Annotated in this window: 47 protein-coding genes (2 of these 47 only partly in view); 21 read left to right on the plus strand and 26 right to left on the minus strand. The window is 71.9% G+C overall.

Annotation, left to right across the window (positions count from 1 at the left end; all coding sequences use genetic code 11):
- Window positions 1-25 carry the start of a hypothetical protein gene (locus tag ACIGXX_RS36890; RefSeq protein WP_351171405.1) on the minus strand. 308 nt of this gene lie to the left of the window's left edge, so 25 of the gene's 333 nt are visible here — the first part of the coding sequence; its start codon is at window positions 23-25; the stop codon falls past the left edge of the window.
- A 333-nt stretch (window positions 26-358) separates the two neighbouring features.
- On the opposite strand from ACIGXX_RS36890, the gene ACIGXX_RS36895 reads away from it, so the two are divergent.
- Window positions 359-1,183 carry an SGNH/GDSL hydrolase family protein gene (locus tag ACIGXX_RS36895; RefSeq protein WP_351171408.1) on the plus strand — a complete coding sequence of 275 codons (825 nt, stop codon included), beginning with the start codon at window positions 359-361 and terminating at the stop codon, window positions 1,181-1,183.
- 6 nt (window positions 1,184-1,189) lie between these two features.
- Here the strand turns inward: ACIGXX_RS36895 and ACIGXX_RS36900 are convergent, their stop codons facing one another.
- The 4 genes from ACIGXX_RS36900 to ACIGXX_RS36915 form a co-directional block, all read right to left on the minus strand.
- A complete protein-coding gene (locus ACIGXX_RS36900) occupies window positions 1,190-2,803 on the minus strand; it encodes a serine/threonine-protein kinase (protein ID WP_399982547.1) in 1,614 nt (537 codons plus the stop codon).
- 110 nt (window positions 2,804-2,913) lie between these two features.
- Window positions 2,914-4,302: a sulfite exporter TauE/SafE family protein gene (locus ACIGXX_RS36905; RefSeq protein WP_399982453.1), complete on the minus strand. Its 1,389-nt coding sequence runs from the start codon at window positions 4,300-4,302 to the stop codon at window positions 2,914-2,916.
- 418 nt (window positions 4,303-4,720) lie between these two features.
- Window positions 4,721-6,019, minus strand: a complete 1,299-nt coding sequence (locus ACIGXX_RS36910; protein WP_399982456.1) for a tetratricopeptide repeat protein — start codon at window positions 6,017-6,019, stop codon at window positions 4,721-4,723.
- Between the two features lie 156 nt (window positions 6,020-6,175).
- Window positions 6,176-7,735: a DUF4331 domain-containing protein gene (locus tag ACIGXX_RS36915; protein WP_351165140.1), complete on the minus strand. Its 1,560-nt coding sequence runs from the start codon at window positions 7,733-7,735 to the stop codon at window positions 6,176-6,178.
- 223 nt (window positions 7,736-7,958) lie between these two features.
- On the opposite strand from ACIGXX_RS36915, the gene sigK reads away from it, so the two are divergent.
- The 4 genes from sigK to ACIGXX_RS36935 all read left to right on the plus strand — a co-directional run bounded on the left by sigK (window position 7,959) and on the right by ACIGXX_RS36935 (window position 11,626).
- Window positions 7,959-8,513: an ECF RNA polymerase sigma factor SigK gene (gene sigK / locus ACIGXX_RS36920; protein WP_351165139.1), complete on the plus strand. Its 555-nt coding sequence runs from the start codon at window positions 7,959-7,961 to the stop codon at window positions 8,511-8,513.
- Complete coding sequence (locus tag ACIGXX_RS36925) at window positions 8,510-9,304, plus strand: anti-sigma factor domain-containing protein (RefSeq protein ID WP_399982461.1); 795 nt, start codon at window positions 8,510-8,512, stop codon at window positions 9,302-9,304. Before sigK ends, ACIGXX_RS36925 begins: the two co-directional genes overlap by 4 nt.
- Window positions 9,305-9,420: 116 nt before the next feature.
- The gene (locus ACIGXX_RS36930) at window positions 9,421-9,687 is read left to right on the plus strand and encodes a hypothetical protein (protein ID WP_351165136.1); all 267 of its coding nucleotides are present in this window, start codon (window positions 9,421-9,423) and stop codon (window positions 9,685-9,687) included.
- A 286-nt stretch (window positions 9,688-9,973) separates the two neighbouring features.
- Window positions 9,974-11,626 (plus strand): amidohydrolase, encoded by a 1,653-nt coding sequence (locus ACIGXX_RS36935; protein WP_399982465.1) that lies wholly within the window; start codon window positions 9,974-9,976, stop codon window positions 11,624-11,626.
- Window positions 11,627-11,660: 34 nt separating this feature from the next.
- Here the strand turns inward: ACIGXX_RS36935 and ACIGXX_RS36940 are convergent, their stop codons facing one another.
- Both ACIGXX_RS36940 and ACIGXX_RS36945 read right to left on the minus strand, forming a co-directional pair.
- A complete protein-coding gene (locus ACIGXX_RS36940) occupies window positions 11,661-12,443 on the minus strand; it encodes an ABC transporter permease (RefSeq protein ID WP_383818026.1) in 783 nt (260 codons plus the stop codon).
- Window positions 12,444-12,527: 84 nt separating this feature from the next.
- Window positions 12,528-13,469, minus strand: coding sequence for an ATP-binding cassette domain-containing protein (locus ACIGXX_RS36945; protein ID WP_399982470.1), 942 nt, complete (start codon window positions 13,467-13,469; stop codon window positions 12,528-12,530).
- A 63-nt stretch (window positions 13,470-13,532) separates the two neighbouring features.
- Between ACIGXX_RS36945 and ACIGXX_RS36950 the strand changes: the two genes are divergently transcribed.
- Window positions 13,533-14,243, plus strand: coding sequence for a TetR/AcrR family transcriptional regulator C-terminal domain-containing protein (locus tag ACIGXX_RS36950; RefSeq protein ID WP_351165131.1), 711 nt, complete (start codon window positions 13,533-13,535; stop codon window positions 14,241-14,243).
- Between the two features lie 19 nt (window positions 14,244-14,262).
- On the opposite strand, the gene ACIGXX_RS36955 is transcribed toward ACIGXX_RS36950, so the two are convergent.
- The 3 genes from ACIGXX_RS36955 to ACIGXX_RS36965 all read right to left on the minus strand — a co-directional run bounded on the left by ACIGXX_RS36955 (window position 14,263) and on the right by ACIGXX_RS36965 (window position 19,664).
- Entirely contained in the window at window positions 14,263-17,079 is a 2,817-nt protein-coding gene (locus ACIGXX_RS36955; protein ID WP_399982475.1) for an AAA family ATPase, read from the minus strand.
- 561 nt (window positions 17,080-17,640) lie between these two features.
- On the minus strand, window positions 17,641-18,579 hold the full coding sequence (locus ACIGXX_RS36960; protein WP_399982478.1) for an NADP-dependent oxidoreductase: 939 nt from the start codon (window positions 18,577-18,579) through the stop codon (window positions 17,641-17,643).
- A 101-nt stretch (window positions 18,580-18,680) separates the two neighbouring features.
- Complete coding sequence (locus ACIGXX_RS36965; RefSeq protein ID WP_399982481.1) at window positions 18,681-19,664, minus strand: zinc-binding dehydrogenase; 984 nt, start codon at window positions 19,662-19,664, stop codon at window positions 18,681-18,683.
- A 238-nt stretch (window positions 19,665-19,902) separates the two neighbouring features.
- On the opposite strand from ACIGXX_RS36965, the gene ACIGXX_RS36970 reads away from it, so the two are divergent.
- Window positions 19,903-21,303: an MFS transporter gene (locus ACIGXX_RS36970; RefSeq protein WP_399982484.1), complete on the plus strand. Its 1,401-nt coding sequence runs from the start codon at window positions 19,903-19,905 to the stop codon at window positions 21,301-21,303.
- Between the two features lie 47 nt (window positions 21,304-21,350).
- Here the strand turns inward: ACIGXX_RS36970 and ACIGXX_RS36975 are convergent, their stop codons facing one another.
- From ACIGXX_RS36975 to hmgA, 3 genes are all read right to left on the minus strand, one after another.
- On the minus strand, window positions 21,351-22,550 hold the full coding sequence (locus ACIGXX_RS36975; RefSeq protein WP_351165125.1) for a type ISP restriction/modification enzyme: 1,200 nt from the start codon (window positions 22,548-22,550) through the stop codon (window positions 21,351-21,353).
- A 15-nt stretch (window positions 22,551-22,565) separates the two neighbouring features.
- A complete protein-coding gene (locus tag ACIGXX_RS36980; protein WP_351165123.1) occupies window positions 22,566-23,315 on the minus strand; it encodes a GntR family transcriptional regulator in 750 nt (249 codons plus the stop codon).
- A gap of 62 nt (window positions 23,316-23,377) precedes the next feature.
- On the minus strand, window positions 23,378-24,724 hold the full coding sequence (gene hmgA / locus ACIGXX_RS36985) for a homogentisate 1,2-dioxygenase (protein ID WP_361473527.1): 1,347 nt from the start codon (window positions 24,722-24,724) through the stop codon (window positions 23,378-23,380).
- A 102-nt stretch (window positions 24,725-24,826) separates the two neighbouring features.
- On the opposite strand from hmgA, the gene ACIGXX_RS36990 reads away from it, so the two are divergent.
- The 4 genes from ACIGXX_RS36990 (at window position 24,827) to ACIGXX_RS37005 (ending at window position 30,679) form a co-directional block, all read left to right on the plus strand.
- A complete protein-coding gene (locus ACIGXX_RS36990) occupies window positions 24,827-25,459 on the plus strand; it encodes a TetR/AcrR family transcriptional regulator (RefSeq protein WP_351165121.1) in 633 nt (210 codons plus the stop codon).
- Window positions 25,460-25,591: 132 nt separating this feature from the next.
- On the plus strand, window positions 25,592-27,874 hold the full coding sequence (locus ACIGXX_RS36995) for a molybdopterin-dependent oxidoreductase (RefSeq protein WP_399982490.1): 2,283 nt from the start codon (window positions 25,592-25,594) through the stop codon (window positions 27,872-27,874).
- Window positions 27,875-27,995: 121 nt separating this feature from the next.
- Window positions 27,996-29,438, plus strand: a complete 1,443-nt coding sequence (locus tag ACIGXX_RS37000; RefSeq protein ID WP_351165119.1) for a citrate:proton symporter — start codon at window positions 27,996-27,998, stop codon at window positions 29,436-29,438.
- Window positions 29,438-30,679 carry an MFS transporter gene (locus ACIGXX_RS37005; RefSeq protein ID WP_351165118.1) on the plus strand — a complete coding sequence of 414 codons (1,242 nt, stop codon included), beginning with the start codon at window positions 29,438-29,440 and terminating at the stop codon, window positions 30,677-30,679. The genes ACIGXX_RS37000 and ACIGXX_RS37005 overlap by 1 nt, the downstream gene beginning before the upstream one ends.
- 120 nt (window positions 30,680-30,799) lie before the next feature.
- On the opposite strand, the gene ACIGXX_RS37010 is transcribed toward ACIGXX_RS37005, so the two are convergent.
- From ACIGXX_RS37010 to ACIGXX_RS37035, 6 genes are all read right to left on the minus strand, one after another.
- Entirely contained in the window at window positions 30,800-33,022 is a 2,223-nt protein-coding gene (locus tag ACIGXX_RS37010) for a glycoside hydrolase family 3 N-terminal domain-containing protein (RefSeq protein WP_399982495.1), read from the minus strand.
- A 13-nt stretch (window positions 33,023-33,035) separates the two neighbouring features.
- Window positions 33,036-33,923 (minus strand): carbohydrate ABC transporter permease, encoded by an 888-nt coding sequence (locus ACIGXX_RS37015; RefSeq protein WP_399982498.1) that lies wholly within the window; start codon window positions 33,921-33,923, stop codon window positions 33,036-33,038.
- Window positions 33,920-34,858 (minus strand): sugar ABC transporter permease, encoded by a 939-nt coding sequence (locus tag ACIGXX_RS37020; protein WP_366462612.1) that lies wholly within the window; start codon window positions 34,856-34,858, stop codon window positions 33,920-33,922. Before ACIGXX_RS37020 ends, ACIGXX_RS37015 begins: the two co-directional genes overlap by 4 nt.
- Entirely contained in the window at window positions 34,855-36,198 is a 1,344-nt protein-coding gene (locus ACIGXX_RS37025; protein ID WP_351165113.1) for an extracellular solute-binding protein, read from the minus strand. Before ACIGXX_RS37025 ends, ACIGXX_RS37020 begins: the two co-directional genes overlap by 4 nt.
- A gap of 125 nt (window positions 36,199-36,323) precedes the next feature.
- Window positions 36,324-37,337: a LacI family DNA-binding transcriptional regulator gene (locus ACIGXX_RS37030; RefSeq protein ID WP_351165112.1), complete on the minus strand. Its 1,014-nt coding sequence runs from the start codon at window positions 37,335-37,337 to the stop codon at window positions 36,324-36,326.
- Window positions 37,338-37,595: 258 nt separating this feature from the next.
- Window positions 37,596-38,810 (minus strand): S8 family peptidase, encoded by a 1,215-nt coding sequence (locus ACIGXX_RS37035; RefSeq protein ID WP_351165111.1) that lies wholly within the window; start codon window positions 38,808-38,810, stop codon window positions 37,596-37,598.
- Window positions 38,811-39,126: 316 nt separating this feature from the next.
- Between ACIGXX_RS37035 and ACIGXX_RS37040 the strand changes: the two genes are divergently transcribed.
- The 3 genes from ACIGXX_RS37040 to ACIGXX_RS37050 all read left to right on the plus strand — a co-directional run bounded on the left by ACIGXX_RS37040 (window position 39,127) and on the right by ACIGXX_RS37050 (window position 43,248).
- Window positions 39,127-40,515, plus strand: coding sequence for an aldehyde dehydrogenase family protein (locus ACIGXX_RS37040; RefSeq protein ID WP_351165110.1), 1,389 nt, complete (start codon window positions 39,127-39,129; stop codon window positions 40,513-40,515).
- A gap of 35 nt (window positions 40,516-40,550) precedes the next feature.
- Window positions 40,551-41,633, plus strand: coding sequence for a Zn-dependent alcohol dehydrogenase (locus tag ACIGXX_RS37045; protein ID WP_399982505.1), 1,083 nt, complete (start codon window positions 40,551-40,553; stop codon window positions 41,631-41,633).
- A gap of 265 nt (window positions 41,634-41,898) precedes the next feature.
- Window positions 41,899-43,248: an MFS transporter gene (locus tag ACIGXX_RS37050; protein WP_399982508.1), complete on the plus strand. Its 1,350-nt coding sequence runs from the start codon at window positions 41,899-41,901 to the stop codon at window positions 43,246-43,248.
- On the opposite strand, the gene ACIGXX_RS37055 is transcribed toward ACIGXX_RS37050, so the two are convergent.
- On the minus strand, window positions 43,214-44,281 hold the full coding sequence (locus ACIGXX_RS37055; RefSeq protein WP_399982511.1) for an urea transporter: 1,068 nt from the start codon (window positions 44,279-44,281) through the stop codon (window positions 43,214-43,216). The two genes, ACIGXX_RS37050 and ACIGXX_RS37055, sit on opposite strands and share 35 nt — an antisense overlap.
- A 615-nt stretch (window positions 44,282-44,896) precedes the next feature.
- The gene (locus ACIGXX_RS37060) at window positions 44,897-45,547 is read right to left on the minus strand and encodes a TetR/AcrR family transcriptional regulator (RefSeq protein WP_366462616.1); all 651 of its coding nucleotides are present in this window, start codon (window positions 45,545-45,547) and stop codon (window positions 44,897-44,899) included.
- 107 nt (window positions 45,548-45,654) lie between these two features.
- Between ACIGXX_RS37060 and ACIGXX_RS37065 the strand changes: the two genes are divergently transcribed.
- The 3 genes from ACIGXX_RS37065 (at window position 45,655) to ACIGXX_RS37075 (ending at window position 47,901) form a co-directional block, all read left to right on the plus strand.
- Window positions 45,655-46,806 carry an acyl-CoA dehydrogenase family protein gene (locus tag ACIGXX_RS37065; protein ID WP_361462987.1) on the plus strand — a complete coding sequence of 384 codons (1,152 nt, stop codon included), beginning with the start codon at window positions 45,655-45,657 and terminating at the stop codon, window positions 46,804-46,806.
- Window positions 46,807-46,918: 112 nt separating this feature from the next.
- On the plus strand, window positions 46,919-47,209 hold the full coding sequence (locus ACIGXX_RS37070; protein WP_351165100.1) for a YiaA/YiaB family inner membrane protein: 291 nt from the start codon (window positions 46,919-46,921) through the stop codon (window positions 47,207-47,209).
- 68 nt (window positions 47,210-47,277) lie between these two features.
- On the plus strand, window positions 47,278-47,901 hold the full coding sequence (locus ACIGXX_RS37075; protein ID WP_351165099.1) for a TetR/AcrR family transcriptional regulator: 624 nt from the start codon (window positions 47,278-47,280) through the stop codon (window positions 47,899-47,901).
- 28 nt (window positions 47,902-47,929) lie between these two features.
- Here the strand turns inward: ACIGXX_RS37075 and ACIGXX_RS37080 are convergent, their stop codons facing one another.
- Window positions 47,930-48,394 carry a MaoC family dehydratase gene (locus ACIGXX_RS37080; RefSeq protein ID WP_361462990.1) on the minus strand — a complete coding sequence of 155 codons (465 nt, stop codon included), beginning with the start codon at window positions 48,392-48,394 and terminating at the stop codon, window positions 47,930-47,932.
- 95 nt (window positions 48,395-48,489) lie between these two features.
- Here ACIGXX_RS37080 and soxR point away from each other — a divergent pair, with 95 nt between their 5' ends.
- Complete coding sequence (gene soxR, locus ACIGXX_RS37085) at window positions 48,490-48,957, plus strand: redox-sensitive transcriptional activator SoxR (RefSeq protein ID WP_351165097.1); 468 nt, start codon at window positions 48,490-48,492, stop codon at window positions 48,955-48,957.
- Here the strand turns inward: soxR and ACIGXX_RS37090 are convergent.
- Window positions 48,914-50,224, minus strand: a complete 1,311-nt coding sequence (locus ACIGXX_RS37090) for a uracil-xanthine permease family protein (protein ID WP_399982518.1) — start codon at window positions 50,222-50,224, stop codon at window positions 48,914-48,916. The genes soxR and ACIGXX_RS37090 overlap by 44 nt on opposite strands.
- Before the next feature lie 4 nt (window positions 50,225-50,228).
- Window positions 50,229-51,377: an aryl-sulfate sulfotransferase gene (locus ACIGXX_RS37095; RefSeq protein WP_361462995.1), complete on the minus strand. Its 1,149-nt coding sequence runs from the start codon at window positions 51,375-51,377 to the stop codon at window positions 50,229-50,231.
- A gap of 101 nt (window positions 51,378-51,478) precedes the next feature.
- On the opposite strand from ACIGXX_RS37095, the gene ACIGXX_RS37100 reads away from it, so the two are divergent.
- On the plus strand, window positions 51,479-52,060 hold the full coding sequence (locus ACIGXX_RS37100; RefSeq protein WP_351165094.1) for an XRE family transcriptional regulator: 582 nt from the start codon (window positions 51,479-51,481) through the stop codon (window positions 52,058-52,060).
- Between the two features lie 443 nt (window positions 52,061-52,503).
- Here the strand turns inward: ACIGXX_RS37100 and ACIGXX_RS37105 are convergent, their stop codons facing one another.
- Window positions 52,504-53,226, minus strand: a complete 723-nt coding sequence (locus ACIGXX_RS37105) for a 3-keto-5-aminohexanoate cleavage protein (RefSeq protein ID WP_361462998.1) — start codon at window positions 53,224-53,226, stop codon at window positions 52,504-52,506.
- 40 nt (window positions 53,227-53,266) lie between these two features.
- On the opposite strand from ACIGXX_RS37105, the gene ACIGXX_RS37110 reads away from it, so the two are divergent.
- Window positions 53,267-53,785 carry a hypothetical protein gene (locus ACIGXX_RS37110; RefSeq protein ID WP_351165092.1) on the plus strand — a complete coding sequence of 173 codons (519 nt, stop codon included), beginning with the start codon at window positions 53,267-53,269 and terminating at the stop codon, window positions 53,783-53,785.
- A 33-nt stretch (window positions 53,786-53,818) separates the two neighbouring features.
- Here ACIGXX_RS37110 and ACIGXX_RS37115 read toward each other — a convergent pair whose 3' ends face one another.
- Window positions 53,819-54,427, minus strand: a complete 609-nt coding sequence (locus ACIGXX_RS37115; protein WP_351165091.1) for a hypothetical protein — start codon at window positions 54,425-54,427, stop codon at window positions 53,819-53,821.
- 249 nt (window positions 54,428-54,676) lie between these two features.
- Here ACIGXX_RS37115 and ACIGXX_RS37120 point away from each other — a divergent pair, with 249 nt between their 5' ends.
- A protein-coding gene (locus ACIGXX_RS37120; protein WP_399982525.1) for a penicillin acylase family protein crosses the window boundary here: on the plus strand, window positions 54,677-56,450 show its 5' portion. The gene runs 1,040 nt beyond the window's last position; the window shows 1,774 of its 2,814 coding nt (coding positions 1-1,774); it begins with the start codon at window positions 54,677-54,679; its stop codon lies off the right edge, out of view.

Consider the following 56,450-nt stretch of genomic DNA (forward strand, 5'->3'; position numbering starts at 1 on the left):
CGACCGCGCCCATCGCGACAGCCATGCCCGCGAGCAGCGGCAACGCGTCCTCGTGCCGGCTCGGCGGGTCTTGTGGGCCTTGCCCGGTGTCTGATGAAGGTGCCTTGAGCCTGATGGTCTGCATTGGCGACTTTGCCCCCCGACGCGCCGGATGCCGGGCTTCAATGTCGCGCAGTCGACGGCGGCGCGTCAAGATGCGGAGGGAGTGTGGAGATGTTCCCCCGCGGGCCCTTGAACCGGAAGGGAACTCGCTGCGCGGGCAAGGGAATTGCAGGCGAACTCATTGACATGCACACTACCGGCGCCCCGAGGGGAGTGGTACCACAGTCGTGGCAGAAATCCTGCTAAGGGAGGTTCCATGAGATTGTCCCGAATCACGGCATACGCTTCCTCACTCCTCCTCGCCACCGCCTTCGCCCTCACCGGGGCCGCAGCGGCTCAAGCGGACCAGCGATCCGACCAACAGGCCGCGGCCACCGGCTATGTGGCGCTCGGCGACTCCTACTCCTCCGGTGTCGGCGCCGGCGCATACGACAGCGGAAGCGGCGACTGCAAGCGCACCCCGCGCGCCTACCCCGCGCTCTGGGCGGCCGCGAACTCACCCTCCAGCTTCAACTTCACGGCTTGCTCGGGCGCTCGTACGGGTGATGTCGTGGCCAACCAGCTCGGCCCGCTCGGCTCCGGAACGGGTCTGGTCAGCCTCTCCGTGGGCGGCAACGACGCCGGCTTCGCCGACGTCATGACGACCTGCGTCCTGCAGTCCGAGAGCAACTGTCTCGCGCGGATCGCGCAGGCACGCAGCTACGTCGAGACGACGCTCCCCGGCAACCTCGACAAGGTCTACACGGCGATCAGCGCGAAGGCACCGGCCGCCCAGGTCGTCGTGCTCGGCTACCCCCGCTTCTACAAGCTCGGCGGCGGCTGCCTCGCAGGGCTCTCCGAGAAGGAGCGCAGCGCCATCAACGGCGCGGCCGACCTCCTCAACTCCACCACCGCCAAGCGCGCCGCCGACCACGGCTTCACCTTCGGCGACGTGACCTCCACCTTCACCGGCCACGAGATCTGCTCGGGCTCCCCGTGGCTGCACAGCGTGAACTGGACCAACATCGGCGAGTCCTACCACCCCAAGGCCGCGGGCCAGTCCGGCGGCTACCTCCCCGTGTTCAGCGCGGCGGCTTCCTGACCCCACTCAGTTCGGCGCATAGGAGGAGACCCCGCCCGTCGGGGTCTCCTCTTCGCATGTCACCGAGTACGCGACGGAGTTCGACGAGGCCTCGACCGGGCCGCGCACCTCCACGCTGATCTCGTTCTGATGCGTCGAGCCCGGCTCTCCCTCGACCGTCTCCGTGTGATGCGCCTGCTTGGTCCTGCCGCCGCCGGAGGCGAAGCTGAGCGTCTTCCAGCCGGGATCGCTCGGCTCACCGGACTTGGTCACCCAGCGGTAGTCGACGGTGACCGGAACCCGCCCCACGGTGAACGTCGCGGTGAACGAAGGGGCCTGCCCTGCGCCTGGCGGACAGGCGCCGCTGTACTGCGTGTTCGCCCCGACGACCGAGACCTTGACGGACTGTGCCGGGTGGGTCGTCGTGCCCCCGCCGTTGCCGCCGCCGTCGGTGGAGCCGCCGTCCGTGCCGCCCCCGCCGGTGGAGCCGCCGTCACTGCCGCCGCCGGTGCTCGACCCTCCGCCGTCGCTCCCGCCCGACGTACTGCTGCCGCCGCTCGTGCCGCCGTCGGAGCCGCCGCCGTCGCTCCCGCCGCTGTCGCTTCCTCCGCCGCCCCCGGAGGAGCCGCTGCTGCTGCCGCCCCCGCCTCCTCCGTCGTCGCGGTTGACCAGGGCGTACGTGAGCCCGGCCAGCGCCAGCGCCAGGGCGACCAGGCCCGCGGCGAAGACTAGGACGGTGCGGCGTGAACGCGTCGGGGCCACGGTGGTGGTCGTGGCGACGACGGGCTCCTCCTGGTCCGGTGGCGGCGGCAGCGGCGAGGGCGCTTGCTGTTGCTGCTGTGACGTGACGGTCGGCAGGTACGGAAGGGGCGTCGCCGCCCGTGGAGTGCCGCCCGCGGCGACGAGCCGCAGCTGGTTCTCGGCCTCGGCGGCGGAGATCCGGGCGGCGGGGTCCTTGCGCAGCAGCCCTTCGATGACCGGGACCAGCGGCCCCGCGTTCAGCGGCGGCGGCAACTCCTCGTCGACGACCGCACGCAACGTACTGAGCGGGGTGTCCTGCCGGAACGGCGAACTGCCCTCGACGGCCGCGTAGAGCAGCACGCCGAGCGACCACAGATCGGACTCCGGACCGGGCCGACGCCCCAACGCCCGCTCGGGGGCAAGGAATTCGGGCGAGCCGACGACCTCACCCGTCATGGTCAGGGCGGAACTCCCCTCCACCATGGCGATCCCGAAGTCGGTCAGCACGACCCGCCCGTCGTTCGCGATGAGTACGTTGCCGGGCTTGACGTCACGGTGCAGGACCCCGGCCTCGTGCGCGGCCCGCAGGGCGGCGAGCACCTCGGCGCCGATGTGGGCGGCGCGCTGCGGCGGCATCGGACCCTCCGCGTCCAGGACGTCGGAGAGCGCGAGCCCGCGCACGATCTCCATGACGATCCACGGGCGCCCGTCCTCGCTCGCCACGTCATAGACCGTCACCACATTGCGGTGCGGGATGCGGGCGGCGGCCCATGCCTCGCGCTCCAGACGGGCGTACAGCCGGTCGACGTCGCCGGCCGGGAGCCCGGCGGGGGCGCGCACTTCCTTGACCGCGACCTCGCGGCCCAGGACTTCGTCGCGGGCCCGCCAGACCGTGCCCATGCCGCCTTCGCCCAAAGGGGCGAGAAGGCGGTAGCGCCCCGCGATCACACGCTCGTCGTCGCTCACGGGCGTCCCCCATCCTGAGCCGTGCGATTCTCCACAAAACTACCTCAACCGAGTGCGGTTGCCGCCCCCTTGAACACCAATCCGCACCCGAGAGCGACCACGACACAGGCGGAGCCCAGCGGCAGGAAGCGGTGCGTGGCCCGGTGCAGCCACCGGGGCCCGCGGACCCGCCGCCCGGCGAGCGACCCGACCCGCACCAGGAGGAACCCGGCGGCCGTCAGCGTGACGGCGAGGCCCACCCCGTACGCGAGGACGAGCAGCAACCCGAACCAGGCCTCGCCCAGGGCGGCGGCGCCGACGAGTACGACGACGGCGGAGGGACTGGGCACGAGCCCCCCGGCGAAGCCGAGGAAGAGGGCGCCCCGCACAGAGGGAGCCGCTTCATGGTGATGGTGGTGGTGATGATGGGAGTGCCTGCGCCGCAGCCAGGCCCTTCGCACGAGCAGGGTTCCCGCCCCGGCGACGAGGATGCCGCTGACCACTCCCAGCCAGGCGATGACGGAGGGGGCGGCGACCGAGCCGCCCGCCACGAGCAGCCCCAGGGCCGTCACGCCGAGCGTGTGGGTGACGGTGACCGAGGCGGCGAGGGGGAGGACGTCCCGCAGGGAGGCGCGCCCCCGCGCGGCGGCGCTCGCGGCCATCAGCGTCTTGCCGTGCCCCGGCGCGACGGCGTGCAGCGCCCCCAGCAACAGGGCGATGGCCAGGGCGAGTCCGGCGAAGCCGGGGGTGAGGTCGTGGCGGGCGACGAGGCCGGTGAGGGCCTGGGTCCACCGGTCGGCGCCGCGCGGCAGCGCCGAAGCCGGCGCTTCCGGCTTCTCCTCGATGAGGGCGGGGCCGCCAGGGGTGATGCGCAGGGTGGCGGAGTCCTCGCCGGGCGGCGAGTCGAGCAGTCGCTCCGGATAACGGGTGAGCCGCTGGGAGATGGAGGCCTTCGGTACGTCCGATGCGCTCAGGGTCATCCGATCGCCCTGCGCGGTGACCTCCCGCCATCCGGGGCCCGGCTGCCCGGCGGTCTCGAAGCGGGCGGCGAGCTCGGAGTCCCGGGGGAGCGGGGCGCCGAGCTCGCACTCCACGCGCAGGGTGGGCAGTCCGGCCTGCCCGTCCCGGGTGACCGCCCGGGCCTTCTCCACGCGGAGCACCGCCGCCCGCCCGTCCACCCGCAGCAGGCTGCCGCGGGCGGCGTCCTCACACCGGGCCTCGGCCCAACTCGCCATGCCTACGCGCTTGATGCGGGGCATGGCCTGAGTGGCCGGGATCTCGGCGAGGTCCTCGACGTGGTCGACCCGCAGCTGTCCGGGCCTGACCACGACTCCGTCGTACTGATTGACGGTGAAGTTGCCCAGCGGGTGGGCGGAGGCTTCCCCTGCGGGCAGCAGGGTGAGCGCGAGCCCCGCGGTCAGGGCGCCCCCGAGGCCGAGGGCACGCCGCTTCACCGCTCCCCCGCAGCGCCCACAGCCCGAACGGGCCTCTCCCACCCACCCGCCCGATTACCCCGCAGCGACACCTCGACGAACAAGCTCTCCCACCCACCCGCCCGAACCCCCGCATCCGCCCCTCGACGAACGGGCCTTTCCCGCCCACCCGCCCGATTGCCCCGCAGCGACCAGCGATCGGCCGCAGTCGGGAGCGCTCGGGAGGGGACGTGCCGGTATGTCCGCCCGGAGCACGGTTCGCGGCGCTCCGGTGCCGCAGCACCCAAGGGGCCACCGGACGATAGCGAGGACGGACATACCGGCGCGGCCCCGCACCCACGCACGGGCCGCACCGCGGGACCCGCAGCGCGGTCACGGGACAAGGGCGCGGACGGACATATGGGCGCGGTACCGCGCCCAGAACGATCAGTAGTCGACCTCACGATGATCCCCTCGCTTCGCGCCCCGGCGCCATCGGCGAGAACCCCGGGTTCAGCTTCACCGCCGCCGACTTCCAGCGACGAGCCGCCCCCGCATCGCCCGTCGCCCCTTCGATCACACCCCGGTGGTACATGAACGATGCCTCGCGGAACCCCGTGGCCGTGGCCCGGCGGGCGTACGCAAGCGCCTCCTCCGAGCGGCCGTTGACGTGCAGTGCCCAGGCCAGCGCGTCCGCCGTGTGCACCGTGTGCCGCCGGCCCCACTCCGCCCGCGCCGCCCGCAGCGCCGCCTTCCGTTCGGCCCGCGTCCCGTGATCCGTCAACGCGATCGCCGCGTCCAGATCCGCGTTCACCCCGTTCGCCCGGGCCAGGGACACCCACGCGGACACCAACGCGTACTGCTCCCGCGACTTCGCCGCGTCACCCCGCTCGCCCCGCGCCTCGTACAACTCGCCCAGCGCGACCAACGGCCCCGGCAGCGGCGCCCGAGCCACCACATCCCGAAGCGTCCGTATCGCCTGCGCCGTCCGGCCCTGCCCGGCCCACGCCCGCGCCCGGCACTCCATCGCCGGGAGATAGGAGGCGTCGGACCGCAGCGCCCTCCCGCACTGCTTCAGCGCCTCCCCGTACTGCCCCTGCCGCCAGGCGAGTTGCCCCAGCTCGGTGGCCACGTACGCGACATCCCCGCCACCACCACCCGCGTCCGCAGCCCGCGACAGCGCCCGCCGAGCCCCGGCCACATCGCCCCGGAGCTCCCGCACATAGGCGTACCGCGTGAACACCGGCACCCCGGGCCGCCGCGCGTCGGCCTCGTCCGCGGCCCGCGACGCCGCCCCGTACCGCCCGAGCTCGACCAACGCGTCGATCCGCGAGGCCAACGCCCCCTCGCTGTAGGGGTTCACGTCGAGCGCCGCCTCGGCATCCCGCAGCGCCCCCGTGAAGTCGTGGCGGGCGGCAGCCAGCGCCGCCCGCCCCGCCAGCCCCGCGTCATTGCGGGGCCGAAGCTTCAGGGACCGCTCGAGAGCGCGTTCCGCCTCGCGGTAACGCGACGGGTCACCCCGGGTACGGGCCTGCTCGACGTAGGCGGTCCCCAGTGACGCCCACGCGGCGGAGTTCCGCGGCTGGTCCCGCAGATGGGCCTGCAACGCCTCGATGCCACGATCGAGATCGGCCCCCCGAAGCGAGCCCGAGCCCGCACCCGCACCCGGCGCCACGGCGGCGGACGGCGGCGGCCGGTCCGACCCGCCCGCACCGCCGACCACGACGGCACCTCCGGTGATCGCGAGCGCGAGAGCCACCGCCGCCACCACGAACCGACCGGCAGAACGAGCGGCAGAACGAGGTAATGCCATCACTGGGCCTTCCGAGACTTCCGTATTCCGTACGGGGAGAGAGGGCGCGACCCGCAAGGGGGATGGATGCGGGCCGCGCCGGTCATGAGGTGGGGAAGGGGCTCAGCCCACGACCCCGGAGGTCCCGCGCCTGCGCCACCACGCGAGCCCGAGCCCGACAAGGAGCACACCGGCCGCCCCCGCCGCTGCGGAGGCGATCAGCACGGCATCGGTGTCGTCGCCACCGCCGGACTCCGGACGCCCGGGCACGGCACCGCCGCCAAGAGCGTCACGCGCCGATGTGCCGTCGTCGCTGCCGCCCTTGGCCAGCGGTCCCCGGGACCCGGACGTGGGCAGCGCCACGTACGGGAAGGTCCCGCCGAACTTCTGGTCGTTGACGTTCACCGCGTCGCCCAGGTCGTTCTTGTTGCCGGTGAGTTCGCCCTCGACGGCCTGCAGCTCGATGTCGACGACGTCATCGGCGAGCCGCCGCCCGTTCGGGAACCCGGCGTTGTCGCCGTCGAGCACCCCGAGCCGCTTCGGCGAAGCCGCCGGCTTGATGGACGTGTTGAGCCGCAGGGCCTCGGCGGGCCGGACGCCGGGCGGCTGGTTGAGATCCTTCACGCCCGTCAGGAACACCGAGACGAGGTCGTTGCGCGGCTCGGCGGGCGCCTTCAGCTTGTAGATCTTCTCCAGGAGCTTGGGCAGCTCCGGCTTGGTCACGTACTTCAGGAACTGCGCGTCGTCCCAGGGCGAGGACGCGTTGAACTTGTCCTTGTCCTTCTGCGGCACGACGACCTCGTTGACCAGCGGATTGCCCATCCGTGAGACCTGGGTCCACTTGCCGCCCGCGTTCTTGCGCTGCGTCGTCGACCAGATGCCGACGGTCGGCTGCTTCTCCGACTGCCGTATCTGGGCGGTCGGCACCTGAAGGGCGAGGGAGTTCACGTTGTAGCCCTTGAGGGTGTCGTTGCCGACCTCCGACAGGTCGCCGCCGTACAGCAGGTCGAACACCCGCAGGTCCAGGAAGAACGGGTCGTCGGCCTGTCCCGCGAACGTCGAGCCGCCGCCCTTGATCTGGCGCACGGCCTGGTCGCGCAGCTTCTTGTAGTTCGGCATCGACGCCTTGCCGACGTGCGACGGCGCCGCGGGCACGTCGTCGGCGAGCTTCGTGGTCGAGGTGACCTTCTGGTCCTTGAGCTTGATCAGCTCCAGGTCGTACGTCTGCGTCACGTTCAGGTCGGGATCGTCGAGGCTGGTCACGGGCCCGGTGTTGTAGAGGAACGTGTCGCCGTTCTTCGTCTTCGTGTCGAACGTCCACCGGTAGAGGAGGTCGCCCTGGGCGTCCCCGTCGCTGTCGATGTGGACGTCGTACTGGGCGTCGTCGGCCCACGGGTAGAAGTTGGGACCGCCCGCGGGCTCTTCGAAGGGCAGCCAGTTCGCCACGATCGTCGTGGAGTCGGGCTTGTCCGGGCTGACGAACGCGTACACGTCCGTGTTGTCGTACTGAGGCTGCCCCGAGATCAGCGGAGCCTCCCGGTGGCTGGCGGCGTCCGCCGTCTGCGGCTCCAGTGCCGTCACGCCGGCGGCTGCGAGCCCCCCGGCGGCCAGCGCGCCACAGACGAGCACGGCGAGGCCGCGCTTGCCGCGGCGCCCCGCTCGGCTCTTGGCGATAGCTGTCATCGCGTCCGTCCTTACTGTTCCTCGCGCGACCCCACGCGCGGTGCGCGCAAGCCGCCTGACGAACGCCATTCGGGGCGGAGCGCCGGACGGATTGGGCCTGTCTCCAATCCGGTGCCTCCTCTCGCCGCGAATCACGGGGCGACCGGCGATGAGCCGCCCGGCCCAGGAGGCGGTGAGCCGCCCGGGCCGGGACGAGGGGGGACACGAGGGGGAGGGGACCCGCATGGAGGCCGACGATCTGCTGCCGTTGATCGCCCAGGGAGACCAGCCGGCGTTCGAGAAGCTGTACGGCCTGGTCTCCGGGCCGGTCTACGGACTGGTCCGCCGCGTCCTGCGTGATCCGGCGCAGTCCGAGGAAGTGGTCCAGGAGGTGCTGCTCGAACTGTGGCGGACGGCGGGCCGCTTCGATCCGGCGCGCGGTAGCGCCCTGTCCTGGATCCTCACGCTCGCCCATCGCAGGGCGGTGGACCGGGTACGCAGTGTCCGCGCGGCGAACGACCGCGAACGGCGTGTGGCCGGGCGCGGCGAAGGACCCGCCTTCGACCAGGTCGCCGAGGCGGTCGAGGCCAACCTGGAGCGCGAACGGGTGCGCCGCTGCCTCCGGCGCCTCACCGACCTCCAGCGCCAGGCCGTCACCCTCGCCTACTACGACGGCTATACGTATCGCGAAGTCGCCCGGCGCCTCTCCGTCCCGCTCGGCACCGTCAAGACGCGGATGCGGGACGGGCTGCTGCGCCTGCGCGACTGCCTGGGCGCCGCCACGGGAGGCGCGACATGACGCGCGGCACGGAGGGGGACCTCAGGGTGTTCGCCGCGGGGCGGTCGCGCCTCCGCCGTGCCGTCCACTCCCTGGCCGTCCCCTACGCCCTGGACGCCCTCGACCCCCGTGAACTGCGCCGCTTCGAGCGGCATCTGGGCCGCTGCCCGGGCTGCCGGGCGGAGACCAGGGAGCTGGGCGAGGGCGCCGTACGCCTGGCGGGCGCGGCGGCGACACCTCCGCCGCCCGCTCTGCGCGAGCGGGTGCTCGCCGCCGTACGCACGACGGAGCAGGAGCCGCCCCCGCGGGCGCCCGCCGCTCCGAGCGCGCCCCCACGCACCCGCGCACTCTTTCTTCCGGTCGTCGCCTTCACCGCGCTCGTGCTGGCGGTGTGCGCGATCCTCGCCGTCCAGCTGATCCGTTCCGACGGCCGACTCGACCGCGAGCGCGCCGACGCACGTGAGATCGCCCACGTCCTGGCCGCTCCGGATGCCCGCGCGAGCGCGGAGCGGGACGTGTGGGGGCGCGGCATCACCGTCGTCGCGTCGGAGTCCAGGCGGCGCGCCGTGGTGGCCGTCACGGGGCTCGGGGCGCCGCCTCGGGGCCGTGCGCACCAACTGTGGGTGATGCGGACCCCTTCGGAGGCCCGTTCCCTGGGCCTCCTCACGGGTGAAACGCCGGTGATCGCCACGGGCCTGAGCGCGTCCGCCACGTCACTGGCCGTGACCGTCGAACCCGATGGGGGCTCAGAGGAGCCCACTTATGCCCCTCTTGTCCAACTCGCCCTGGAATCAGTTGGATTCGGAGAGTAATCGTCAACCTCCTTACTGGGTAGGTGAATCCTGTGACCGGGATACACGGGTGTCCGGACGGGGCGATAGGGTTAACCTGCCCTGGGCCGGGTGCCCTCGTACGGGTGGGGAGTGACATGGAACAGATAACGGTGCGCAGCAGGGCGCGTGTCCCTGCGATCACCTGCGGGAGCAGCGCGACCAGCTCGCGTCTCGACCGCCATCTCTCAGTGCTGGGCGGCCCCGCCGTTCCGCAGCGCGAGACGGCGGAGGCGACGCTGCTGATGCGTGAGCTGACCTCGCGGGGCGCGCACGACCACAGTGGCCGAGGTGCACGTGTGCGGAGGGTCTCCCTCTTCGCTCCCTTGCGCAGGCTGCGGCGGTCGCTCTTTGGGGGTCGCTGACCACGGGTGGTCGGGGGTTCGGCCGCCGCTCAGCGGCGGATTGCTCCCACCCACCCGCCCCTTCCCTTACTGCACACGTCACTCATCACGTCCCTTCCGTAACACCCGTGTCATGCGCACCTGTTGACGCCGCAACTTCCGGGCCCCAATGTGGCTGATTGTTTGGCTGATACACCCAACCTCACCCCCGGAGGTGCGCGTGTGTGACCTGCACGATCAGCATGAGCATGAGCATGAGCATGAGGCACTCCCCGCGGGCGGACCGCCCCTGAGCCGCCGCCACATCATGCAGCTCCTCGGCGCGGCCGGTGTCACCGCCGGTGTCATGACCGCCGACGCGGACCCGGCGATGGCCGCCGGCACCGACGACAGTCCCGCCGCCTACGAAGCCCCCGAAGGCCTTGCGGCCGACACCCCCGCCAAGCGGGCGGCGCTCGACTGGATCTCCTCCCACGACGACCGCATCACCGGCCTGAACGCCGAGATCTGGGACAACGCGGAACTGTCCCTGCGCGAGTGGAAGTCCTCCATCGCGGAGGCCGACTTCCTCGAACGGGCCGGATTCGACGTCGAGTTCGGCACCGCGGGCTTCCCGACGGCGTTCACCGCGACCTTCACGCACGGCAAGGACGGCCCCGTCCTCGGCTTCAGCGGCGAGTACGACGCGCTGCCCGGCCTCTCCCAGAACAAGGGCGTGGGCCACCACGATCCGCGCGAGTACATCCACGACCCCTTCGCGCCCAGCTACGGCCCCGGCCACGGCTGCGGCCACAGCGCGCTCGGCACGGCTGCCGCCGCCGCGGCGGCGGCCGTCGCGCAGGCGGCCAAGAAGCACCGGCTGCCCGTCACCGTGAAGTTCTTCGGCTCCACGGCCGAGGAGATGCTGATCGGCAAGACGTACGCCGTCAGCAAGGGGGTGTACGACGGCCTCGACGCGTTCCTGGACTGGCACCCCTCGACGGCCAACGCGACGGGCTGGGGCAGCACCACCGCGATGAGCGCCGTCACCTTCACCTTCCTCGGCGTGGCCGGGCACGGCGGCACCCCGCTCGGCAACAAGTCCGCGCTCGACGCCGCCGTGATGATGGCGACGATGTCGGAGTTCCTGCGCGAGGAGAACCTCGCGCCGAGCGGCCGCCTGCACTGGGTGATCAACAACGGCGGTGACATCCCGAACGTCACCGCGGAGATCGCCGAGATCTCCTACTACGTGCGCGAAGGAAGCCCCGCCCGCGTCCAGGTCCTCCTGGACAAGGTGATCGCGGTCTCCGAGGCGGCGGCGAAGGCCTCCCGGACGACCGTCCGCCACCGCGTCACGTCGGCCTGCTGGAACCAGCTCCCGGCCAAGGCCTTCGCCGAGCTCCTGCACGCGAACATGCGGGAGATAGGACCGCCCCGATTCAGCTCCGAGGCCCACGAGTTGGCCAAGGAGCTCCAGGAGTCCCTCGGTCTGCCCCAGAAGGGCATGCACGACAAGGTCGGTGAACTGACCCCGCCCAGCCCGGTGTTCATGGGCGGCGGCTCCACGGACGTCGCCGACATCAGCTGGAACGTCCCCACCGTCTCGATGGGCGCCGCGCTCGCCCCCATCGGCACCAAGATGCACACCTGGTCCACGGCGGCCTGCGCGGCGGCCGCGCCCGGCCAGGCCGCGGTGATCGCCGCGGCGAAGTATCTGGCGGCGACGGCGGTCGACCTGATCACGCAGCCCGAGCGGCTGAAGGCGGTCAAGGACGAGTTCAAGGAGCGTACGAAGGGCGTGAGTTGGAAGACCGCGCTGCCGGACGGCTATGAGCCGCCGATGTACGAACCCCCGGCGTGGTTCCTGAAGAAGACGGGCCAGAAGTGGCCGCCGTCGAACATCACCTGGCCGCCGAAGCGGGTCGTGTCCCAGGAGAAGTTCTCGTCACTGGGGCCGGAGCTCGAACCCCAGAAGTAGGCCGGAAGCAGAGGCGTGACGCGAGTTCGTCCGCTCACCGTCCGCCGCGCGTGTACCGGCGGACGGCGAGCGGTACGCACACGCCGAGCAGCACCAGCGACCAGAGGATCGACCCGGCCACGGGGTGCGCCACCGGCCAGGCGGCGTCCGCGGGCACGGGCGCGTTGCCGAACAGATCGCGCACCGCCGTGGCCACCGCGCTGATCGGGTTCCACTCGGCGACGGTGCGCAGCCAGCCGGGAAGCCCGTCGGCGGGGATGTACGCGTTCGAGAGCAGCGGCAGCATGAACGTCGCGCCGCCCAGCTGGCCCGCCGCCTCCTCGCTCTGCGATGCGAGCCCGAGCAGGATGCCGACCCAGGTCGTCGCGAACCGGAAGAGCAGCAACAGGCCGAAGGCGCCCAGGGCCTGGAGCGGTCCGCCCTCGATGCGCCACCCCATCGCAAGCCCGACGAGGATCAGCGGCACGAGCCCCACGGCGGTGGTCAGCAGATCGGCGGCGGCCTGCCCGAGCGGCACCGCCGAGCGGCTCATGGGCATCGTGCGGAAGCGGTCCATGACGCCCCGGTGGGAGTCCTGGGCGGCGGTGAACATGCCGGTCATGATGCCGTTCGCGGTGGTCGCGACGAGCATGCCCGGGACGAGGAAGGCGCGGTAGTCGGCGCCGGGCATGGCCAGGGCGCTGCCGAAGACGTAGCCGAAGAAGAGCAGGAAGACGATGGGCATCGTCTGCGTCATGAGGAGGATGGCGGGCGCGTGCTTGATGCGCTGAAGGTGCCGGCCGAGGACGGCGGTGCCGTCGTAGAGGATGGCGCTCAAGAGGGACTCCGTGGGTAGACCCCACCTGTTCGCTGCGGGGCGATCCGGTGGGTGGGCGGGAAACGTCCGCCGGGAAGCGGCGGTCTAGGAGACGCGAGCGGCGACGAGCCGCAGAAACACCTCGTCGAGCGTCGGCGCCCGAAGCGTCGCGTCCACGACAGGCACCCCCGCGGCATCCAGCTCCCGTACGACCCGCGGCAGCGTCAGATCCATGTCGAGGGCGACCACTCCGGCGGTGCGCCGTTCGGCGTCCAGGACCGGCTCGGCCCCGGTGAGCTGGTCGAGGACGACCGCGGCGGCGGACAGCGCCTGCGCCGCCGCGTCCTGCGGGAGGACGACCTCGACGTAGCTCCCGATCTGGGCCTTCAGCGCGGCAGGGGTGCCGCGATGTGCGGCCCGGCCTCCGTCGATCAACACGACCTCGTCGGCGAGCTGATCGGCCTCCTCCAGATACTGCGTGGTCAGCAGCACGGTCGTCCCCGCGGCGGCCAGTTCGCGTACGGCGTCCCAGATGCCGTTCCGGCTGTGCGGGTCGAGCCCGGTGGTGGGCTCGTCCAGGAAGAGCACCCTCGGCCGCACCAGGAGACTCGCCGCCAGGTCGAGCCGCCGCCGCATCCCACCGGAGTACGTGCGCGCGGGACGGTCGGCCGCGTCCGTCAGGCCGAACTGCTCGAGCAGTTCGTCGCCCCGCGCCCGCGGGGCCCGCAGCAGCCGGGCGAAGAGCCGCAGATTCTCCCGCCCGGTCAGATCGCCGTCCACGGAGGCGTACTGCCCGGTCACCCCGATGAGCCGCCGCACCGCGGCGGCCTCCCGCACCACGTCGTGCCCCGCGACGCGCGCGGTCCCGGCATCCGGCGTCTGGAGCGTGGTGAGCAGGCGCACCGCGGTCGTCTTGCCCGCTCCGTTGGGCCCGAGCAGTCCGCAGACGGTGCCCTCGGGGACGGCGAGGTCGAGCCCCGTCAGGGCGTGGACCTCGCCGAACCGCTTCTCCAGACCCTCACTAAGTACAGCGTACGTAGAAGTCATGTCCGTACGGTACCTCACTACGTACGCTGTACGTAACTAACATGGGGGGCGAGGTGATGATCAATGGCGGGCCGAGCGGCCGAACCGGAAGTGATCTGGGCGCGCCCCGAGCGTGCGGGCCGTGGCCCGAAGCCCGCGTACAGCAGGGCGGACATCGCCGCGGCGGCCGTCCGCATCGCCGACGCGGACGGCATCGACGCGGTCTCCATGCGGAGAGTCGCGGGCGAGCTCGGCTGCGGCACCATGTCGCTCTACAACTACGTACCGCGCAAAGAAGACCTGAACGAGCTGATGGTCGACGCGGTGAGCGGCGAGTACGAACTGCCGGCCGGACCGCCGGGCAGCGACTGGCGTGCGGAGATGCTGGCGCTCGGCCGCCAGACGCGCGCCATCATGCGCCGCCACCCGTGGCTGCCGCGGATCATGTCGGCGCTCTACGGCTTCAGCCCGAACGCACTGCGCTACCTGGAGCACTGCCTCGGCGCCCTGGAGGGCCTGGACGCTCCCTACGGCACCAAGATGGAGCTGATCGGGATGGTCAACGGCTCGGTCATGACGTACGTCGTCAACGAGTTCGCCATGGCCGAGCGCGCGCGGGCACTGCCGTGGACGGAGGAGCAGGAGCAGCAGGCGCGGTTCGCCTATCTCGCCGGGCAGGTCGCCGGTGGGGCCTATCCGCGGCTCGCGGCGGCGCTCACCGAGGGGCCCGCGCCGGGGAACTCCGACGAGCTCTTCGAGCGGATGCTGAACAGGCTCCTGGACTCGTTCGCCTGAGCGGCGGTGACAAAGGCGCCTAGGCCGGCGCCTCTTGCTGGTCCTCCTGGTCCTCCTGGTCCTCCTGGTCCTCCTGGTCCCGGAACTCCAGCCGGGCCAGCTCGCCGCGCGATGCCACGCCCAGCTTCGGATAGGCGTTGTAGAGGTGGTAGCCCACCGTGCGGGGCGAGAGGAACAGCTGGGCGCCGATGTCCCGGTTGGTCATGCCGGACGCCGCGAGCCGCACGACCTGGCGCTCCTGCGGGGTGAGCCGGTCCAGGGGAGCCGTGTCGCCGGTCTGCCGCGCGCGGCTCTCGCCGGTGGCCCGCAGTTCGGCGCGCGCCCGCTCGGCCCACGGCGGCGCGGCGAGCAGCTCGAAGGTGTCGAGGGCCGAGCGCAGCGGCGTACGGGCCTCGCTCCTGCGGCCCGCGCGGCGCAGCCACTCCCCGAAGAGCAGCTCCGTGCGGGCCCGTTCGAAGGGGCGGCCGTCGTCGACGTGCAGCGCGAGAGCTTCCTCGTACGCCGGTCCTGCCTCGGCATCCGGGGCCAGCAGCGCACGGCAGCGGGCGGCCAGCGCCCGCGCCCAGACGGCCCCGGTGTGCTCGGCCCATGCGGCGAAGCCCCGTGCCGAGTCCCGTACGGAATCGGCCTGTCCGGTCCCGGCGCGCACGGCGGCCTCGACCCGGTCCGGCACGCAGTACAGGACGACGATCGTGTGGCCCGACGGGCTCGCCGCGACGTCCTCGTACGCGCGAAGGGCGGCTTCGTAGCGGCCGAGGCCCAGCTCCAGCATGCCGATCGCGACGCCGCCCCACACCTGGCCCGGCATGACCTGCCGCAGATCGCCCTTGGCGGCGAGCTCGCGGCAGCGCTCCTCGTCGCCTTCCAGCGCCGCGAGATAGGCGAGGACGCCCGACAACTGCCCCACGTAGTGCGGCTGTCCGGTGTCCCGCGCGATCTGGAGCCCTTCGGCGGCACCCGTCAGGGCGCAGCTGTGGCGGCCCAGGAAGATCCGCGCGCGGGTGCGCATGAGGAGCACCAGCGGCAGCGGGCCGAGCGCGCCCTGTTCACGGCACTCGCGGTCCAGCTCGGCGGCGAGGTCGTTGCCGGTCTCGAGGTCGCCGAGCGGTGCGAACCAGGAGGCGATCGATACGCGTTCGCGCAGGGTGTGCCCGCGGTCGTGGCGCTCGGCCCGCAGGCTCTCGAACAGAGCGCGCAGCGGCGGTAGTCCACTGCCCGGGTCGCCCGCCGCGAGCCGGGCGAGCCCCTCAGCGGCGGGCAGATAGGGCAGGGCGTGCGGGGGAGTCCTGAGGTCGAGACCGGCGATGCGGCGGCTGATCTCGTCGATCGACTGCCGGTGCCCGGACAGCCACGCGGCGGTCATCGCCTCATACACCATGAGCGCCGCCGTCTCGGGTGTGTGCGGGGCGATCTCGGCGGCCGTGTCGAGCAGCACGGAGTACGAGGCGTCGAGGCGGCCCTGCTCGCGGGCGACGGCGGCGCGCACCTGGGCGAGCTGTGCGAGGACGGCCGGGTCGGTCAGGTGCGGGGCGGCGCGCAGGGCGAGTTCGGCGGCGCGTTCGTTCTGGCCCGCGTCCGCGGCGGCCGACGCGGCGAGCGCCAGGCGCCGGGCGCGGTGGGTGCCGTCCGGGCTGAGCTGGGCGGCGCGTTCGCAGGCGGCGGCGACGGCCGCGTAGCCGCCGCGGGCCCGCGCGTGTTCAGCGGTCTGCTCCAGGATGCCGGCGACGTACTCGTCGGGCTCCGTGGTGGCCGCCGCCAGATGCCAGGCCCGGCGGTCGACGTTGCCCACGCAGGGCAGGGCCTCGGCCAGTGCGCGGTGCGCGGCGATGCGGTCGCCGACCGGGGCGCTCTGGTAGGCGGCGGCGCGGATCAGGGGGTGCCGGAAGGCGAGGCGTCCGCCGTCCAGGCTGAGCAGCTCCTTGCGCTCGGCGGGCTCCAGATCGGTGACGGAGGCGCCGAGCTTCCCGGCGGCGGTCGCCGTCACCGTCAGGTCGCCGGTGCCTTCGGCCGCCGCGACCACGAGCAGGGACCGGGTGGTCGGCGGCAGCGCGGATATCCGGTCCGCGAAGGTCCGCAGGAGACGGGAGTGGCTGGGCAGCGCACTCAAGTGGTAGCCGTAGGCGGGGATGTGGCCCTCGCGCTGGGCGGCGGGCAGCTCGCGCAGGGCGAGCGGGTTGCCGCCGGACTCGCCGCGGATCTGCTCGCGTACGTAGCGGGGCAGGTCGCCCGCGTGCTCGGCGAGGAGCTCGCCCGCGGCCTCGTCGTCGAGCCCGGTGAGCCGCAGCTCGGGCAGGCCCTGGGCGGGGAACGGCGGCGCGTGCGCGTCGCGGGCCGCGAACACCATGACGACGCCTTCGGCGGCGAGGCGCCGGGCGGCGAAGAGGAGGGCGTCCGCGGAGGCCTGGTCGAGCCATTGGGCGTCGTCGATCAGGCAGAGGAGGGAGCCTTCGCCCTCGGCGAGATCCGCGAGGAGGGTCAGCACGGCGAGGCCGATGAGGAAGCGGTCGGCCCGCGCGCTGGGCGCCAGCCCGAGGGCCGCGCGCAGGGCCTTGGCCTGGGGCTCGGGGAGGTCGTCGATGCGGTCGGTGACGCGGTGCAGGAGCAAGTGCAGTCCGGCGAAGGGGAGTTCGCTCTCGGCCTCGATGCCGGTTGCTTGCAGCAGGCTTGTGCGGTGGGTCGTGGCGTGCGCTGTGGCGGTCGCCGCCGCGTGGGCCAGCAGGACGGACTTGCCGATGCCGGCCTCTCCTCGTACGACGAGGGCGGCGCTGTGGCCCTGCCGGGCCTTGGCCAGCAGTCCATCCAGCAGGGCGGTTTCGCTGCCGCGTCCGTAGAGCATGGGTTGACCCTAACCGGGGGTGGGGGCCCTGGCGGGCGGCTTTGGGTGGGGCCCCGGGCAGGGGGGCTGGGGGATCAGTACCGCCGCTTCGCGGCGGGTCTTGCCCGCCCACCCGCCCGTTCACCCCGCGTCTGGATCCGCACCGCTCGTGCCGCCTGCTTCGCGGCGGGTCTCTCCCGCCCACCCGCCCGTTCACCCCGTGTCCGGGTCTGCACCGCTCGTGCCGCCCACCCATCCGTTCACCCCGCGCCCGGATCCGCACCGCCCATGCCGCCCGCTTCGCGGCGGGTCCGAGTGCCGGCTCAGCTGGAGGGAGGGCAGGATCGGTCCACCATGGCCCGAGGCCGCGGGGTAACGGGTGGGCGGGTGGGGAAGATCCGCCGCGCAGCGGCGGGACAGGGGCGCACGCCTGATGTGCGCCGGAACAGCGGATCCGAGGCGCAGCCTCAGGCGCACGGGTCCCGTGGGCCAGAGGCGAAGCCTCCATCGCGGGCAAGGCGCAACCGGAGGGAGGGGGACCAAGTGGGCCCGAGGCGCAGGCGCGGAGCTTGGGGGTACTGCTCAAGGCGTTGCCGCCAGGACCACCTTGCCCCGGCCATGGCCCCGCTCCACCTCCCGCTGCGCGTCCGCCGCTCGGTCCAGCTCGTACCGCGCGCGGATGTGCACCCGCAGGGCTCCCTTCGCGTACAGGTCCGTCATTTCCGCCAGGCGGGGCGCCGTCCTCGTGCCGGTCAGTTCGGGCAGGCCCAGGCGGCGCGCCTCCTCCGTGGCGACCATCGTGATGACCCGGGTCGGGTCGTGCGTCACCGCCGCCGACGCCCGCAGCGCCTCCGCGCCCGCCCCGTCCAGCGCCGCGTCCACGCCATCCGGGGCGATCGCGCGCACCCGTTCCTCCAGGCCGTCGCCGTACGTAACGGGGATCGCGCCCAGCGACCGCAGATGGTCGTGGTTGGCCTCGCTCGCCGTGCCGATCACCGTCCTCGCGCCCCACGCCCTCGCCAACTGCACCGCCAGCGTGCCCAGTCCGCCCGCCGCCGCGTTGATCAGAACCGTGTCGCCCGGGCCCACCCGCATCGCGCTCAGCGCCATGTGCGCGCCCTGCGCGTTCCCCGAGAAGCCGCCCGCCACCGCCCACTCCATCGTGTCGGGCTTGGCGACCAGATTCTCCACCGGGACCACCGCGTACTCCGCGTACGAGCCGAGGAGGGAGAAGCCGAGCACCGGATCTCCCGGAGCGAAGCCCGTCGTCCCGGGGCCGAGCGCGTCCACCGTTCCCGCGAACTCATTGCCCGGCACGACGGGGAACACCGCCCCCGGCGGTCTGATCACGCCTTGCCGCAGCCCGATGTCGAACGGCATCACACCGGCCGCCCGAACGCGAACGCGGACCTCGCCCGGGCCGGGCGCGGGGACGGGCAGAATCACCGGGCGCAGCACCTCCGCCGGGCCGTAGGCCTCGAACGCTGCCGCCCGCATCGTCGTCGTAGTCGTAGCAGTCATGGGGGTTCCTCCCTTGAGCTGGGTGCGCTGAATGAGCCCCGTACGCCCCATACGTCCTATGCCTTCCATGCATCCTGTGCGTCCCGTATGCCGTAGCGTCGTCATGGCTTCAGGACCACCTTGCCGACCGTCTCCCGCCCCAGCAGCGCCGCGTGCGCCGCGCCCGCGTCCCGCAGCGGGAACGTCGTCACCGCCGGTACGAGCGTGCCGCGCGCCGCCTCCTCAAGCGCCCGCTCCTGGAGGCCGCGCAGGCCCCCGGGGACGCGTGCGATCCGCGGGCCCAGCGCGTACGTCGCCGTCAGGAGCTTGCCGTGCAGGTCCTTGGTGGCCAGCTCCGTGGGTGCCCCCGACGACCAGCCGTAGACGACGAACCGGCCGCCGAATCCCAGGAGTTCGAGCGCGGCGCGTCCCGCTTCGCCGCCCACGCTGTCGAAGGCGACGCTCACCTCGCGGCCCCCGAGCGCCGCGCGCACCTTCTGCGCCCAGTCGGGCTCGTTGTAGTCGACCGCCAGGTCCGCGCCCGATGCCCGCACCCGCGCAGCCTTCCCTGGCCCTCCCGCCGCGCCCACCACGGTCGCGCCCGCGTTCCGCGCGGCCTGCACGAGGAGCGTGCCGATGCCGCCCGCGGCGGCCGTCACCAGGACCACGTCGTCGGGTTCGAGCGCGGCGACGTGCAGGACGCCCAGCGCCATCCGGCCGGTGCCGACCATGGCGATCGCGGCCTCGTACGAGAGGGTCTCCGGCAGCGGGAACAGTGCCTCCATCTCGCGCACGGCCAGCTCCGCGTAGCCCGCGTTGACCAGGCCCAGGTGTGTCACCACCCGCCGGCCGAGCCACTCCTCGTCCACTCCCTCGCCGAGCCCGGCGACCACGCCCGCCACCTCACGGCCCGGCGTCATCGGCAACTCGGGGATCGGGAAAGGGAGTTCGTCCGCCGCTCCCTTCTGGAGCGCGGTGTCGAGGAGGTGGACTCCCGCCGCCTCGACGGCGATACGGACCTGGCCGGGGCCCGGCACCGGGTCGGCGACCTCCTCGTACCGCAGGTTCTCGGGCCCGCCGAAGGCGTGCAGTCGGATCGCTCGCATGGCCAACTCGCTTTCGTCGCCGACGGGCCGAACTGCCCGTGCTGACAACCAGAAAGCTAGGGAGCACCCAGGGTCCGGTGCCTCTGTCGGGCGACCGGGATCATGACGGGGTGGTGACCGGGTGCCGACTGGGTACCGGTCAGGTACTGACCGGGGGGCGACTGGGGTCCGCGCACCCGGTCGTTCCCAGTCGTACGACAGAGGCGACGCCCAGGCTCCTCTTCCTAGCGTCGACCCCATGACGCACGCGACCTGTGACACCACGCCACCCCCGACGCCCGCCGCCGGGACCACCCTCACCAGGACCCGCTGGACGCCGGTCGCCGTCATGGCCCTCGCCATGCTGATGGTCACCCTGGAGCTGAGCCTCTCCTCCGTGACGCTGCCCGCGATCGGCGCCGACCTCGGCGTCGGGACCTCCGCGACCCAGTGGGTGCTCCTCGCCTACGCCCTGCCGACGGCAGCCCTCGCGATCCCCGCCGGACGGTGGACGGACCGGGTCGACCTGCGTGCCGTGTTCCTCTTCTCCGTCCCGGCGATCGGGCTCACCAGCGTCCTCGCCGCCGCCGCGCCGAACCTCCCCGTGCTCCTCGCCGCCCGCGTCCTGCAAGGCGTCGCGGGCGCCCTGGCCGTGGCGGTGTACCTGCCGGTGGTCGCCGCCGTCGTACGGCCCGAACAGCGGGGCCGCGCGATGGGCTACATCGCCACGATCATGCCGATCGGCTCGATGGGCGGCTCGTCCCTGGGCGGGTTCGTCGCGGACGCGTACGGCTGGCGGCCGGTGCTGCTGATGAAGGTCCCGGTCCTGATCGTCGTGGTCTGGCTCGGCGCGCGCTACATCCCCTCCACCGGGGGCGGGCTCACCCGGCCCGACCGGTCCCTGGTGGGCGACGGCCTGGTCCTCGGCGGTTCGGTGACCGCGCTCCTGGTGGCCTTCGACCGGATCGAGGCCGGGCAGCCCGTCGTCGCCGGGCTGTTCTCGGTGGCCGCCGCCGCGCTCGCGGTGTGGTGGACGCGCCTGCGCTCGGCGCGCCCGGTGACCGGGCTCCTGCGGCGCAGGGCCATCGGCCTTCCGGTCCTCTCACTCCTGCTGACCGGCACGTTCGTGGGGCTCTCCTACTTCCTGCTGCCGTTCTACGTCGCCGACGTCCTGCACGAGAACGCCTCCCTGACCGGCCTCGCGATGGTCTTCTTCATCGGTACGGTGGCCCTCTGCTCGCCGGTCAGCGGCCGGCTCGCCGACCGGCTGCCCGGCAGACTGGTGGGGGCGGCGGGACTGCTCCTGGTCATCGGCGGTCTGCTGAGCATGCTGACGCTCGGTTCCGGTGCCGGTCTTCTCGACATCGGCTGGCGGCTCGCCGTGATCGGAGTGGGACAGGCGCTGTTCGGTACGCCGGTGAACGCCTCGCTCCTGGCCGCCACACCGCCCGACCTGGTGGGCACCATCGGCGGCGTCGGCAACACCTTCCGCACCCTCGGCTTCACCGTCGGCCCCGCGATCGCGGCGCTCGCGTACGGCCTGGGCGGCGGGGGAGCGGGCGGTTTCCGCACAGGGGTCGCGGCGCTCGCGCTGCTGCAGGCCGCCGGGCTGGTGGCGCTGCTCGCGTCGGGCGGCAGCCGGAAGGCCGGGCAGGGTTAGCGGAGCGTCCCGAGGGAGCGCCCCGAGGAGGCGCGGCGTCGGGCGGCTCAGAGCAGGGCGAACTGGCCGCCGGGGCCCTCCTCGTGGTGGTCGAGCACCGACGCGGGGCGCCGCGCGGCGTCGGGTGCGGGGAGCACGCCCGCCCGGCGCAGCTCGTCGGCCGTGATCCCGGGTGCGAGATCGCCCGTCAACTCCTCCTGAAGCGGCCGGAGTTCTGCCAGCAGCGCAAGCACCGTGATGAGTTCGAGCAGCTCGGACGTCCACGCCTGCGGCCACTGCGCGGGACGGATCGCCTCCAAGGAGCCCGCCTCACCGGTGGCCGTGCGCCGCTCGCACCACAGCTCAAGGACGCGCACCCCGCTCACCTCGAAGTCCCACGCCTCCTGCGGCACCGGCGAGATGCGGCCGTCGTCCACGCACAGCGCCTCTTCGTCGGCGTCGTACGAGACCTCCACCGGCCGGGCGGGCAGCGGCGCCCTCACGTAGGGCCGCCGCCCGCCGGGAAGCTTCGGCCGCGCCCCGTCGCCGCGCGCCTGGAGCGCGAGCAGGCGGCGCCCCAACTCCGTGCCCCGCGCCCAGGTCCCGGCGTCGGCCGGCAGCGGAACCCGGCAGCCGGCCGGTGACGCCTGCGCCACGGCCAGCGTCCAGGACAGGAGATCCGCGGCTTCGACCTCGTGGCCCAGTGCCTTCGTGAGATGGGCGAGCAGCCCCGGCGCCACATTGGGTTCGAGGCCGCCGGGGCGGCGGAACAGCGGGCGGATGCGTCCCGGCCGCCCGGCGGGGGAGCGGCCGTCCGGCAGCACGGCGGACGCGAGCACCGCGGGCCCCGCGGAGCCGGTCACCTGCCCCTGCTCGACGAGGAACACCTGGCCTTCGCCCGCGACCCGCCACAGCTCGGGGCGAGCGGTGTCGATGAGCCGGTGGTCAGGGATCAGCCACTGCTCGTCGAAGGGGCCGTGCAGGACGCGCACCGGATCGGGGCAGGGGCCCGACTCGGCGGCCAGCGGGACCGTCGCGCCCTGATGGCCCGGGAGCTGGGCGACCGCCGTGTGCAGGGTGCGTGAGCGCGATGGGGAGAGCAGCCGCTCGCGCTCATCCGTGCCCGCCCGCACGAACGCGGCCCAGCGGGCCCTGAGGGATGCGGCGTCCGGTCCCATCGGCCACCCGCGGCCCGGCCGGAGCGGTGCGACGGACCACGGCATCAGGTCGGCGAGCAGCGCCGCTTGGTCGTGCGTCACGCCCGGCATCGTACGTCGAGACCCTTACGTCGCGTCGAGGGTGACCGTGAAGGAGAAGCGGTCGCCGCGGTAGTGGATGCGTGCCACGTCCAGAGCGTGCCCCTCCTCGTCGTAGGTGATGCCTGTGTAGTGCAGGATCGGGCTGAGCAGCGGTACTTCGAGGAGGCGGGCCGTCTCCGGGTCGGCGAGCGTGGCCTCGACGGTGTCGGTGATGCGGCTGATGCGCACGCCCACGACGTCGCGCAGGACCTTCGTCATGGGCCAGCGCGTCAGATCGTCGAGCTCGACGCGCTCGGCGAGCTCGGGGCGGATGAAGTTGTGGGCGTGATTGGTCGGTTCGCCCGTCTTCTCGTCGCTGCGCAGCCGGTGGTAGGTCGCCACCTCGGTCAGGTCGGGGAAGTGCTCGGCGAGTTCGCCGGAGACCGGAGCTGTGCCGTGCGCGAGGAGCTGGGTGCTCATGCCCGACTGCTGGGCCACGATCGCGTCGACCGAGCCGAGCAGCCGGACCGGGGAGCCGCGCTGGGCGCTGGGCTCGATGAACGTGCCGCGCCGCCGGTGGCGGGTGATCAGGCCCTCGTCCTCCAGCTCCTTGAGGGCCTGGCGCATGGTCAGGACGCTCACGCCGTAGTGCCCCGCCAGCTGCTCCTCGGTGGGCAGCCGGAGCGGGGCGTCGGGCGTGCGGCCGAGTATCGAGGCGCGCAGGGACTGCGACACCTGATACCAGAGCGGCAGTTTGCGATTCAGGACGATCGAGTCCGGGGCGAAAGCGGTCACGGTCTCTCCGAATCAGTCCGCATCGGCTTCGAAACGGGATCGATTGCGTGGTCGGCACGCGATCAGTTTCGAAAATGGCGCTCCAGACCCTCCCACACATCGTCGTATCCGCGCTGCAGATGGGCGGCCTGAGCTGCTTGTTCGGTCGCGGTCACCGGCCAGCGCGTCTCGAACATGAAGGCAAGGCCGTCGTCGATCTTCTGCGGCTTCAGCTCGGCGGCCGACGCCTTCTCGAAGGTGTCGCGGTCGGGGCCGTGCGCCGACATCATGTTGTGCAGCGAGCCGCCGCCGGGCACGAAGCCCTCCGCTTTCGCGTCGTACGCGCCCTCGATCAGGCCCATGTACTCGCTCATCACGTTCCGGTGGAAGTACGGCGGCCGGAAGGTGTCCTCGCCCACCAGCCAGCGCGGCGCGAAGACCACGAAGTCGACGCCCGCCAGGCCCGGGGTGTCGGACGGGGAGGTGAGCACCGTGAAGATCGACGGGTCCGGGTGGTCGTAGCTGATGGTGCCGAGGACGTTGAAGCGGCGCAGGTCATATACGTACGGGACGTGGTTGCCGTGCCAGGCGACGACGTCGAGCGGCGAGTGGTCGTAGGTCGCCCGCCACAGGTTCCCGCAGAACTTGTTCACCACCTCCACCGGGCGGTCCTCGTCCTCGTACGCGGCGACGGGGGCCCTGAAGTCCCGTGCGTTGGCCAGGCCGTTCGCGCCGATCGGGCCCAGGTCGGGGAGCTGGAAGGCCGCGCCGTAGTTCTCGCACACGTACCCGCGTGCGGTCTCGTCGAGCAGTTCGACGCGAAAGCGCACCCCGCGCGGGATCAGCGCCACCTCGCCCGGCTCGGCGCGCAGCAGCCCGAACTCGGTGCGAAGGAGCAGGCCGCCCTGCTCGGGGACGACGAGGAGTTCGCCGTCCGCGTCGCTGAACACCCGGTCCTTCATGGAGGAGTTGGCGTGGTAGAGGTGCACGGCCATGCCGGTGCGCTGCGTGGCGTCGCCGTTGCCGCCCAGGGTCCACAGGCCCGCGAGGAAGTCCGTGCCGGTGGCGGGCTCGGGGAGCGGGTTCCAGCGGAGGCGATTGGGGTCGGCGGCCTGCGGGAACGGCGCCGTGCGCAGCGCGCCGTTGTCGACTCGGGTGAACGCGGGGTGCGCGGCCGAGGGGCGGATGCGGTAGAGCCACGAGCGGCGGTTGTGCGCGCGGGGCTCGGTGAACGCGGTGCCGCTGAGCTGCTCCGCGTAGAGACCGAGGGGGGCGCGCTGGGGTGAGTTGCGCCCGTGCGGCAGGGCGCCGGGCACCGCCTCGGAGCTGTGTTCGTTGCCGAAGCCGGTGAGGTACGTCAGTGCCTCCGCCGTCTTGCGCGCGCCGTCCGCGTCCGCACGGCTGCCGTCGCTGGTCTGTTCCCGGCTCATCATCGCTCCCTCGTCAACGATTCCTATGGGACACCGTAGGATTCGGCTTTTCCTTCCGCAAGGGGGATCCATGGATGTGAACAATGCTCTACTCTCCCGGGGATGCCCCACCGTGATCGGAAAGAGCCCCCGCCGCCCCCGAAAGCCCTGCGCCGCGTGCCCGTGCAGGAGCGCAGCGCCGAGCGTCTGACGCGCATCCTCGACGCCTGCGCGGTCCTCCTGGACGAGGTCGGCTACGAAGGCCTGAGCACCCGCGCGGTCGCCGTGCGCGCGGGCGTCCCCATCGGCTCGGTCTACCGCTTCTTCGGCAACAAGCGGGCCATGGCCGACGCCCTGGCCCACCGCAACCTCGACGCGTACGGAGAGCGCGTGGCGGCGCGCATGGCCGGAGTGGAGCGCGGCGACTGGCGCGGCGCCGTCGACGCGGCCTTCGACGAGTACCTCGCCATGAAGCGCACCGTCCCCGGCTTCGGCTTGGTCGACTTCGGCATCCCCTCGGCCCCCGACGCGATGCCCGACGCCAACTCGGACGTCGCCGAGCGGGTGGCGGGACTGCTCGCCGCCCACCTCGACCGGCCGCTGGACAAGAAGCTGCGCCGCACGGTGCTCGTCGGCGTCGAGGCGGTGGACGCGGTCCTCCAACTCGCCTTCCGCGCCCACCCGTCGGGCGATCCCGACCTGATCGACGAGACGCGGACCCTGCTGCACCGCTATTTCGCGGGCGCGCTGGACTGAGCGCGGGCGCGCTGGACGGAGTGCGGGCCGGCGGATTCGCGACCTGACCCCCGACGGGGCCTGACGCCGTGCATACCGGTCGGTATGGTGAGAGCGCACGTGCGCCGTAGCCGCCGCCCTGGAGGGTCCTCCATGCCCAGCACCGCCCTGCGTATCTGCTCCCTCTGCGAAGCCACCTGCGGGCTCACGCTCACCATCGAAGGGCCCCCTGACAGCGCCGAGGGCCCGCGCGTGACCGGTGCGCGAGGCGACCGGGACGATGTGTTCAGCAAAGGCTTCATCTGCCCCAAAGGCGCCTCCTTCGGAGAGGCCGACTCCGACCCCGACCGCCTCGAAGGCCCCCTCGTACGCAAGGACGGCGTACTCCAAGAGGCAAGCTGGGACGAGGCGTTCGACGCCGTCGCCGCAGGCCTGCGCCCCCTGATCGAGCGGCACGGGCCGCAGGCGGTCGGCGTGGTGCTCGGCAACCCGAACGTGCACTCCATGGCGGGCGGCCTCTACCCGCCCGTGCTCCTGAGCTCCATCGGCACCCGCAACATCTTCACCGCGAGCACCGTGGACCAGATGCCCAAGCACGTCTCCAGCGGGCTCCTCTTCGGCGACCCGCTCGCCATCCCCGTGCCCGACCTGGACCGCACCGACCATCTGCTCCTGCTCGGCGCCAACCCCCTGGACTCCAACGGAAGCCTGTGCACCGCCCCCGACTTCCCGGGCAGGCTGAAGGCACTGCGCGCCCGGGGCGGCACCCTCACCGTCGTCGACCCGCGCCGCACCCGCACCGCGAAGATCGCCGACCGGCACCTCGCGATCCGCCCCGGCGCGGACGCGCTGCTGCTCGCGGCCATGGTCCAGGTCCTCTTCGAGGAGAAGCTCACCGACCTCGGAGCACTCGAAGAGCAGGTGGAAGGCGTCGAGGACGTGCGCGCAGCCGTACGCCACTTCACCCCCGACGCCGTCTCCGACGCCTGCGACGTGCCCGCCGACACCATCCGCGCCCTGGCCCGCGACCTGGCTGCGGCACCCACCGCCGCCGTCTACGCCCGTGTCGGCGCGAGCACCGTCGCCCACGGCACGCTCACCAACTGGCTCGTCGACGTCCTGAACGTCCTGACCGGCAACCTCGACCGGCCCGGCGGCGCCCTGTTCCCGCTCTCCGCCACCGACCGCGAGCCCCGCCCGGCAGGCCCCGGCAAGGGCTTCGCGCTCGGCCGCTGGCACAGCCGCGTGAGCGGACACCCGGAGGCCAAGGGCGAACTGCCGATCGCCGCGCTCGCCGAGGAGATCGACACCCCCGGCGACGGCGCGATCCGCGCGGTCGTCGCCATCGCGGCCAACCCCGTCCTCTCCGCCCCCGACGGCGACCGCCTCGACAAGGCCCTCGCCTCACTCGACTTCATGGTCAGCGTCGACCCGTACCTGAACGAGACCTCCTGCCGCGCCCACGTGGTCCTGCCGCCGCCCCCGCCCTCCCAGAGCGCCCACTTCGACTTCGTCTTCAACGGATTCGCCGTACGCAACCAGGTCCGCTACACCCGCGCCGCACTGCCCCTGGCCGACGGCAGGATGGCGGAGACCGAGATCCTGGCCCGGCTCGTCCTGGCCGCGAGCGGTATGCACGGCGCCGACCCGGCGGCCGTCGACGCGATGGTCGTCCAGAAGACCCTCGGCAAGGCCGTCACCGAGCCGCACTCGGCCGCGTACCACCGCGACCCCAAGGAACTCGCCGCCCTCCTCACCGGAGACAGCGGCCCCGAGCGCCGGCTCGACCTGATGCTGCGCCTGGGCCCCTACGGCGACGGATTCGGCGTACGCGAGGACGGCCTGACCCTGGAGCGGCTCCTCGCCCACCCGCACGGCATCGACCTCGGGCCGCTGGAATCCCGCCTCCCGCAGATCCTCAGGACGCGCAGCGGACGGGTGGAACTCCTCCCGGTACCCATCGCGGACGACCTGCCCCGCCTCACCGGAGCGCTGCGTGCCACCCCGGACGAGCTCGTCCTCGTAGGACGGCGCCATCTGCGCTCCAACAACAGCTGGATGCACAACGTCCGCACCCTCGTCGGCGGCTCCAACCGCTGCACCCTGCACGTTCACCCCGAGGACGCGGCCCGCATCGGCCTGGAGAACGGCGGCCACGCGCGCGTGGAGGCCGCCGGCGGACAGCTCACCGTCCCCGTCGAGGTGACCGACGCCGTACGCCCCGGAGTGGTGAGCCTGCCGCACGGCTGGGGCCACGACCGCCCCGGCACGCGCCTCGCCGTCGCGGCCGAGGACCCCGGGGCCAATGTGAACCAGCTCCTGGACGGCACGCTCCTCGACCCGCTCTCCGGGACGTCCGTGCTCAACGGCTTCCCCGTGTCCGTCACGGCCCTCGCTGCGGCGGCGGCCCAGGCAGCCCCGGCGGCAACTCGTTGACCTGGAGTTTTGCGCTTATTGCTCACACGTCAACATCTTGTTAACGCTGGAGAACGGGTCCTAACGTCAACCGGACCGCCAGACCTGGTGGGAGTTCGATGGTGAACGTTAGGTAGCCCCCATGCTGACAATCCTCGGATTCGTCATGATCGCCACCTTCCTGGTGCTGATCATGATGAAGAAGATGTCGCCGATCGCGGCACTGGTGCTGATCCCCGCGCTCTTCTGCGTGTTCGTAGGAAAGGGAGCCCATCTCGGGGACTACGTCCTCGAAGGCGTCGGGAATCTGGCGCCCACGGCGGCGATGCTCATGTTCGCCATCGTCTACTTCGGCGTCATGATCGACGTCGGCCTCTTCGACCCGATCGTCCGGGGCATCCTGCGCTTCTGCAAGGCGGACCCGGTGCGCATCGTGGTGGGCACCGCGCTGCTCGCCGCGATCGTCTCCCTCGACGGCGACGGCTCGACGACCTTCATGATCACGGTCTCGGCGATGTATCCGCTCTACAAACGCCTCAAGATGAGCCTCGTCGTCATGACGGGCGTCGCGGCCACCGCCAACGGCGTCATGAACACCCTGCCCTGGGGCGGCCCGACGGCCCGCGCCGCGACCGCGCTCAAGGTCGACGCGGCCGACATCTTCGTCCCGATGATCCCGGCGCTTGCCATGGGCCTCGTGGCCGTCTTCCTGCTCTCCTACGCACTGGGCCTGCGGGAGCGCAAGCGCCTGGGCATGCTCTCCCTGGACGAGGTCCTGGAGAAGGAGACGGCGGGCGAGACGGTTCTGGTGGGTGCCGGTGGCGGCACCGCCGACGGGCGTACCTCGCTCACGAAGAAGACCACCGGGGCAGCGGGCTCCGGAACGGACGCCGACGCCGCTGCCGCCGGGGATGCCTCCGACGAGGCCGATGACGACGACGGCTTCCAGGGCCTCGACCCCAACCGCTCCACCCTGCGCCCCAAGCTCTACTGGTTCAACGCCGGTCTCACCGTCGTCCTGCTCACCGCCATGATCATGGAGTGGCTGCCGATCCCGGTCCTCTTCCTGCTCGGCGCCGCGCTCGCCCTGACGGTCAACTTCCCGCACATGCCCGACCAGAAGGCCCGCATCGGCGCCCACGCGGAGAACGTCCTCAACGTCACCGGCATGGTCTTCGCCGCCGCCGTCTTCACCGGCGTCCTCCAGGGCACCGGCATGGTCGACAGCATGGCCAAGTGGCTGGTCGACGCGATCCCGGAGGGCATGGGCCCGCAGATGGGCCTGGTCACCGGCCTGTTGTCCCTGCCGCTCACCTACTTCATGTCGAACGACGGCTTCTACTTCGGCGTCCTGCCGGTCCTCGCCGAGGCGGGCCAGGCGCACGGCGTCGGCACCCTGGAGATCGCCCGCGCCTCGATCGCCGGCCAGGCCCTGCACATGTCGAGCCCGCTGGTGCCCGCCGTGTACGTCCTCGTCGGCATGGCCAAGGTCGAGTTCGGCGACCACACCAAGTTCACCGTCAAATGGGCCGTCCTCACCTCGCTCGTGGTGCTCGGCTCCGGAATCCTCTTCGGCATCATCTGATGCCATCGACACCGGGCCGGGCCTGGTTGCTGCGCCTCGTCATCGCCTTCGCCTTCGCGCAGGGGGCGGTGTCGATGGCGCGTCCGGCCGTCTCCTACCGGGCCCTTTCGCTGGGCGCCGACGAGCGGGCGATCGGCGTCATAGCCGGTGTGTACGCCCTGCTCCCGCTCTTCGCGGCCGTGCCGCTCGGGCGCAGGACGGACCACGGCCGGTGCGCGCCGCTGCTTCCGATCGGCGTCGCCCTGATCGCGGGCGGCTGCGCGCTCAGCGGTACGGCGGGATCGCTCGGCGCGCTCGCCGCCTGGAGCGGTGTCATGGGGCTCGGCCACCTCTGCTTCGTGATCGGCGCCCAGTCGATCGTCGCGCGGCAGTCCGCCCCCGACGAACAGGACCGCAACTTCGGGCACTTCACGATCGGCGCCTCGCTCGGGCAGCTGATCGGGCCGGTCGCCGCGGGCGCCCTCATCGGCGGGGACATGGGCCGCACCAGCGCCCTCGCGCTGCTCGTCTCCGCGGGGGTCGCGGCCGTCTCGCTCACCTCGCTCTGGCGCATCGAGCACGTGCGGCCCGCCGGTACGTCGCCGAAGCGCGGGGACAAGGTCCCGGTGCTCGGCATCCTGCGCACCCGGGGTGTTCCCGCCGGCATCTTCATCAGCCTCGCGGTGCTCTCCGCGACGGACATCCTCACGGCCTACCTGCCGGTGGTCGGTGAGCACCGGGGCATCGCGCCCGCCACGGTCGGGGTGCTGCTCTCACTGCGGGCCGCCGCGACGATCGCCTGCCGGCTGGTGATGACGCCGCTGATCAACCTGCTCGGCCGTACGGTGCTGATCGTCGTCACGTGTCTGCTGGCCGCTGTGCTGTGTGCCGGGGTGGCGCTGCCGGTGCCTGTGTGGGGGCTGGGGGTGATGCTGGTGCTGCTGGGATTCTGTCTCGGGGTCGGGCAGCCGCTGTCCATGACGACGGTGGTGCAGGCCGCGCCGGACGGGGCCCGGTCCACCGCGCTCGCGCTGCGGCTCACGGGGAATCGGCTGGGGCAGGTGGCTGCGCCTGCCGGGGCCGGGTTGATCGCCGGGGTGGCGGGGGTGGCTGCCCCGTTCGTGATGCTCGGTGGGCTGCTTCTGGTGGCGGCCGGGTTGGGGCTGCGGCGGGGCCCTGCGAAGCCTGCTTCCGTTCCGCCCCCTCCCGAGGCTGATGGTTCCGCCCCCAGACCCCCGCTCCTCAAACGCCGAAGGGGCTGAATCTTCTCCCCGGCCCCGGCTGCGAATCTCGGACCGGGGTCGAACGGATTCAGCCCGTCCGGCGCTTGAGGGCGAGCTCGGCGGAGCCGGTGATCGACGGTCACCGCTCCGCGGGGCCCCTCACTTCACCCGCATCTCACACCGCATGCGCCGCTCATGGCCCACGATCCGCTCAGGACCCGTCAGGGTCAGCGGCACCCGGTGGTGGACGGTAGTGCTGGACGCGGCGACGCGGATTTCCAGGGCTCCCGGTTCGACGGTCCGGTCACCGTCAGGGCCGGTGTACGACGCCAGGTCGGCGTGGAACGTGGCGTGGACCTCCGCGGACCCGCCGGGGAGCAGCGGCACACGCGCGTAGCCGACCAGGCGGACCACCGGGCGTGCCACCCGGCCCACGGGGTCGTGGAGGTAGAGCTGGACGACCTCGGCCCCGGGGCGATCGCCCGTGTTGGTGACCGTGACGCGCAGGGTCGTCTCGCCGTCCGTGGGCAGCTCCTCGGGGACAGGGGACACCTCCCACGCGAACGTCGTGTACGAGAGGCCGTGCCCGAACGGGAACAACGGCGTCGGATCGAGGCTGCTCGCCTCGCCCCGGTGGCCGAGCGGGGGCGCCAGATATGTCCAGGGCTGGCCCGTCGGCTCCCGGGGCACCCCGACCGGCAACCGCCCGGAGGGATTGACCCGCCCCGACAGGACGCCCGCCACCGCACCGCCGCCCTCCTCGCCGGGGAAGAACGCCTGCACCACCCCGGCAAGGCGGTCCGCCCAGCGGCCGAGCGCGTAGGGGCGGCCGGTGAGCAGGGCCAGGATCGTGGGAGTGCCGGAGGCGAGGGCCCTGTCGATCAACTCGCCTTGCCCGTCCGGCAGTTCGAGGTCCGGCGCGTCGCAGCCCTCGCCCGACGTGCCCCGCCCGAAGAGCCCGGACCGGTCTCCGGCCACGACCAGGCAGACCTCCGCTTCCGCCGGGTCCGCCACGAACATCGCCTCGGGGAACTCCGTACGCAGCGCGTCGAGCAGCGTCGGCACGGCGACGCCCATCGGCAACCCCGGGTGCTCGACGCCCACATGGCGCGGAAAGGTGTAGCAGCCGAGCATCGCCGCCGGGTCGTCGGCGAGCGGGCCCAGCACGGCGATCCGTACGTCGCGGGCGAGGGGGAGCGCCCCGGCCGCGTTGGCGAGCAGGACCACCGACTCCTCGGCCAACTCGCGGGCGATGAGCCGCATATGGGGCGCATCGAGGTCCACGTCCGCAGGCGGTGCGGGTGGCGCCGCCGTCCAGTCCGGGTCAAGCAGGCCGAGCTCGCACTTCTGGGTCAGGACGCGCAGGGCCGCCCGGTCCACCGTCTCCCGGGGCGGAGCCCCCGCCCCGAAGCACCGCACCGCAGGGAGCTCGACGTCCACGCCCGCCGCCAGGGCCAGCGCGGCCGCCCCCGCCCTGGAGTCCGTGACCCCGTGGGCCGACTCCAGGAAGGACACCCCGAAGTAGTCCGAGACGACCGTCCCGGTGAACCCCCATTCCTCGCGCAGGAGTTGGCCGAGCAGCGCCTGGTGCGCGTGGGCCGGGAGGCCGTCCAGGTCGTTGTACGCGGGCATCACCGAGCGGGCGCCCCCGTCCCGTACCGCCATCTCGAAGGGCGGCAGGACGACGTCCGCCAGCTCGCGCGGGCCGATGGACACGGGGGCGTGGTTGCGGGCCCCGCGCGAGGCCGCGTAGCCCGCGAAGTGCTTGAGCGTGGCGACGATCCCCGCCGACTGCAGGCCCTGGACGTACGCCGTGCCGATGGTCGCCACCAGGTAGGGGTCCTCGCCGATCGACTCCTCCGTGCGGCCCCAGCGCGGGTCGCGCACGACGTCCAGGACCGGCGCGAGGCCCTGGTGGATGCCGACCGCGCGCATCGACGCACCGATGGACTCGGCCATCCTGCCCACCAGTTCGGGGTCGAAGGACGCGCCCCAGGCGAGCGGTGTGGGGAAGACGGCCGCCTGCCAGGCGGTGAATCCGGTGAGGCACTCCTCGTGGGCGACGGCGGGCAGGGCGAAGCGGTTCGCGGCGCGGACGCGCTCCTGGAAGGCGGCGAGCCGGGCCGCGCCTTCGGCCGGTTCCACCGGGGCCGTGCCGAAGGGGCGCGTCATCTGGCCGAGGCCGTGGGGGAGCAGCTCATCCAGGTCGACGTGTTGCGCCACCTCGTGCTGGAGCGGCGCCACGTCGCCGGTCTCCTGGGCGTCCGAGCCGGGCCAGACGCTGGAGAGCTGGGCCAGCTTCTCCTTCGCGGTCATCCGGGCGAGCAGGTCCGCGGCCCGCTCGGCAGCGGGCAGCGTGGTGTCCTGCCAGGGGTGGACCATGGAACTCCTCAAGTCAGCGGCCGCCCGCGCCCATCAGACCGTCGACCAGCTGACGGCGGGCGAAGAGGTACACGGCGAAGATGGGCACGATGGACAGGACCACCGCGGCGAGCAGGGCGGGGACGTCGACGCGGAACTCGCCGACGTAGTCGTAGAGGCCGAGGGTGAGCACCCAGGACTCGGGGGACTGGGTGAGGATCAACGGGAAGAGGAAGCCGTTCCACGCCTGCAGGGCGGTGTACACGGCGGCCGTGGAGATGCCGCCGCGCGACATCGGCACGACCAGGCGGAGCAGGATGCGGGCCGGGCCCGCGCCGTCCAGCGCCATCGACTCGTACAGCTCCTCGTCGATGTCCCGCATCGCACCGGTGAGGATCAGCACGCTCACCGGCAGCGCGAACGCGGCCGTCGGCAGGATCACCGCGAGCAGCGAGTCGTACAACCGCAACTTCGTGATCAGCAGGAAGACCGGGATGATCACCGCCTGGGCGGGGATCGCGAGGCCGAGCAGGAACATCTGGAAGAGGCGCCGGGCGCCCCGGCCGCGCGCACGCACCACCGCGTAGCCGACGCACACCCCGAGCACCAGGACGATGGCGACACAGGCGACCGTCACCACCGCGGTGTTGAGGAGGTAGGTGAAGAAGCTGCTGTCCAGGACGCGGCGGTAGTTGTCGAGGGTGGGGTCGGCGGGGACGGAGAGCGGGCCGCGGTCGAAGTAGGCGTCGCGCGACTGGAGGGTCGTGGCGAGCAGGACGTACAGCGGCAGCGCGATGATCACCAGCCAGAGGAGCGCGGCGGCTCCGGCGGGGAGGTTGGGGCGCTCGCGCCGACGGCGGGTCCCGCGAGGCGGCCGCGCGGGGCCGCGGGTGTCGGGCCGCCGCTCCAGGGTGCTGGTCACAGGCCCTCCCGGGTCGAGCGCATCGCCGCGAAGCCGGTGAGGCGGACGAGCAGCAGCGAGACGCCCGTCGCGACCACGACCAGCGCCGTGGCGATCGCGCTCGCGTAGCCCATGTCGCGGGAGACGAAGCCCGTCTCGTACATCCAGTACGGGACGATCGTGGTGTCCGTGCCGGGGCCGCCCTCGGTGAGGATCAGGACGGTGTCGAAGAAGGTCAGGGCGCCGACCACCATCAGGACGGACGAGGTGACGATCGTGTTGCGCAGCTGCGGCAGCGTGATGTGGAAGAACTGCCGCACCGTGCCCGCCCCGTCGATCGACGCCGCGTCGTAGAGCGAGCGCGGGATCTGCCGGGCGCCGCCCTGGTAGAGCAGCGTGTGGAACGGGATGAACTGCCAGGCCGCCACGAACAGCACAGCCCCGAAGGCGCCGCGCGGCGAACCGAGCACGTCGCCGTCCGCGAAGCCGATCCACGGGCCGATGTCCGCGATCAGACCGAAGTTGGGGTCGAGGAGTGTCTTCCAGAGCAGCGCGAGTGCGACGGAGGAGGCGAGCAAAGGCAGGAAGAAGACGGCGCTGAGCACCGCGCGATTCTTCTGCCGGCCGGCCGCCCAGACGCCGAGCAGCAGCGCGATCGGCGTCTGGACGAGCCAGGTCAGCGCGGTGAGCAGCAGGCTCAGGACCACCGCGTCGCGCATCGTGGAGTCCTGCCACAGGCGGCGCCAGTTGCCGGTGCCGCTGAAGGACGGGAGGCCGCCGAGCCCGTCCCACTCGGTGAAGGAGAGATAGCCGACGAGGAGGAGCGGGCCGATCGCGAAGCAGAGGAAGAACAGGGCGCCGGGCGCTGCCCACAGGAGCCCGGGGCGGCCCGCACGGCCCGCATGGCCTGCCCGGCCCGCATGGCCCGCCCGGCTTCGAACGGGGGCCGGGGTCACTTCACTTCCCGCATCGCGTCGGCGAAGCCCTTCGGGCTCAGGTCGCCGTTGAAGAGCTTCTGGAGGTTGTTGGTGAGCGGTGCGGTGAACCTGGCGGGCAGGGCCTGGTCCCAGGAGAGCGTGAAGGACGGGGCCTGGCTCACCATGTCGTACTGGTACGTGGCGTACTCGGGGTTCTCGTGCGCGGCGAGCTGCTTCTTCGCGTCCGAGGTCGCGGGGACGTCTCCGTTGGCGACGAGGTCCTTGGCGTAGCTCTGCCGCGAGGCGAACTTGAGGAACTCCACCGCCGCGTCGCGCCGTTCGCCCTTCTTGACCCGGGTGGCGTTGACGGACCAGTAGTTGGTGGGGTTGCCGACGACGTCCTTGGGGTCGCCCTTGCCGCCGGGCACCGCCGGGAACGAGGTCCAGCCGAGGCCCGACTTGGCGAACTCCTTCTGGTTGGCCTGCTGGTTGGCGTACTCCCAGCTGCCCATCAGGTGCATGGCGGCCTTGCCGCGCGCGAACAGGGTGGAGGCGCCGTCCGCCGTGTAGTTGACGGACTTGTAGTTCTTGCCGAAGGCCCCGCGGTCGACCAGATCGCGGATCGTCTCGCCCGCCTTGATCATGGCGGGGTCGTTCCAGGCCGACTTGTCGCCGTCCATGATCTTCTGGAAGACCCCGGGGCCGCCGAACCGGTCGAGGAGGTACTCCAGCCACATCAGCTCGGTCCACGGATCGGCGCCCGCGAGCGCGAACGGCGTGACGTCCTTCTCCTTGAAGGTGTCGATCAGGTCGAGCATGTCGTCCCAGGAGCCGGGGGGCTGGGCGCCCGCCTCACGGAAGACCTTCTTGTTGTAGAAGAGGATCACCGGCTGCATGCCGCGCATCGGAACGCCGTAGTACGTCCCCTCGATGCGGCCCGCGTCCAGGATCGAGGGGATGAATGCCTTCTTCAGCGCGGGGTCCTTCTTCAGGTACGGACCGAGGTCGACCAGCATGTCCTTGGCCGCGAAGTCGCTGATGGAGCCGCCGCCCCAGTTGAAGAAGATGTCCGGGGCGTTGGCGGTGCCCATGGAGGTGCGCATCTTGTCCTGGTAGCCCTCGCCGGGGATCTCGACGAGCTTCACCTTGACGTCCGAGGTCTTGTTGAAGCGGTCGACGACCTTGCGCTGTACGGCGGCCGACGGGTCGCCGTAGACCCAGGCCTCGAGCGCGGCGCCACCACCGCCCGCACTGTCCTGCGGTCCGCCGCTGCCACAGGCGGAGAGGCCGGTGGCGGCGAGCGTCAGGGCCGCGGTGGCCAGGGCCGTTCGTATGCGTGGGCGCGGTCGGCGCGGTCCGCGCAGGGGAGGAGTAGGCATCGCAGCGCACCTTCCGGAAGGGTTCCGAAAATTATCGGTCGATGCGCACGGAAGTTACGGCCACCGTTCGGACGTGTCAACGCTCCTGACAGGAAAGGGAGTTCGAAGGAACTACGGACCGGGCTTCAGGCGCGCGGCGCTGTGCTCGCCCGCACCACCAGCTCCGTGGCCAGTTCGATGCGGGGCGACGCGGGCTCCTCGCCGAGCGCGAGCCGCAGCACCGTACGGGCCGCCAGCTTCCCCATGTCGGACAGGGGCTGGCGCACGGTCGTCAGCGGCGGCGCCGACCAGCTGACCTCCGGCAGATCGTCGAAGCCCACCACGCTGAGATCCTCGGGCACGCGCAGGCCGCGCCGCCGCAGGGCCTCGACCGCGCCGAGCGCCATCTGGTCGCTGGCGGCGAAGAGCGCGGTGGGCGGCTCGGCGAGGCCGAGCAGTTCGCCCGCTCCGGCGAACCCGGACGCGTGGTAGAAGTCGCCCGGCACGATCAGCTCGTCGTCGACGGGCACGCCCGCGCTCTCCAGCGCCGCCCGGTAGCCGTCCAGCCTGGCCCGGGAGCACAGGAGCCGCGGCGGACCCGCGATGAAGCCGATCCTGCGGTGGCCCAGGGAGAGCAGATGCTCCGTCGCGGCCATTCCGCCCGCCCAGTTGGTGGCGCCCACGGTCGGTGCGTCCAGGGCCGGTGAACCCGCCGGGTCGATCACGACGAGCGGCACGCCGAGCCGCCGCAGCTCGTCGTGGAGCACCGGCTCCAGGACGGAGGTCACCAGGATCACGCCGTCCGAGGCGCGGGCCCGCAGGTTCTTCATCCACTGCCGGGCCGAACCCGAGGCGCCGTGGATCGCGGAGACGACCGTGCCCGCGCCGGCCGCGTGCGCCACCTCCTCCACACCACGGATGATCTCCACGGCCCAGGGGCTGTCGAGGTCGTTGAAGACCAGGTCGACGAGGGCGGCACGGCTGCCGGGCGCGTTCGCGCGCCGCTCGTAGCCGTGCTCCCGCAGCAGGTCCTCGATGCGCGCGCGGGTCTCCTCCGAGACGTCGGACCGGCCGTTGACCACCCGCGAGACCGTCGGCACCGAGACGCCGGCCTGCCGGGCTATCTCCGTGATGGTCACCTTGCTCCTGGACCGGCTCACTTCCCCACCTCCATTGACGAGTCCCCGTCGCGCCCTTACCGTTCCGGACGCACTCTCGAAACTTTGCAGAAGTCTTCCGGAACACCGGAGTTGACGTGAAGCCTAGAGGAGTGGGACATCCATGAAGCTACAGAATCTACGCGGAGCCGCGTGCGGCCTGCCGGTGGCCGCGGTGCGAGGGTCCGGCTGAAGGCAGACGTTCCCCGGAGGCGCCGGCTGCCTCCGGGGAACGGGGTGCTGAGAAGTGCTACGCGGCTGCTACTGGACGATCTTCAGCAGCTTGTTCGGCGAACCGCTGCCCGGGCTCGTGACCTTGCCCGAGGTGGCTCCGTTCACCAGCGCCGAGGAGACCTGGGCGGGCGTGGCCGAGGTGTGGCCCGCCAGGTAGACGGCCGCGGCACCCGCGACGTGCGGAGTGGCCATCGACGTACCGGAGATGGTGTTCGTGGCCGTGTCGCCGGTGTTCCAGCCGGCCTTGATGGAGACGCCCGGCGCGAAGATGTCCAGGACCGAGCCGTAGTTGGACCAGCTGGCCTTGGCGTCCGTGTTGCTGGTGGCGCCGACCGTGATGGCCGCGGGGACCCGCGCCGGGGACGACGAGGAGGCGTTGACGCCCTCGTTGCCCGCGGCGACCGCGTAGCTGACGCCGTCGGCGATGGAGTTCTTCACCGCGTTGTCCAGCGAGGTGGAGGCCCCGCCGCCGAGCGACATGTTGGCCACGGCGGGCGCGCCCGCCGCGTGGTTGGACGTCACCCAGTCGATGCCCGCGATGACACCGGCGGTCGTGCCGGAGCCGTTGTTGTCGAGCACGCGGACGGCCACGATCTTGGCCTTCTTGGCGACGCCGTACGTCTTTCCCGCGATGGTGGTCGCGACATGCGTGCCGTGGCCGTTGCCGTCCTGGGCGGTGTTGTCGCCGTCCACGGCGTCGTAGCCGTTCACCGCGCGCCCGCTGATCTCGGAGTGCGTGATGCGCACGCCGGTGTCGATCACGTACGCGGTGACGCCCGAGCCCGCGGTGTCCGGGTAGGTGTAGGTGCCGGACAGCGGCAGGCTCGTCTGGTCGATGCGGTCCAGGCCCCAGGGGGCGTTGCTCTGGGTCGCGTCCGCCTGGACCCGCCGGTTCTGCTCGACCGTGGCGACGGCGGGGTCGGCGGCGAGCGCTCTCGCCTCCGCCGCGCTGAGGTCGACGGTGTAGCCGTCGAGTGCGGACTTGAAGGTCTTCTTCACCGACCCGCCGTACTCGGATATCAGGCCCTTGCCCTGGGTCGAGGCGGCGCTGAAGCCCGAGGTCTTCTTCAGTGTGACGATGTAGCTGCCCTTGACGGCGTCGGCCGAGCCGGCCCCGATCACGGTGCCTTCGGTGGGGGCGGCCTGGGCCGGAAGGGCGGTGACCGCACCGAGCAGAGTGGCGGCGGTCGCGGTCGAGATCGCCGCGGCGATCACAGTCTTCTTGCTGCGCAGCATTGCCATTACGAGGGAGTCCTCCTCATAGGCGGCGCGCGCCCTGGGTCGGGCGGCGCAACTGTGGGGGCGTGTGCGTGATCGCACACACAGCCGGGAGCGGTGCGTTCCGCTCTCGGCGCGAACAGCAGACTGGCGGCTCTACGGGCGTAGATCAAGGGAGTTGGAGTCTTGACATGTGTCTGTCACATCGCCGCAATCGAATTCGACGGACCGTATGGGGGGTAGGTGTCCGGCCGGGGTGTATGTCCCCGGCCCCGGCGCCCCTGGTGCCGAAAAACTATCAGCGCTAGTTTGGGGTGCGGACGACTACCTGAGGAGTGCGATGAAGGCCCACGACGGCATGTACATCGGCGGTGCCTGGCGGCCCGCCGTCGGCACGGACACGATCACGGTCCTGAACCCGGCCGACGAGCAGCCGATCGGCCAGGTCCCCGCCGGTACGGCACAGGACATCGACGCGGCGGTACGCGCCGCCCGCGAGGCCTTCCCCTCCTGGGCCGCCACCCCGCCCGCCGAGCGCGGCGCGCTCATCGGCGCCCTGCGCGACCAGCTGGTCGCGCGCAAGGACGAGATCGCCGAGACGGTGACGGCGGAGCTCGGCTCCCCGCTCCCGTTCTCGCAGATGGTGCACGCGGGCGTGCCGATCCTGGTCTCCGGTTCGTATGCCGATCTCGCCGCGACGTACGCCTTCGAGGAGAAGATCGGCAACTCCACGGTCTACCTGGAGCCGGTCGGCGTGGTCGGCGCGATCACGCCGTGGAACTACCCCCTCCACCAGATCGTCAACAAGGTGGCCCCCGCGCTCGCCGCCGGCTGCACGGTGGTCCTGAAGCCCGCCGAGGACACCCCGCTCACCGCCCAGCTCTTCGCCGAGGCCGCGCACGAGGCGGGCATCCCCGCCGGTGTCTTCAACCTGGTCACCGGCCTCGGTCCGGTCGCCGGTCAGGCGCTCGCCGAGCACGAGGACGTCGACCTGGTCTCCTTCACCGGCTCGACGGCGGTCGGCAAGCAGATCGGCGCGACCGCGGGCGCCGCGGTCAAGCGCGTCGCCCTGGAGCTCGGCGGCAAGTCCGCCAACGTCATCCTGCCCAGCGCCGACCTGACCAAGGCGGTCAAGGCGGGCGTCGCCAACGTCATGTCCAACTCCGGTCAGACGTGCAGCGCGTGGACCCGGATGCTGGTGGACTCCGCGCGGTACGACGAGGCGGTCTCCCTCGCCGCCGACGCCGCGGCCAAGTACGGCGCCCGCATCGGCCCCGTCGTGAACGCCAAGCAGCAGGCGCGCGTGCGCGGTTACATCGACAAGGGGGTCGAGGAGGGCGCCCGCGTGGTGGCCGGCGGCTCCGAAGCACCGCGCGAGCAGGGCTACTTCGTCCAGCCGACGGTCTTCGCCGACGTCACCCCCGAGATGACGATCGCCCAGGAGGAGATCTTCGGCCCGGTCGTCTCGATCATCAGGTACGAGGACGAGGACGAGGCCCTGCGGATCGCCAACGGCACCGTGTACGGGCTCGCGGGCGCGGTCTGGGCGGCCGACGACGCGGAGGCGATCGCCTTCGCCCGCCGCATGGACACCGGACAGGTCGACATCAACGGCGGCAGCTTCAACCCCCTCGCTCCGTTCGGGGGTTACAAGCAGTCGGGAGTGGGCCGGGAGCTGGGCCCGCACGGCCTCGCCGAGTATCTCCAGACGAAGTCCCTCCAGTTCTGAACCCCGTTCCGCGCCTTCACAAGGAGTACGTCACCGTGGTCCGCGCCGCTGTTCTGCCCGCCGTCGGCTCTCCCCTGGAGATCACCGAGATCGACCTGCCCGAGCCGGGCCCCGGCCAGGTGCGGGTGCGTCTCGCCGCCGCCGGGGTCTGCCACTCCGACCTGTCCCTGACCAACGGCACGATGCGGGTGCCCGTACCGGCCGTGCTCGGGCACGAGGGCGCGGGGACGGTGGTGTCCGTGGGCGACGGCGTCACGCATGTCGCACCGGGCGACGGGGTGGTCCTCAACTGGGCTCCCTCCTGCGGCACTTGTCACCCCTGCTCGCTCGGCGAGGTGTGGCTGTGCGTGAACGCGCTGGCCGGTGCGGCCGACGTGTACGCCCGCCGCGCCTCGGACGGCGCGGACCTCCACCCCGGCCTGAACGTCGCCGCGTTCGCCGAGGAGACGGTGGTCGCGGCCAACTGCGTGCTGCCCGCGCCCGACGGCGTCCCGCTGACGGACGCGGCGCTCCTCGGCTGCGCCGTGCTCACCGGGTACGGCGCCGTGCACCACTCGGCGAAGGTCCGGGAGGGCGAGACGGTGGCGGTCTTCGGGGTCGGGGGAGTGGGCCTCGCGACCCTCCAGGCGGCACGGATCGCGGGCGCCTCGAAGATCATCGCGGTCGATGTGACCCCGGAGAAGGAGGAGTTGGCGCGGTCCGCCGGGGCCACGGAGTACGTGGTCGCCTCCGAGAGGACGGCGAAGGACATCCGCGGGCTGACCGGCGGGCAGGGCGTGGACGTGGCGGTGGAGTGCGTGGGGCGTGCGGTGACGATCCGTACGGCCTGGGAGTCCACGCGGCGCGGCGGCCGGGCGACGGTGGTCGGCATCGGCGGCAAGGACCAGCAGGTCACCTTCAACGCCCTGGAGATCTTCCACTGGGGGCGGACGTTGTCCGGGTGCGTGTACGGGAACTCGGACCCGGCGGTGGACCTGCCGGTCCTCGCCGATCACATCCGGGCGGGGCGGTTCGACCTGAGTGGCCTGGTGACGGACCGGATCGCCCTGGACGGGATTCCGGCGGCCTTCGAGAACATGGTCGCGGGCAAGGGGGGCCGGGCGCTGGTGGTGTTCTAGTCCCCGACACTCCGCCCCGGACCCGCACAAGACGTCCTCGATCGCCGGACGGGCTGACATCTCAGCCCGTCCGGCGATCGAGGACGAACTCGGCGAAGCCGGTGACCAAGGCTCCCGCGCCGAGCGGGTCTTCGGGAAGGGGCGGGGCCGGGGAAGAAGCCTGTCTGCCTGAACCGTTGACCACATACCCACCGGTCGGTACGGTCCCTGCAATCACACGCCCACCCCCTGTCCCGTCCCCGGACCCACCGGAGTGTGCACCCGCATGGACCCCGCACCGACCTCCGTAGCACCCCTCTCCGCTCCCGCGTCACCGGCGGATCCCCACCGCCGCAAGGTGGCCACCGCTGCCGCCCTCGCCTCGGCCGTCGAGTGGTACGACTACTTCGTCTTCGGCATCGCCGCCGCCCTCGTCCTTGGCGACCTGTACTTCCCCTCCGGCAGCTCCTCCGCCGGAGTGCTCGCCGCGTTCGCCACCTTCGCCGTCGGCTTCCTGGCCCGTCCGGTCGGCGGCATCATCGCGGGCCACCTCGGCGACAAGCGTGGCCGCAAGCCCATGCTGGTCCTCGCGCTGACCCTCATGGGCCTGTCCACCACAGGAATCGGCCTGCTGCCCACGTACGAGGCGGTCGGCATCGCCGCGCCGGTCCTCCTCGTCACCCTCCGCGTGTTCCAGGGCATCGCGGTCGGCGCGCAGTGGGGCGGCGCGATGCTGATGGCCACCGAGTATGCCCCCGAGGGCAAGCGCGGCCTCTACGGCAGCCTGGTCCAGCTCGGCGTCCCCATCGGCGTGGTGACCGCCAACACCGTCTTCCTGATCGCCGGGGCCGTCACCAGCGAGAGCGCCTTCGAGGCGTGGGGCTGGCGAGTGCCCTTCATGGTCGGCCTCCTGGTCCTCGTACTGGCCTGGTACATCCACACCCGCGTGGAGGAGACGCCGGAGTTCCGCGAGGCGGAGCGGGCGCTCGCCGAGAAGGAGAAGAGCCAGAAGGGCGCCGTCGGAGAAGAGGGCAACTCGCCCCTGCGTACCATCCTGCGCCACCACCTCGGCACCGTCTTCCTGGCCGGGGGGTCGTTCGCGGTGAACACCGCGACCTTCTACATCATCATCACCGGCGTCCTCGACTACACCACCCGCGAGCTCGACATGGAACGCAGCGCGGTCCTCACCGTCTCGCTCTGCGTCAGCCTCACCCAGCTCGCCCTGATCCCGGCGTCCGCCGCGCTGTCCGACCGCGTCGGGCGGCTGAAGATCTATGCCCTGGGCGCCGCGGGGCTCGCGGTCTGGGCCGTGCCGATGTTCCTGCTCATCGACACCGGTTCGCTGCTGTGGCTGGCCGTCGGCACCTTCGTGACCAGTTGCTTCCTCAGCATCATGTACGGGCCGCAGGCGGCGCTCTTCGCGGAGCTCTTCACGGCCGAGATGCGCTACACCGGAGCCTCGCTCGGCTACCAGATCGCGGCCGTGTTCGGCGGCGGGCTCGCGCCGTTCGTGATGGTGCTGCTCCTGGAGGCGACGGGCACGTCGATGGCCGTCTCCGCGTACATCATCGGCCTCGCGGTGATCGCCCTGATCTCCATCAAGGTGCTTGCGGGGCGGGCGAGTTCCCGCTGAGACCACCGGTGGCCGCGGACTCCGGCGCCGTCGTGACCGACGGCGCCGGAGTCGGCGTACACAGCCGCGAGAAGGACTTGGCCGCCGCCAGGAACGCGAGCGTCGTCAGCACGAACGGCCAGGTGAACGTGTGCCCGCCGGACGGCGCGAGGAGCGCCGACATGGCCGCCGCCACTGCGGTCGCCGTGGCGGCGCCCACCGTCGCGTACGCGAGCGTCGCGCCCCGCGCGGGAAGGAAGACGCCGCACAGTGCGAGCGCGACGAGCACCGAGTTGTATCCCATCGTGCCGTCCGTGATCTGCGCGGCCGGCGCCCCGAGCGCCCATGCCGAACCGGTCCCGACCACGCTGCCCAGGCACGCCACGGCCCCCGCGCGGCGGCTCGCGACGAAGAGGCCCAGGAGCAGCACCGCACCGACGTACCACTGCGGCATGAAGAAGATCTGGGCGAAGCCGGCGAAGAACGCCCGTGCCAGGTCGGCGAGTTGGAGCGAGGTGGGGCCCGTCGCCGCGCGCGGCAGCGCGGCCAGGCTCTCCCCGTGGTGCCAGACCCGTTCGAAGCCGGGCGCCGCGATCGTCATGGCGCTGGCGAGCAGGCAGTACGGGAGGGTGAGCGAGGGCAGGTTCCCGACGGCGAGGAGGTTGACCGCCGCCGCCGTCAGGACCGTGACGACCACGCAGCCCGCGAGGGCGAGCACGGCCGTGGACAGGTGCTCCGCGCCGAGGAACACGGCGAAACACAGCGCCGTGAGGCAGGCGTTGAACCCTTCGAGCCCGGTCGAGACGCGGTCGTGCGCCGCTCCCAGGAGTCGCGCGGTGGCCGTGCCGACGGCCGTGCCCGCCAGGCCGTAGAGGCCGTACTCCCAGCCCGCCGTGAAGAGCGCCACGCAGAAGATTCCGCCCGCTGCGGCGCTGGGCAGGAAGGTGACCTGTGCCTGGCCGCGCAGGACGTCGGTGGCGAAGGACCGTATACGGGAGGGCGGCCCGCCCTCGACGTCAAAGGGCAGGTACCCGGCATCCGTTGAATGCCCCACGGTTCACTCCCGTGTTACGTCCATGTTTCACCCGACAAGACGGATGCACTTTACATCCACTTCCGCCCGAACGGTGCCCCGCATCCGCCTTTCCACGAACAAACCCCTCCCGCGCACCCGCCCGTTCCCCCCCCCGCAGCCTTGCCCGCAACGAACAGGCCTTTCCCGCCCACCCACCCGATTACCCCGCGGCGACAAGGGATGAGTGGGTGGGTGGGCGGGTGATCTGCGTGACGGGTGGGTGGGGAGGCGGGTTGGCCCCGGCGTCCGCAGTCGGGAGCGCGCGGGAGGGGACGCGGCGGTATGTCCGCCCGGAGCACGGTTCCCGCCACTCCGGCACCGAAGCAGCCCCGCGGTCACCGGACGATAGCGAGGACGGACATACCGGCGCGGCCCCGCACCCACCCACGGACCGACCCCGCAGCACGCCCCGCGACCCGCAGTCGGCACCGCACCCACCCACAGAGCGACCCCGCAGCACGCCCCGCGACCCGCAGTCGGCACCGCACCCACCCACAGAGCGACCCCGCAGCACGCCCCACGACCCGCAGTCGGCCCCGCACCCACCCACAGACGAGTCCCGCACGGCGACCGGCGACCGGCAGGCGCAGCCCGTCATCCCGCAGGCGTCGCCACCTGCGTGTACTGGAGCGCGAGGCCGTCGAGCAGTGCCCGTAGGCCCGTCTCGAAGGCCCGTTCGTCGATTTCCTGCTGGCGCTCGGCCAGGAGGTGGGCCTGGCCCAGGTGCGGATAGTCGGCCGGGTCGTACGCGGCCTCGTCGTCCACGAAGCCACCGGCGAAGGAACCCAGCGCCGAGCCCATGATGAAGTACCGCATCAGCGCGCCGATCGACGTGGCCTGCGCGGCGGGCCAGCCCGCGTCGACCATCGCCCCGAACACCGCGTCCGCGAGCCGCAGCCCGGCCGGCCGGCGGCCGGGACCGCTCGCGAGCACCGGAACGATGTTGGGGTGCCGCGTGAGCGCCGCGCGATAGGAGACGGCCCAGTCGTGCAGCGCCGTACGCCAGTCGCGCTCGTCGGCGGCCTCGAACATCGACAGGTCGACCTGCGCGCTCACCGAGTCCGCGACCGCCTCCAGGATCTCGTCCTTGGTGCGGAAGTGGTTGTAGAGCGAAGGCCCGCTGACCCCGAGCTCCGCGGCGAGGCGCCGCGTCGAGACGGCGGCGAGGCCCTCGGCGTCCACGAGCGCACGCGCCGTCTCGACGATGCGTTCTCGGCTGAGGAGGGGCTTGCGCGGTCGGGCCATGCGGCACATAGTAGGGCTGCCGCAGGAAACTAGCAGTGCTAATTTAAATCCGAACCCCATGCCGGTCCGCACACCGTTCCCCCGAGTCGATCCGAAGAGGTGCCCCGATGAATCTGGAGCTCAGCGAGGAGCAGTCCGCCGTACGGCAGCTGGCCAAGGACTTCGTGGCCCGCGAGATCGCCCCGCACGTCATCGAGTGGGACCGCGCCGAGAGCGTGGACCGGTCAATCGTGAAGAAGCTCGGCGAGGTCGGCTTCCTCGGGCTCACCATCGACGAGGAGTACGGCGGCTCGGGCGGCGACCACCTCGCGTACTGCCTGGTGACCGAGGAGCTGGGCCGCGGCGACTCCTCCGTACGCGGCATCGTGTCGGTCTCGCTGGGCCTCGTGGCCAAGACCATCGCGCACTGGGGGAGCGAGGAGCAGAAGCGGCAGTGGCTGCCCGGGCTCACCTCCGGTGAGCTCGTCGGCTGCTTCGGGCTCACCGAGCCGGGCACGGGGTCCGACGCGGGGAACCTCTCCACGAAGGCCGTGCGCGACGGCGACGACTACATCGTCAACGGCTCCAAGATGTTCATCACGAACGGCAGTTGGGCCGACGTCGTGCTGCTCTTCGCGCGCACGAACGACGCCCCCGGGCACAAGGGCGTCTCCGCCTTCCTCGTGCCGACGGACACCCCCGGCCTGACCCGCCGCACCATCCACGGCAAGCTCGGCCTGCGCGGCCAGGCCACCGCCGAGCTGGTCCTCGAGGACGTACGCGTCCCGGCGTCGGCCATGATGGCGCCCGAGGGCAAGGGCTTCTCGGTCGCCATGTCGGCGCTCGCCAAGGGCCGGATGTCGGTCGCCGCGGGGTGCGTGGGCATCGCCCAGGCCGCCCTCGACGCGGCGGTGACGTACGCGACCCAGCGCGAGCAGTTCGGCAAGGCCATCGCGGGGCACCAGCTGGTGCAGGAGCTGATCAGCGACATCGCCGTGGACGTGGACGCCGCACGCCTGCTGACCTGGCGGGTCGCCGACCTCATCGACCGCGGGCAGCCCTTCACCACGGAGTCCTCCAAGGCCAAGCTGTTCGCGTCCGAGGCCGCGGTACGCGCCGCCAACAACGCGCTCCAGGTCTTCGGCGGCTACGGCTACATCGACGAGTACCCCGCGGGCAAGCTGCTGCGCGACGCGCGCGTGATGACGCTCTACGAAGGCACGAGCCAGATCCAGAAGCTGGTCATCGGACGCGCGCTGACCGGGGTCTCGGCGTTCTGAACGCGCCTTCTGAGCAAGGGAACTGAGCAAGGGAACTGAGCAAGGGAACTGAGTACGAGACCTGAGTACGACAGCGGATGTGCCGCCGCCGTTCCCGGGCCAGGCTCTGATCATGAGTGAGACACCGGTCAAGCAGCAGGGCACCACCGCCTACTACGGTCAGGCGGTCGCGTCGTTCGCCGTGGCCCTCGGCGCCACTGCGGTCGGCATCTACAGCCTCGACGTCAGCGGCTGGATCCGCGCCTTCCTCGCCATCTCTGTCCTGTACCTGACGACGTCCGCGTTCACCCTCGCCAAGGTGATCCGGGACAAGCAGGAGGCCGGCCAGCTCGTCAGCCGTGTCGACCAGGCCCGTCTGGAGAAGATCCTCGCCGAACACGACCCCTTCAAGCCGATCGCCTGACCGCCATCCTAAGCGCTTGCTCACCGCCGGGGGTATGGTGTCCCTCCGACCGGCGGAAGGAGTGGGCGATGAGCACGGCGGAGAAGACCGAGGGCGAGGACCTGCCATGGGGCGAGGTCACGCCTGATGCGGCGCGGCGGCTGCTGATCGCCGCCGTCGAGGCCTTCGCCGAGCGTGGGTACCACGCGACGACGACCCGGGACATCGCGGGCCGCGCCGGCATGAGCCCGGCGGCGCTCTACATCCACTACAAGACCAAGGAAGAGCTCCTCCACCGCATCAGCAGGATCGGCCACGACAAGGCCCTGCGGGTCCTGCGCTCCGCGGCCGACGGTCCGGGCAGCGCGGCGGACCGGCTCGCCGACGCCGTACGCTCCTTCGTCCGCTGGCACGCCGACCACCACACCACCGCACGCGTGGTCCAGTACGAGCTGGACGCGCTCGGCGAGGAACACCGCACGGAGATCGTCGCGCTGCGCCGCCAGTCGGACGCCACCGTGCGCGACATCATCAACGACGGGGTGCGGGACGGGGAGTTCGACGTCCCCGACGTGCCGGGCACCACGCTGGCCGTGCTCTCGCTCTGCATCGACGTGGCCCGCTGGTTCAACGTCGCGGGTCAGCGGACGCCCGACGAGGTCGGCGCGCTCTACGCCGACCTCGTGCTGCGGATGGTGGGAGCTCAGAAGTAGTGGTGGGCCCAGGAGTAGTGGTGGGCGCTCAGAAGTAGTAGCGGGAGACCGACTCCGCGACGCAGGCGGGCTTCTCGCTGCCCTCGCGCTCGACGGTGACCACGGCGGTCACCTGCACGCCGCCGTCCTTGGTCGGCTCGACCTCCTTGAGCACGGCGGTCGCGCGCACGCGGGAGCCCGAGGGCACCGGCGAGGGGAAGCGGACCTTGTTGGTGCCGTAGTTGACGCCCATCTTCATGCCATCGACCCGCATGACCTGCGGCACCAGGCTCGGCAGCAGCGACAGCGTCAGATAGCCGTGCGCGATGGTCGTCTTGAAGGGGCCCTGGGCCGCCTTCTCCGCGTCCACGTGGATCCACTGGTGGTCGCCCGTGGCGTCGGCGAACAGGTCGATCCGCTTCTGGTCGACCTCCAGCCAGTCGCTGTGTCCCAGCTGCTCGCCGACTCCGGCACGCAGGTCGTCGGGCGACGCGAAGATCCTCGGCTCTGCCATGTCCCTGGCCTCCTCAAAGTAATCGAACTAAGCGCTTGCTCAGCATGCTGTGTGCGTCGACGTGTGTCAACGGAGCAGCCATTAGGGTTGGAGGGGTGCCCCAGATCCCAGAGAAGATCCACGAGCTCACGGTCGGCCAGCTGTCGGCCCGAAGCGGCGCGGCCGTGTCCGCCCTGCACTTCTACGAGTCCAAGGGCCTGATCACCAGCCGCCGCACCTCGGGCAATCAGCGCCGCTACCACCGTGACGCGCTGCGCCGGGTCGCCTTCGTCCGCGCCGCCCAGCGCGTCGGCATTCCGCTCGCCACGATCCGCGAGGCGCTCGACTCGCTCCCCGAGGAGCGCACCCCCACCCGCGAGGACTGGGCGCGCCTCTCGGAGGCGTGGCGTTCGGAACTGGACGAGCGGATCAATCAGTTGGGCCGCCTGCGCGACCACCTCACGGACTGCATCGGCTGCGGCTGCCTCTCCCTGGAGAACTGCGTGCTCTCCAACCCCGACGACGTCTTCGGCGACCGCCTCACCGGCTCCCGTCTGTTGGTGGAGCGCAGGCCCCGGTCGTGACCTGGGGCCGCTCCCTCGGCCCCAGGTGGCGGAAGGCCACGCTCAGGATCACCGCGGCGAGCGCCCCCGCCGCCACTCCGCTGCCGAAGATGGTGTGCGCCCAGGACGGCAGCGGCGCGTACAGGTCCGGGGTCATCACCGGCAGCAGCCCCACGACCAGGGCGAGCGCGACCACCACGCTGTCGGTGCCGTGCGTGAGGTCGACCCGGGACAGCATGCTGAAGCCGAGGACGGCGATCACCGCGTAGATCACCAGGCCCGCCGCGCCGACCACCGGCTCGGGGATGGCGGCGAGCAGTCGCGTCAGCGGGGTGAGCAGACCGCAGACGATGAGCAGTACGCCCGCGCCCGCCGTCACGAACCGGCTGCGTACGCGGGTGAGTTGGACGATGCCGATGTTCTCGGCGCTGGTCACCATCAGCGACGTACCGAAGACACCGGCGCCCAGCGAGACGAGGGCGTCGGCGCGGGCGATGCGCGGCACGTCCCGGCCCGCGTCCGGGGTGCGGCCGACCGCCTCGCTGTTGAGCACCGTCTGACCGGTGGCCTCGGCCAGCGAGGCGAGCGCGAAGACGAGCAGCGGGATCGCGGCGAGCAGGTCGAAGCGCGGGGCGCCGTAGGGGAAGGGGTCCGGCAGGGCGAACGCGGCGCCGGACGCGAGATGGATGTCCGTGCCGAGCAGGAGCGCGATGGCCGTGCCGGCCGCGAGGCCGAGGAGCACCGCCATCTGCCGCCACACGCCCCGCAGGACGAGGAAGAGGACCGCGATGACGCCGAGCGTCGCGAAGCCGGGGCCGGGTCCCGACGCCACCATCGGCGCGGTCACCTTGATCATGTTGATGCCGATCAGGACGACGGTCGTGCCCATCACCAGGGGCGGGAACAGCCGCACGACGCGTCCGTAGAAGGGCAGTACGCAGATCAGGAACACCGCGGCGATGAGGACGGAGCCGGACGCCGTCGCGGCCCCGTACTCCTTGCCGATCTGCAGGAAGATCGCCACCGCGGCGCCGCCGGGCAGCATCAGGAACGGCAGCCGGGCGCCGACGCGCAGCGCCCGCACCCCGAGGGACTGGAGCAGCGCCCCGATGCCGCACAGCACCAGGGTGGCGCTGAGCAGCGAGGCCGTCTGACCGGGGGTCAGGCGCAGCGTCGTGCCGATCAGGATCACGGAGGAGACGGGCGCCGCGATCCCGGCGAGCAGGTGCTGGAGGGCGAGCGGCGCGAGGCGCGGGAGCGGGAGGCGCTCGTCGACGGCGGCCACCACGGGCTCAGCCCTTCGCTGGGGCGGGCGTCGGGTCGTCGTGGTCGAGCCAGGGCAGTTCGGAGGGGGCGTAACGGTAGGCGCGGAAGACCGCGTTGGGCTCGGAGGGGAAGAGCTTGCGGACCTCTTCCTCCTCGTAGCCGCCGAAGAACGGCACGACGTACTCCCAGCACAGATAGCCGTCCGCGGTCACCTCGAAGAGGCGGCCCTCGGGGGAGTCGGTGACCAGGGTGTTGCCGTTCGGGAGGCGCTGGGCGCTGCCCATGAACGGCGCGAAGAACGACTCGCGGGCCGGGTCGTGGTACTCCCAGACCACCTTCCCGCTGGAGCGCTCGATCTCGACGACCCGGCTGAACGGAACGTCCCAGTGCGGCCGGAACACGCCGTTGTCGAAGACGAGGAAGTTGCCGTTCGGCAGCTCGGTGGGGCAGTGCTGCTGGGAGACGACGCCGGGCTCGGAGCGCCAGATGATCTCGCCCGTCTCGCGGGATATGACGACGACGGCGGAGACCGAGCGGAAGCTGGCGAGGATGTTGCCGTCGCTCGTCGGCAGGACGCTGTTGATGAGGGGGTAGTGCTCGCGGGCGTAGTCGGGGTGGAGGGGGAAGGCGGTGCGGTCCAGGTGTTCGGAGACCTTCCACTGCCAGGTGGTGTTGCCCGCGGCGTCCACCTCGACGATGGTGTCCGCCCAGACGGTGCCGTCGGCCGCTTCGGAGCCGGGCACTCCGCCGCGTACGGCCGCCGCGTCCGCGCCGGTCAGGGGTTCGAGAGCGGTGTAGAGGAGCCGGCCGTCGCCGTAGTGGTGCGCGTCGTGGTGCTGGTGGCGGTCGCGGTGCTCGCGCAGGACCGTGCCGTCCGGGGCGATCTCCTGCATGATCCCGCCGCGGTACTTGTGCCACATGGGGAAGAGGGCGGGCTCGTCGGGGAGTACGCCGTTGTAGGCGAGGTTTCCGTTCGGGAGGATCCGGGCGTGGCGTCCTGGGCGGTGCGGGAGGTTCCACTGGTGGGCGATCTCGCCGTGGGCGTCGATCAGGTAGACCTCGCCGTTGCCGGTGAGGGGGGCGAAGAGGGTGTAGCCGCCGTAGGTGGCGTCCTCGTCCAGGGCCATCAGGCCGGTGCCGCGGCGGCGGCGCTGGTTCTGGTCTACGTGGGGCATGGGGGCTGTCCTCTCGTCGACTGCCGGCTGGTGCTGTCGGGGGTTGCTTAAGTTTCTTAAGCAGTGCGAAAGAGGTTAACCCGGGGGATAGGCTGAGGGACATGGGTGCGAGGGATGTGAATGGTGCGGGTGCTCCGCAGGTGGGTCCCGGGATCCGCAGATTGCGCCGCGCCCTGGATCTGACGCTGGCCGATGTGGCGGCGCGGGCGGGGGTCTCGGCGCCGTTCCTGAGCCAGGTGGAGAACGGGCGCTCCCGGCCCAGCATGGGCTCGCTGCAGCGGATCGCCGACGCCCTGGACACGACGGCGGTGCAGCTGCTGGCCTCGGCGGATCCGCCGCGCCCGGTGGATGTGGTGCGCGGTGGATCGGCTTCGGTGGGGGAGGGCGAGGGTGCCCGCATGCGCCCCTTGGTCCGCGGCCACCAGCGGCTGCACGCCCTGGAGTTCACGGGCGACCACGACTGGGGCCGTGAGTACCGCCACCGGAACGACGAGATTCTGTACGTGGCGGACGGTTCGGCGGAGGTGGAGGCGGACGGCTCGGTGTACCGCCTGGACCGCGGGGACACGCTGTACTGCGCGGCTGAACTGCCGCACCGGTGGCGTCCGTTGGAGGAGGGGACGCGGGTCCTGGTGGTCGGGATCGCGGACGGCGTGAGGGTGACGGACGAGCGGGGCCGCTGAGGCGGGTGCGGTGTCTCTCCGTGGGTGGTGCGGTGGCGGCTGCGGGCTGTGGGGCGTGCTGCGGGTCCGGTCTGTGGGTGGGTGCGGTGCCGCGCCGGTATGTCCGTCCTCGCTGTCGTCCAGTGGCCGCCTGGGTACTTCGGCCCCGGAGTGCCGGGAGCCGTGCTCCGGGCGGACATACCGGCCCGTCCCCTCCCGTCCCCTCCCGCGCGCTCCCGGCTGCGGGTGCACGGGGGCTGGTCTCCGGTGGCTTGGGTGAGTCGTCCCCTGCCGTTGGCGGCCACCCGCGCGGTGCAGGCCCTACCTGGGCCGGTTCGAGGGCGTCGACGGGCTCCTGGGTTCTATGTGCCGTACGGGCAGGCGCAGTGGCGATGGCAAAGCGGTGGAGCCAGGGGATTTGTGGGTGGTGGCGCGCCGCGCCTGCCGTCGGGAGTGCGCCCGGCCTAGTGGGGTGGCGTGCTCAGCAGGGAGAGGGCGGCCGATATCAACTGGGCGTTCGACGTTGCCCGTTCGCCGTCCGGCAGGACCAGCGTGTCCTCCAGGCCGATGCGTGTCGCGAGCCCCAGTCGTCCCGCCAGGCGCAGCACCGGCCAGGTGCCCTCCTCCTCGCCGTGCAGCAGGACGGGGCGGCCGTGTGCCCGGCCGAGCACGGTGAGGAGGGCGCGGGCCGAGTCGCGGGCCGTGGCGGGGTCCGGGTCCGTCACCTCGGCCAGCACCCGCAGGACGCGCGGGCCGAGCGCTGACGCCGTGAAGCGTTCAGCGCCGTCCGTGCCCGACCAGATGCCCGCCTCCACGCCCACCCCGCGGTCCAGGAGCGCCTCGGCCACCGCTTCGGCGCCCGGCTCGTGCCAGTTGACCGACGCGTGGTCGGGCAGCACCGTCCACGCGCGGATGTGCGCCACCCGGTCGGCCGGGTCCGGTTCGGCCCACGACCCCGTGGTCACGCCGACGGGGACGGAGGTCACGGAACGGATCGCTTCCAGCGCGGCCGCAACCGCACGCGGCGTCAACGAGTCTTGTCCACAAGGGGACTTGGGGTGAACATGAACATCCCGTGCGCCGGCGGCGACGGCCTGCGCCACGGACTCGGCCATCGCCCCGGGAGACATGGGGATCAACGCTCCATCGCCCGCGCCGCGGGCGCCGTTCACACATACCTGCATCACCACAGGACAGCACAGACGAGGACACACAGGGGGAAGGCCGATGGGAATCGCCATTTGCTCGTTGCTGTGGAGCGCCGCGCGCACGGGACCGCAGAAGATCAAGTACGACAGCGACGGCTACCACCTCGTGCGGTTCCCGTACGCGGGCACCGAGGAGTCGTACGACCCGTGGCACATGCACGACCCGGGCAAGGGGAGCACCAACCCCTCGCAGTTCCCGGACGCCCGGTCGGGGCTCATCTGGCCGAGCCACGACGGCTGGGGCACCCTGTCGGCGATGATCTTCTGGGAGCCGGACGACCGGCCCACCGAGTACCGCGCGCGCTATGTGCGCGATCCGCTCGGCGGCTCCACGGGGTACGACTCGACGGCCACCACCGACTGGGTGCCCACCAGGGGCGGGCAGTACCGCACGCACACCTGGCAGATGTTCGTGCATCCGCGGACACCGGTCGGCCTGAAGATATCGGCGCGCGGACCGGGCGACGTGAAGATCGCCGTGCCGCTCATGTTCGCCGAGTTCAAGCTGGCCATACAGTCGGACGTGGCGACGCCCTAGCCGCCGTACGACTGGACGTCGAGCTCCGGGGCCTCACGCCGAGACCAGCGGTCGTGCCCGCCGTGCCCGCGCCCGTGCCATCGCCGCGGGCGTGAGCACCGGGGCCGGCACCACGATTCCGCAGCCCGTGCAGACGGCGCCCGAAGAGGGCTCGTGCGCCAGGCCGTGCGTCCAGACGAGGTCGGAGCGGGAGCACACCGGGCAGACCGTGCCCGGCTCCCGCTCGAGCGCCGCGATCAGCCTGCGCAGTACCTCGGCGAGTGGTTCGGAGGGGTGGACGCCGGGGTCGTCGCACCAGGCGACCCCGCACCCTCCCCAGGTGCACCGGTGCCAGTCGTCCTCGCTGCCGGGCCGGCGCAGCCCGTCGTGCTTCTCCTTGCGGCGGCGCTCCGCGAAGCCCTCCTCGTAGGCGAGCCAGACCGCCCGCGCCGCTTCCAGTTCGTCGAGCGCGGCCACCAGCCGCGCCGGGTCGGGCGACCGGTCCTCGGGGCCGAAGCCCGCTCGGGAACACAGATGGTCCCAGGTCGCCCGGTGGCCGTAGGGGGCGAACCTCTCCAGGCACTTGCGCAGCGAGTACCGTCGCAGTGCCAAATCGCTCAGCGGATCACGCACCTGTCTCGCGAGACTCCGGAATCCGGCCATCGCCCTGCACCTCCGTCACACGTTCTCGGACGTTGCCGAGTAGACGTATCGACACGCGATTCGGCTCCCTTATGGCCCATCCGATTTCAGATAAACGTCATCGTGCCCGCGATGAGGGGCTGTGAGCAGTGACGATGTGGGGATTCTGGAAAGGCGACGCATGTTCATCTTCCGGGTTCGGCAACCCGCCAGTAACCTCCGCCCCAACTCCCTCCCACAGGAGCACAAGCGGAGCCCAGAGGAGCACACATGCGACAGCGCATCGTCCGGCTCAGAACCCTCACCGCCACCGCGGCGTTCGCGCTCGCGGCGTCCCTCCTCTCGCCGCAGCCGGGAACGGCCGCCGAGGAGCCGCCGCAGGCCACCGACTACTGCGAGGGGCAGTGCGCCGACGTGCTGCCGCCCGGCGCGAACGGCAACGCCACGCTCGCCGAGATACTCGCCCACCGCGTCCTCGGTACCCAGCCCAAGCACGCGAACGACCAGTTGGGGCCCTACGACGCGCTCTCCTCCGGGTATCCGTCCCTCACCGACGACAAGCTGACGGAGTTCTTCAACGACGCCTCCTTCGGCGTCCGCGACGGCCAGGTCGCCTCCGTCACCCGGCCCCGCGACGACGTGACGATCACCCGGGACAAGAAGTACGGCATCCCGCACATCAAGGGCAGCACGCGCTACGGCACCGAGTTCGGCGCGGGCTTCGCGGCCGGGCAGGACCGGCTCTGGCTCATCGATCTGTTCCGGCACATCGGCCGCGGCGAGCTGACCTCGTTCGCGGGCGGCGCGCCGGCCAACCAGGGCCTCGAGCAGCAGTTCTGGCCGCAGGCCCCGTACACCGAGAAGGACCTGGAGAAGCAGGTCGAATACATCAGGTCGACGCAGGGCGAGCGCGGCAAGCAGGCGATGGAGGACGCGCAGGCCTACATCGACGGTCTCAACGCCTACCGCGTGAAGTCGAAGAACGGCCGCTACTTCCCCGGCGAGTACGTCCTCACCGGCAAGATCGACGCGATCACCAACATCGGCGAGATCGAGCCCTTCAAGATCACCGACATGATCGCGCTCGCGTCCGTCGTCGGCGGTCTCTTCGGCAACGGCGGCGGCGGAGAGGTCGAATCGGCCCTCTCCCTGCTCAAGTCCCAGGAGAAGTACGGCGTCGAGAAGGGCACGAAGGTCTGGGAGTCCTTCCGCGCCCGCAACGACCCCGAGGCCGTCCAGACCATCCACGACGGCACGAGCTTCCCGTACGCGGGCAAGCCCAAGGACGCCCGCGGCACCGCGATGCCCGACGCGGGGTCCGTCGAGCGCGAACAGCTCGTGTACGACCGCGAGGGCGGCGCCAAGAGCGCGGCCAAGGACCCGGTGAAGGCGCCCAGGAAGCTGAGACCGCTCCAGGGGATGTACGACAAGGGCGTGCTGCCCGCCGACCTGTTCAAGCAGGACGGCCACAAGAAGGGCATGTCGAACGCCCTCCTGGTCTCCGGCAAGCACACCGCGAGCGGCAACCCCGTGGCCGTCTTCGGCCCGCAGACCGGCTACTTCGCCCCCCAGCTCCTGATGCAGCAGGAGCTCCAGGGCCCCGGCATCAGCGCGCGCGGCGTCTCCTTCGCGGGCGTCGGCATGTACGTCCAGCTGGGGCGCGGCCAGGACTACGCCTGGTCGGCCACGTCCGCCGGGCAGGACATCACGGACACGTACGCCGTCGAGCTCTGCGAACCGGGCGGCGGCGCCCCCACGAAGCAGTCCACCCACTACCGCCACCACGGCACCTGCACCCCCATGGAGAAGCTGGAGCGCAAGAACGCCTGGAAGCCGACCCTCGCCGACTCCACCGCCGCCGGCTCCTACCGCATGCAGGTGTTCCGCACGAAGTACGGCGTCGTGACGCACCGCGCGAACGTCGACGGCAAGCCCGTCGCGTACGTCTCGCTGCGCTCCACCTACCGCCACGAGGCCGACTCGATCATCGGCTTCCAGATGCTGAACGACCCGTCGTACGTCAAGGACGCGTCGTCCTTCATGA

The sequence above is a fragment of the Streptomyces sp. NPDC055243 genome (assembly GCF_044544025.1).
Lineage (GTDB): Bacteria > Actinomycetota > Actinomycetes > Streptomycetales > Streptomycetaceae > Streptomyces.

Excerpts from the sequence above, each read along its gene's own strand:
- ACIGXX_RS37010 (WP_399982495.1), bottom strand. The coding sequence starts at position 33,022 with ATGGTCCACCCCTGGCAGGACACCACGCTGCCCGCTGCCGAGCGGGCC.
- ACIGXX_RS36900 (WP_399982547.1), bottom strand. The coding sequence starts at position 2,803 with ATGGGCACGGTCTGGCGGGCCCGCGACGAAGTCCTGGGCCGCGAGGTC.
- ACIGXX_RS37060 (WP_366462616.1), bottom strand. The coding sequence starts at position 45,547 with ATGGCCCGACCGCGCAAGCCCCTCCTCAGCCGAGAACGCATCGTCGAG.
- ACIGXX_RS37050 (WP_399982508.1), top strand. The coding sequence starts at position 41,899 with ATGGACCCCGCACCGACCTCCGTAGCACCCCTCTCCGCTCCCGCGTCA.
- ACIGXX_RS36915 (WP_351165140.1), bottom strand. The coding sequence starts at position 7,735 with ATGACAGCTATCGCCAAGAGCCGAGCGGGGCGCCGCGGCAAGCGCGGC.
- hmgA (WP_361473527.1), bottom strand. The coding sequence starts at position 24,724 with ATGAGCCGGGAACAGACCAGCGACGGCAGCCGTGCGGACGCGGACGGC.
- ACIGXX_RS37035 (WP_351165111.1), bottom strand. The coding sequence starts at position 38,810 with ATGGCAATGCTGCGCAGCAAGAAGACTGTGATCGCCGCGGCGATCTCG.
- ACIGXX_RS37070 (WP_351165100.1), top strand. The coding sequence starts at position 46,919 with ATGAGTGAGACACCGGTCAAGCAGCAGGGCACCACCGCCTACTACGGT.
- ACIGXX_RS37040 (WP_351165110.1), top strand. The coding sequence starts at position 39,127 with ATGAAGGCCCACGACGGCATGTACATCGGCGGTGCCTGGCGGCCCGCC.
- ACIGXX_RS37115 (WP_351165091.1), bottom strand. The coding sequence starts at position 54,427 with ATGGCCGGATTCCGGAGTCTCGCGAGACAGGTGCGTGATCCGCTGAGC.
- ACIGXX_RS37100 (WP_351165094.1), top strand. The coding sequence starts at position 51,479 with ATGGGTGCGAGGGATGTGAATGGTGCGGGTGCTCCGCAGGTGGGTCCC.
- ACIGXX_RS36965 (WP_399982481.1), bottom strand. The coding sequence starts at position 19,664 with ATGCGAGCGATCCGACTGCACGCCTTCGGCGGGCCCGAGAACCTGCGG.
- ACIGXX_RS36895 (WP_351171408.1), top strand. The coding sequence starts at position 359 with ATGAGATTGTCCCGAATCACGGCATACGCTTCCTCACTCCTCCTCGCC.
- ACIGXX_RS37025 (WP_351165113.1), bottom strand. The coding sequence starts at position 36,198 with ATGCCTACTCCTCCCCTGCGCGGACCGCGCCGACCGCGCCCACGCATA.
- ACIGXX_RS36950 (WP_351165131.1), top strand. The coding sequence starts at position 13,533 with ATGGCGGGCCGAGCGGCCGAACCGGAAGTGATCTGGGCGCGCCCCGAG.
- ACIGXX_RS36960 (WP_399982478.1), bottom strand. The coding sequence starts at position 18,579 with ATGACTGCTACGACTACGACGACGATGCGGGCGGCAGCGTTCGAGGCC.
- ACIGXX_RS36975 (WP_351165125.1), bottom strand. The coding sequence starts at position 22,550 with ATGCCGGGCGTGACGCACGACCAAGCGGCGCTGCTCGCCGACCTGATG.
- ACIGXX_RS36995 (WP_399982490.1), top strand. The coding sequence starts at position 25,592 with ATGCCCAGCACCGCCCTGCGTATCTGCTCCCTCTGCGAAGCCACCTGC.
- ACIGXX_RS37000 (WP_351165119.1), top strand. The coding sequence starts at position 27,996 with ATGCTGACAATCCTCGGATTCGTCATGATCGCCACCTTCCTGGTGCTG.
- ACIGXX_RS36970 (WP_399982484.1), top strand. The coding sequence starts at position 19,903 with ATGACGCACGCGACCTGTGACACCACGCCACCCCCGACGCCCGCCGCC.
- ACIGXX_RS37065 (WP_361462987.1), top strand. The coding sequence starts at position 45,655 with ATGAATCTGGAGCTCAGCGAGGAGCAGTCCGCCGTACGGCAGCTGGCC.
- ACIGXX_RS36930 (WP_351165136.1), top strand. The coding sequence starts at position 9,421 with ATGGAACAGATAACGGTGCGCAGCAGGGCGCGTGTCCCTGCGATCACC.
- ACIGXX_RS37080 (WP_361462990.1), bottom strand. The coding sequence starts at position 48,394 with ATGGCAGAGCCGAGGATCTTCGCGTCGCCCGACGACCTGCGTGCCGGA.
- ACIGXX_RS37075 (WP_351165099.1), top strand. The coding sequence starts at position 47,278 with ATGAGCACGGCGGAGAAGACCGAGGGCGAGGACCTGCCATGGGGCGAG.
- ACIGXX_RS37095 (WP_361462995.1), bottom strand. The coding sequence starts at position 51,377 with ATGCCCCACGTAGACCAGAACCAGCGCCGCCGCCGCGGCACCGGCCTG.
- ACIGXX_RS36945 (WP_399982470.1), bottom strand. The coding sequence starts at position 13,469 with ATGACTTCTACGTACGCTGTACTTAGTGAGGGTCTGGAGAAGCGGTTC.
- sigK (WP_351165139.1), top strand. The coding sequence starts at position 7,959 with ATGGAGGCCGACGATCTGCTGCCGTTGATCGCCCAGGGAGACCAGCCG.
- ACIGXX_RS36925 (WP_399982461.1), top strand. The coding sequence starts at position 8,510 with ATGACGCGCGGCACGGAGGGGGACCTCAGGGTGTTCGCCGCGGGGCGG.
- ACIGXX_RS37110 (WP_351165092.1), top strand. The coding sequence starts at position 53,267 with ATGGGAATCGCCATTTGCTCGTTGCTGTGGAGCGCCGCGCGCACGGGA.
- ACIGXX_RS36935 (WP_399982465.1), top strand. The coding sequence starts at position 9,974 with ATGCAGCTCCTCGGCGCGGCCGGTGTCACCGCCGGTGTCATGACCGCC.
- ACIGXX_RS37005 (WP_351165118.1), top strand. The coding sequence starts at position 29,438 with ATGCCATCGACACCGGGCCGGGCCTGGTTGCTGCGCCTCGTCATCGCC.
- ACIGXX_RS36955 (WP_399982475.1), bottom strand. The coding sequence starts at position 17,079 with ATGCTCTACGGACGCGGCAGCGAAACCGCCCTGCTGGATGGACTGCTG.
- ACIGXX_RS36990 (WP_351165121.1), top strand. The coding sequence starts at position 24,827 with ATGCCCCACCGTGATCGGAAAGAGCCCCCGCCGCCCCCGAAAGCCCTG.